Source organism: Aetokthonos hydrillicola CCALA 1050, assembly GCF_017591665.1.
GTDB lineage: Bacteria > Cyanobacteriota > Cyanobacteriia > Cyanobacteriales > Nostocaceae > Aetokthonos > Aetokthonos hydrillicola.
The window spans coordinates 206,483-264,153 of sequence record NZ_JAAKGC010000001.1; the positions used below are offsets into that span (position 1 = coordinate 206,483).

The window sequence follows — 57,671 nt, forward strand, 5'->3', positions numbered from 1 at the left end:
GTATTCACTGGAAAAACAGCAATTTACGCAGGTTCAGAACCATTTTTTGATGATAGAGCAGGACACATCCTACAACAAGGAATTCCAGCCGCAGTGTGTGATAAAACTGCTGCAAAACTCGCTTCAATTATGCCGGAGAATATAATTGTTACCGATTCAACATGGCATTATAGCGGCGGAGGATGTTGTTAGTTAAGGAGTATGAGTAGGGTGCGTTAGCAGAGCGTAACGCACCGAAACCTTGGAATGGTGCGTTAGGACGAAGTAGATGTAGTAGATGTAGGTTGGGTTGAGGGACGAAACCCAACATTTAGAAGCGTTCGTTGGGTTTCGCTAACGCTCTACCCAACCTACAATTTTCTATGTATATTTCAACAATTAAATAGGGACATTATAAGTATAAAAAGCATGATTCAAACAACAATCGCGCCTTTCAAGCAAAAGCTAAATTCCCCTTTAAAAAAGAAGGATATCACAGTCTTACAAATCAACCTAGGTAAGCGGTGTAATTTAGCTTGTACTCATTGTCATGTAGAAGCAAGCCCAAAACGGACAGAAGAACTTTCTCCAGAAGTTTGTGAACAGTTAATTGAGTTAATCCATAAATTTCCTCAAATTCAGATTGTGGATTTAACTGGTGGTGCACCAGAAATGAATTATGGATTCAAGCCACTGGTAGAAGCAGCAAGGGAAAATGATAAGCAAGTTATCGTTCGCTCTAATTTAACCATTTATTTTGAAGATGGGTTTAGTGACTTACCAGAGTATTTTGCTAAACACAAAGTTAGAGTTGTTGCTTCTCTACCGTGCTATTTAGCAGACAATGTTGATAAAATGCGCGGTGCTGGTGTTTTTGAAAATTCAATAAAAGCTCTGCAATGGCTTAACTCAGTTGGTTATGGAAAAGAATCAGATTTAATTTTGGACTTGGTATACAATCCACAATTGCCCAAAAGTGAAAATTTTTCTCTGACCCCAGAGCAAAGTAAGTTAGAACAAGATTATAAAAAGTTCTTGCAGGAAAATTTTGGTATAGTGTTTGATAACTTATTTACTATCACAAATTTACCTGTTGGTAGAACTAAAATATACTTGGAGCGGATGAAATTATATGCTCCTTATTTACAGTTTTTAGAATCGCATTTTAATATCAATACAGTTGAACAATTAATGTGTCGCGATGAGCTTTCTATTGATTATCTAGGTTATGTGTACGATTGCGATTTTAATCAGATGATGAATTTACCTGCGAAAACTCATAATGGCGATAATCTTACTGTTGCTAAATTGCTAGAAGCTGGTAGTTTAGACTTGATTGGTGAAATACAAACTGCTAATTATTGCTATGGTTGTACTGCTGGCTGTGGTTCTAGTTGCGGGGGTGCTTTATTAAGTTAATACAAATTTAAAAATGGACTTTGGACAGAAAAAGATTAGAAATTGTAGATGCGAAACAGGAGAGAGAAATTTATGAACAATATTTCTATTGAAGAAATTGAACAAAAAATTGCAGCAGGAGAAGAAGTTATAGAGCGCTATTTTGACTCCACAACAACAAGAGTCGGAACACGCCGTCTGATGACCTCACGAAGAAGACAGGATATAGAAACACAAGTCTATAATGAAAAGCGGTAGCAGTCGAATAATACAACTGCTCTGAGAATAGCCCTGTCAACACCCTACTCTAAAGGCGCACGGTTTCCAAACGTTGAGGTTTTTGATGAGTATTAAACTTGAATTTGAAGTTTCTGCTCCACCATTTCGCTGGGATGAAGCTGGGGGTATTCGCATTGGTGAGAGCCGTGTTACCCTCGATAGCCTTCTATCTGCGTATCATAGTGGCTCTACACCTGAAGAAATTGCGGTTCAGTATTCTGTTCTCCATTTAGAGGAAATATACGCGAGCGTCGCTTATTACCTTAGCCATCGTCAGCAAATTGATAGCTATTTACAGCAACGCCAGCGAAAATCTCAGCAACAACGTAGTGAATTTGCTCAGCAGTATAACTTAGCTAATCTTAGGCAGCGCTTGCTTGATCGTTCTAGCCTCAAGGAGAACTAATACCAATTCAAAAAATAATTGATACAAATGTAGGTTGGGTTGAGGAACGAAACCCAACATTTTTAGGATTTTGTTGGGTTTCACTCCGTTCAACCCAACCTACAGGGTTTTAATGTTTACTTTATAAATTATCTCTTACGTAACTCTTCTTGTAATTTTGCTAGTAAAGTTAACTTTTGTTAGGGCTATTTGGCGAAAAAAATTTGATCGCTCCGCTTCGCTACGCTCAAGAAGAGCAAAGAGAAAGAAGTGCAGAGGGCAAAGTGCTAAAGTGCAAAGGGCTAAAGAGTCCTCGCCGCACCACCACCGCACACCACCCGAAAACCGACATAGAGGTAGTCGTCGACGGGGTAGCAGAAGCTGCGAGAAGCAGAACGGCAGACCTCAGGAAGGGAGATCCACGAACCGCCGCGCAGCAGCCGCCTAGAACGATTATCATTCTCATTTTCATCTACCCACGCACTACCATCTGTCGGCGCTCCCTCATAATTATCATGCCAATGATCTGCACACCATTCCCATACATTCCCGTGCATATCGTATAATCCAAAACCATTGGCTGCGTCAAAGCTTCCTACTTCTGTTGTTTCTTGACGATAGATCCCTTTAGAACCTCGACCGTAGGAACCCGACCATTTATTTTCTTTGTCATCTGTACCGCAATAATTCGCTACATCGGTTGAGATTGTGTCGCCAAAATGGAAAGGAGTAGTACTTCCAGCACGACAAGCGTATTCCCATTCTGATTCGCTAGGAAGGCGGTACTGTCTTTTAGGGTGTTTGTTAGAGAGGCGCTGACAAAACTCAACCGCATCGTACCAAGAAACGCATTCTACTGGTCGGTTATCTCCTTTAAATCTTGAAGGGTCAGGGTTGAGGTCGCGGTTAACTTTGTCTAATGCAGCTACAGTTTTCCATTGTGCTTGGGTGATAGGGTATCTACCCATGAAGAAAGTCGAAACTGTTACTTTGTGTTGAGGGCGTTCGTCGTCACTACTACCTTCTTCTGTTTCTGGAGCACCCATTATGAAGCTACCTCCAGGAATCAGCACCATTTCTAACTCAATCCCATTACCCAAGTCTTCTTTATACAATTGCCCTGTTTTTTCGATCTTGTTGACAAGTATTTTTACCATTGATGTTTCCCAGATATTGGTTCGTAGTTGCGCTTTAGCGCACTCAAGTCCAACTACAAACCTTTCAAGTTGTTAAATAACATATTAATCGGTACATTCATTTGTAAAAAACAAGGAAGTTCCGTTATTTCAGTTAACGGATCGCCATCCGCTACGAATGAAAGAAACATTTCGTACCAAAAGTTTAGTATTGTAAGGGTTCTGGCGAGTGTTTCTTCAGAGAGCGCTTTAGCCCAACTACAAACCTTTCTACTATGCTAGTCAAAAAATTTGATCGCTCCGCTTCGCTACGCTTAAGAAGAGCAAAGAGAAAGAAGTGCAGAGGGCAAAGTGCTAAAGTGCAAAGGGCTAAAGAGTCCTCGCCGCACCACCACCGCACACCACCCGAAAACCGATATTGTCGTAGACGTCGTCGGGGAGGTAGTTGCTGCGAGAAGCAGAACGGCAGTATCCAGGAGTGAGGAACCACGAACCGCCGCGCAGCAGCCGATAAGAACGATTATCATTCTCATTTTTCTCTACCCATGCACTACCATCTGTAGGCGCTCCCTTGTAATTCCCATGCCAATGATCTGCACACCATTCCCATACATTCCCGTGCATATCGTGTAATCCAAAGGCGTTGGGTGGAAAACTTCCTACATCACTTGTTTCTTGACGAGATTTGCCTTTAGGCTCAGAAGCATAAGTGTAACTTCCATCGTAGTTGGCTAAATCAGTTGTAATTGTGTCGCCAAAATGGAAAGGAGTTGTAGTTCCAGCACGACAAGCATATTCCCATTCTGCTTCAGTTGGGAGACGATAAGGTCTACCTGTATATTGAGAGAGGCGATCGCAAAATTCAACAGCATCAATCCAAGATACCCTTTCAACAGGGCGATTATCTCCTTTAAGCAAAGAGGGATCAGACTTTATCTGTTGGTTTACTTGCGTTAACTGAGCTACAAATCGCCACTGCGCCTGAGTGATCGGATATTTAGTTAAGAAAAACGGTTGTACCGTTACCTCATGCTGAGGACTTTCAGTTTCACTGCGTTGTCGCTCATTTGGTGGTGAACCCATAACAAAAGTCCCTCCAGGAATTGCTACCATTTCTATTCCCAGTGCTACGCTATCTAAAGGCTCTATAAAATAAAATGCTTGTTTTTGTTCTTCTTTGATAACTTTTCCCCGAACATTAACTGTCACGGTTTTAAATTCAAAGGGTTGTAGCTCTTGTGCATTCTCATCCTCTAAGATAATGGTTGTCTCAGGAAATTTAAAAAATTCCAATGAAACTCCCATCTCTGAAGCTAGTTCAGTCCACTCATCTTGGATAGGTTCACCATCAAGAGCGTTCTGCGCCCATTCCAACAACAAAGGCTGAAAACCTTTTTCTTGTAACAGATATGCGTAACTTTCTACTAATGCAGCCCACCGAATACGCTCTTGAGAATGTGGGGAATCTGTCAATTTTTGTAATTCTTGCTTAATTGCATCTTTCAGATCTTTTGCATCCGGGCTTAGGTATGCTAAAGCTGTCCACTGTGGGCGATCGCCAAAAACAAACGCTCGATCATTTTTGTCGTTTTGCAAGCGATGTCTAATATACTGGGAGATAAAGTTTGCCAGATCCTTAAGTCTCTGTTCTCCAAATTGATCACATAAACGACGAAGTAGGCGATCGCGAGTTTTTCCTTCCATCTCATAAAGATCGTAACCTGCAGGTTCGCATAATCCTGATAGCAACACGTCTGCAACTGTATACCAAGGACATTCCTGCACAAAATTTTCACGCAAACAATACAGCAAATCAGAGGTGAGAGTCAGAGGAAAAGCAGCATGACAAGCCAAAGCAAGAGCGTTCGTCCCATAGCGTCTTTCAAAAACCCGAATGCGACGATCTGTCAAATTTTCTCTGTTTGATATAGTTGCCATGTACTAATCATACTCTCTTGTTGATTTTCTCTCGTTACTGATACCAAACTTGCAGGTTCATAAGTTAACATTTTACCGTTTAGTACTGCATCAATTGACCAAGCTGAACTGTACTCCCATCGCTCTTGTGGAAGCGGATTAAGCCATATTAACTGTCGAATACAAGGTGATAATGCTGTAAAAAACTTCGACATTCCTTCAATTCGCTCGCGACTGTATGTTGTTGTTGCAGCCCCAGCATCACTTAAAATTAAAGCAATTGTGCGGTTACGATGGAGTTTTGGCAAGAGGTTGGTTAAAGGTTCGGCTTTAGTAGGGTAATGCCAATCATAAAGATATTCGTCAGGATAACTCGTAAAACGATAGATCCGAGCAGGTGTAACCCAAGCTTCTTCAATTGCTTGAATAAAGGGCTGAAGCGCAGGGAAAAATGGTATCATTGCAGGATTGTCGTCAATCAGTAATAAAAGTTCAGTCCGTCGAATCCTTAGAGGACGCATTACGACATCAGTAAAAATACCTTCGCGTTCAATTTGGTAAACGGTTGCGTCAATATCTAATTCATAGTCCCCTTCTACGCGGACTGATCTTCGCAGCAAACGCCAAGCTATTTGCACATCCTGTAAGTGCATAGAAAAATCTCTTGGAGTGAAGTGAAAATCATCTCTAGCATTGTCGAAACTCTTGGCGGTTGAGGAAGTTTGAATAGCTACCGGAACTTGTACTTCACCAGTTGTTTGAGTCGATGGTACTCCGCGTCTCCTTGGTGGAATCTGGGGAAGATTTTGCAAGGGTTCTTTTGAAGAAGGAGTCTTTGTTTGTGGTGTTGGAATTGGTTTTACGGGCATTTTAGCATGATGCTGCTGAATGTAGCGCTCAAAAGTACGGTCAAAAATACTAGCATCATAATTGGGACAGGGTTTAACCCACAATAATTTACAGATTCGCCTTAAATCTTCCCATCCACCTAAACCGTAACCCTGGCTAACTGCTTGTCGCAACAAATCATACTGTTCTAGTGTTAGAGCCATTCCTGCATCTCGCAATTTTTCAAAAATATCTAACAATAAGGAGTCCAGTAAGATGGGATGGGTAACACTCATAAATCTCACATTTAGCCCTGCTTTTTCTGATATAATTTCTGATCTTGGTTCGTCTTTAGAAGCGTTCCTAGTAATGGGAGTTTCTCAGATAAATGTTTTAAATCTTCCAATGCATCATCAACACTCTCTCGATTTACAAGAGCAGTAAGAAATTCTATAAATTCGCTTGTTCCTGGTGGTCTGCTTCCTGGTTTATTCTCTAGAATTTCCCGAATTTCATAGAAGCGATGTATAGCTTGTTCGGTAATTTTTTGTTTATCTTCTTCAAATTTGCCAAGTCGGTTATCAATAATTCCTTTTAATTGATCTGGCTCAGGAAATTTCACAAAGAAATATAAACATCTCCGAAGAAAAGGCTCTGGTAAAGGTTTTTCTCGATTACTGGTGATGAAAATAATTGGTTTGTGTTCAGGAGTGGGAAATGATTCTCCAGTTTCAGGTATTTCAAAACGTAATTCTTCTAGCTCAAGTAGTAGATCATTAGCAAAATCACTATCGGCTTTATCAATTTCATCAATCAAGAGGATGGGACGGTGAGCATGTTCTTGCAATGCTTTACCTAAATCTCCAAATTCACGATAAATTTTTTTATCTTGCAATCGCCTCTTTAATTGCGCAATCTCTATATTGCCTATAAATTCTTTTAATTGCTGCGGGTTTGTTCCCACTAATTGAGCATCCCGTAATCGAGCTACAGCATCATACGTATATAACCCATCACGGGCGCGGGTTGTAGATTTAATATTCCAGATATAATAATTCCACCATTGTTGCTGTGCTTGTTGGTCTTTTCGTAAGTCCTGTGTGAATTCGTAGGCGACTGCTCCTGCTAAACGAGTTTTACCACAACCGGGTTCACCTTCTAAGAGTAATGGTCGTTGGAGTGCGATCGCTAAATTCACAGCTTCTTTTAGATCAGGGCTGGGTAAGTAGGGGAAATATAACCGCCCTTTAGAGTCTTTAACTCCTTCTTTTGGAGGTTGAGGTTTTCCTGTATAGTTTGGGGTTTGTTCTTTGCTCATCCTGCTAGCTTCCAATAGGGTTCGATTGCAGCAATACCCTGGTCTATTTTAAATAGTTTACAACAAATATTTTCAAGCATTTCCAAAGGTGTCTCTGACCAATTTAGTACATCTTCCTCAGCAATTGATTCGATTTCTAGATTTGAAAAATTTAGTGAATCATATACATCTTGTTGCTGTAAACGCCATTTTTTTAAATCATTCCGTAAAATACTTTCTAAAGGCGTTAAATGAATAGGTTCATAAATAAAAGGTGTATTACTAAAAAATGGATACAATCTCCTCAAAACATCATTGTTATTTTCCTCCGCTAGGAGTAGAACCAAGCGCAAATCAGAAAGGTTTCTACTATGTACTTGCTTTACTAAACCTGACCAAAAGGTATGAAACTGAAGCACTTTTTCTTGGTCTAAACGACTCAATCCATAAATAGCAATAATTACAGATTTTTGTTCACAAACCTCTGCTAAACATTGAATAACAGTTTCAAGCGTTATTCTATTTCCTATTCCTATATCTTGCTGAAATTCTTCCAAAAAATAATTAAAATTTATTCTCATCCGATGGCGATGAACCCGAATTTCATATTTTTTCGCATTGTGGAAACCCCATACACGTTTTGCTAAACGCCTCACCAACCAACTCTGGATTTCTTCTTCATCTGTCTGAACGAGAAAAGCTTTTTCTCTTTGCTCGGTGTCTATCATTGCATCTATAAAAACGCGTTCTTGCTTACAGTAATCCAGCGACAATAGAGAGTCTGCTATTATCTGTTCTCTAGACTTTCTTTGTGTGGTGCTACTATAGCAAGGATTGCGGAAAAAGGTTAGCTTTGTTGACTGTCGTAAAAGAGAAAATTCTGCTTTTTGACCACATTTCTTAACGAGAAATTTGTTTATATGATCTACCAAATCGCCAGGGTTTAAAAATTCTCTTTGTTGAGACATCCAATCGGAGTCTTGTATTACTTCTTCAAATGCATTTACAAAATGACCATCTCCAGCAACTGAACTTGAGTTTGCTGAGGCAATAACACAAAAAATAACATCTTCGCTAGCAGAACTCTTTTGTGTCAAGCTTGAAGCCAAAACATTTGCTGCTCCTTTACCGGCGTAACATACATCAAGTATCAGTAAGATGTTTTGAGGAGAATTGTGGTTTCCTGAAACTAGCAAATCAGCCAGATCACTGGTTTTGATTACTGTATTAGGTAAATTGGATGGATTTGATTCAATAGTATACAGGTAATGAGAATTATGCTCCATCTCCTCACCCGCGTGTCCTGCGTAGTAGACAATCACGCAATCCGAAGTACAGCGATCTGAACTAGCAAACCAAGTCGTTAAAGCAGTTTTTATAATGTTAGATGTTGCACCAATATATATTGTATCTGCCAAAACTCTCTCATAGCCCTGCTTTTTGCTGGTTAACAGCTTTTCAACTCTTTGAATATCAGTTTCAACGTAATCTAGTTCGGGGTACTTCATTGCTGCGCAGCTAGGTGATCCAATAGCAATCAGATATTTACGTTGCTTCTTTGTTGAGGAGACATTCATTAGAATTAGTTATTCAAAAATACCTGTCGCAACAGCACAACCTGTTTCTTTAGCGGTTAAATATCTTTTCACATCATGAGATTCCCAGCCATTATACACCAATAGATCAGTTACGGAACCGAAATGAGGAGCAAGTTCCTTTTCAAGAGCAACAATATCACCTTTGTCTGCAATATTAAACCACTGTTCTACATTAGGCCATACACCTTGTCCATTCTCTGGGGTTGGTGTTAGAGCATCAAAAATCAGGTTTTGTATACCCAGTGGAGATCCTAATGTTACTAGAGTATGCACATTCCATTGAGGGTTCGCACACAAAGCTTCATAAGCGACTACTGATCCAAGAGAATGACCAATAATAACTCTCGTCTCTTGAGTCACTTTCTCAGTAACACGTTGTAGAATTTTATCTTTTAGCTCTTTGTCGTATAGGTATCGCCGTACTTGCTTCAAAGCAAAGATTAAAACTTTTTCAGAACCCCAAGCTTTAAAGTACTTTGATTTTGAAAGTTGTTTTAGAGCGCGTTGTGCAATCTCAGGGATACGTCCTCGTCCTTGAAATTCGGGATCTTGAATTGTCCCATTTTCTCCAAGTTCATCTTCCCCACTTCGATTTTTCGCTGATAAAGTCGCTGCTTCATGCCACCATTTTAGAAGTAATTCTTCCTCCCACTCTCCCTCTATATCTGTGTAACTTAGTGATGGAGTATATCCAGATCTTGTTCCACTAGGACGAAAAAAATCACCATACCCAACGCATGTAAACTCGTTACGTTCTATTCTTGGGTTACCAGCGACTTCTAAACCTCCTTGTAGAGCCAGTAGCCACTCATTTTCTATCTGTGGTGCAGTTAAGTAATCATGAAGAATTCCATGAATTCCAACAACTTTCATTACCATTGAAGACTATATTAGGATGTATTTCAAGTATATAGCAAGCTGAAATCATACCTCAGAGAATTTGTAGCACAAACTACTTTAGCGATCACCTCTCAAATGGAGAAAGTATAAAACTTTGCGCGATGCTTAACTATCAAACAACGGTTGCCATTTGTTTGAGATGAGAACTCATCCGGTAGATTTCTGAAATCTGGTGTACGTTAATTGAGCAACCATCTCCTAACTTTACAGCAGTCAAGTAATACGATTTATGAATATCATGATTCGACCAAGAAAATTCTTGTTCTAGCGCTTCTCCTGTTTCCACTACCTGCACTAATAAATTCAATAATCCGGGTATCAATTGATTAAGTAGTGTTGTCTGTATTGATTTGCCCATAAACTCTTCTCGCTTTTTGCCCAATAATTTGGCAAGCGCGGGATTAACTACGAGATAGACAAAGTCTTCGATTTCACCAGTAGTAATATCTCGCACCACCTGCAATGCGGCTATTCCATCTCGAGAACTGTCTAAGATACTGGCAAGGAGAGTACGAGATTGGTAGAGAATTTCAGCAGTTTGTTGATGTTGTTTAATTTCCCTTCGTAGTTGGAGTTTGTTTTGTTGGATAGTGAGTTGTGTTTGAATACGCGCAACTACTTCCTCTGACTGAAAAGGTTTAGTGATGTAGTCCAATCCTCCTACCTCGAAAGCTTTAACTTTATCAATAGTCTCTTCAAGAGCGCTGAGGAAAATCACGGGTATCTCTGCTGTTTCGACATTGCTTTTCAGTGCTTCACAAACTTGGTAGCCATCCATATCCGGCATTTTAATATCTAGCAAAATGAGATCAGGCGGTTTATGGCTGATTGTCTTTAATGCTAACTGAGCATTGGTAACGCAACGAACTTTAAAACCTCGTTTTGTTAATATCTCTGTAAGAACTCGTAAGTTCTGTATCAGGTCGTCAATAATTAATATATTGCCTTTAGGCTCGGAATCTTGCTCAATGTAGCTAGCTTGAATTTTCTCTAGCGTGAGACTGGAGAGGGCACTTTGTTCTTGGAGTATATTGCGAAAGTTATTCTTGCTGATTTTCTTGCCGAATACATTAGAAAGCTGTTGCCATAAGGGATAAGCTAAGTCCTTAACATGTCCTACACTCAGATATAGACTATCAGCAACCTTATTATAAGTTTCGTTATTCCAAGCTGCCTGTAGGATTTGTTTTTCTGGGGGTGTCAGATGTTTCCCGAGCTTAGCTTCCAGGATAGCTTCTATATGTTTTAGTACTCCTTCAAAGGACATGAGTGGTTATGTATAATTTAGTAAGGTTATCGTTACTGCATTTAGTAGTATAAGTGATATTTTATACTTTTATTATGAATAACTGTAAAAATCAATCAAGAGCAAAGACAAGGTATGTTTCGAATTCATCCACCCTGGGAGAGAAAATTTCTATATAGCAAGTCTAATACTATTGACAGCATCTTTGGTAAAGGTTACACTGAGTGTAAACGTTAGCTCTTAATAATTAGACTTTCATCTCAAAGACCTTTCATACTAGGGAGTGAAAGTTATCGGGTCAGTCAAAAGTATATAAGCAAGGCAATGCCTCGTTTATAGTCTTTTTTGTTTCGGCTGAATCTATGTGCATACTACAAGCTTTTGGTTTACCTTCCTTATACCTAGTCGGTTGAGTTTCAAGATTACAGGTTTTTTGAGGCACCAGTAGGGATATACGGAGGTTAGCACAAATAAATCATTCTTAGTTCGTAGTTTCTCTTTACACCCTTTTAGCCACAACTGCCTTCTCGCGAGAGTAGCGCAAATACAAACCTATAGCCTATAATTTTTTTTACAAAACTTTACATATCTTCTATTACTCTCTTCAACTTAACTTAATTTGTTCAATAGCAAACAGTTCCAACTTCATGTGGGAAGGAACCTCTCGTTATACTCAACAGGAGTTAATAAGAGGGTTATTACCGCAAGTGTGGTGTGAGAGCAAGATGTGAGCGCTCGACTAACCGCGTTTTTCGCCGGTAGCAACGAATGAAACTATCACATTTCTCTCGATAACCAAAAGCTTTGCGATCGCGCAAGATTGGCGATTGGGCAAAAATCCCCGTCCTCAATTCCTCCGAGTTCCCAATCCCCAGTTACTTTTGATTTCTTGGACTTTAGACAAAAAATTTGTAGTTCACGACTACAAAAGCAGTCTATAACTCCAATCAATTGAACACCTTCGTTAGGCAGCGGTACTGCTCAATATGATTTCACTGCCAGATATAACAATTATCGATCAAATTTACGAAAGTCCTAATTCCCTCGTATATCGAGGGAGCCGCAAGAAAAATCAGCAGCCTCTGATTTTGAAACTCCTGCAAGAAGATTATCCTACGCCTGCGGAACTTTACCGCTATCAACAGGAATATGAAATCACTCGTAGTCTTAACTTAAACGGAGTGATTAAAGCTTATGAGTTGAGAAAATACCAAAATACCCAACTCATGTTGTTGGAGGATTTTGGCGGGGAGTCTTTAAAAATCTTGCTGGAACGCCGTCGTTGTTCTTTATCAGAGTTTCTCCATCTTGCTATCCAGATTATAGATACTTTAGGGCAGCTGCATCAAAACAATGTCATTCACAAAGATATTAATCCATCTAACATTGTCTTAAATCCTCAAACAGGACAATTAAAAATTATTGACTTTGGACTATCGACTCGTTTATCTCAAGAGAGCCTTAGCCCCAAAAGTCCTAATGTTCTAGAAGGTACGTTGGCTTATATATCTCCAGAACAAACAGGACGGATGAATCGTTCACTTGACTACCGCACTGATTTTTATTCTCTTGGCGTCACTTTCTATGAATTGCTAACCAATCAGCTTCCATTTGAATCTACCGATGCACTTGAGTTAGTCCATTGCCATATCGCTAAACAACCGATACCTCCTCATGCAATAAACCCAGAAATTCCGCTGACTGTCTCAAACATTGTCATGAAGTTAATGGCAAAAATGGCGGAAGAAAGATATCAGAGTGCTTGGGGAATCAAGGCAGATTTAGAAACTTGTCTTACTCAATATAAAAATGGTGTATTCCTAAATTTTACTTTAGGATGCCAAGATATTTCTCATAAATTACAAATTCCTCAAAAACTTTACGGAAGAGAATACCAGATAGAGAGTTTATTGGCTGCCTTTGAGAGAACCAGCCAAGGACAAAGTGAACTTATGCTAATCTCGGGATACTCTGGGATCGGAAAATCAGCTTTAGTCCAGGAACTATATAAGCTCATTACTGAAAAACGCGGATACTTTATTAAAGGAAAATTTGACCAGCTTCACCGCGATATTCCTTATCAAGCTTTAGTCACTGCATTTGAAGAATTGGTGAGACAGTTACTTACAGAAACTGAACTAGAACTACAACAGTGGCGAGAGAATATCCAGCGTGCATTAGGAGAAAATGGACAAATTATTATTGATGTTATTCCAGAAATTGAACTGATTATTGGCAAACAACCTGCTGTCCCTAAATTACCTCCAACAGAAGCACAAAATCGCCTAAATTTAAGTTTTCAAAACTTCATCCAAGTTTTCTGTCAAAAAGAGCATCCGCTGATCTTATTTCTAGACGATCTTCAGTGGGCAGATAGTGCTACACTGAAATTGCTTCAATTGATAATGACCCATGCTAGTACTGAATATCTGTTTTTGATTGGAGCTTACCGAGATAACGAAGTCAGTCCAAGTCATCCTGCCATGCTGACTTTATCTGAGATGAAAAAGCAAGGGGTAATAGTTAACCATACCTCCCTTTCACCTTTAAATTTAGGTCAGGTTAATGAATTTATTGCAAATACATTGAAGGCTGAATCTATCTCAACTCAAAAATTAGCTGATTTAGTCGAAAAAAAAACACAGGGAAACCCTTTTTTTATTAAAGAATTTCTCAAGTCTCTGTATGCAGAGCAATTAGTGAAATTTGACACTAATTCTGGAATATGGTCTTGGAATTTAGAACAAATTCTAACTAGGAGTATAACTGATAATGTTGTTGAATTAATGACACAAAAAATTCAACGTTTATCAGATTCAGTACAAAAAATTTTACAGTTAGCGGCTTGTATTGGTAACCAATTTGATTTACAAACGCTTTCAGTTATCAATGAAAAATCTCAAAAAGAAACTGCTAATCAATTATGGGAACCTATTCAAGCAGGATTAATATTGCCCGTTGGTGACAACTACAAGTTTATTCAAACAGTTCGAGACACTAATGAATTCAAAGTTACTTATAAATTTGCTCATGATCGCATCCAACAAGCTGCTTATTTCCTGATTCCAGAGCAAGACAAGCAAGCCGTTCACTGGAAAGTTGGGCAGCTTTTGTTGGAAAATACTCCACAACAAGTTCTACCACAAAGAATTTTTGATATTGTTAATCACCTTAACTTCAGTATTGAAGCAATAAGCTTTCAATTAGAACGAGATAGAGTCGCTCAATTAAATCTTATTGCTGGTAAAAAAGCGAAAGCATCATCCGCCTGGGAAACTGCTTGGAATTACTTAAGAATTGGCAGGAATTGCCTGAGTGCAGATAGCTGGATTCGTCAGTATGATTTAACCTTGGAATTATATGTGGAAGCTGTCGAAGTAGCTGGTTCCTGTGGCAAATTTGACGAAATGGAGAAAATGGCATCTCTTGTGTTGCAACAAGCTACTTCGTTGCTGGACAAAGTGAAAGTCTATGAAGTCAAAATCCAAGGTTATACAGCACAAAATAAACCATTGGAAGCAATTGAAACAGCTCTATCAGTACTAAAAATGTTGGGAATTCGCCTCCCGAAAAAACCCAATAAAATAGATATTTTACTCAATCTGGTAAGGACAAAGTTAAGTTTTGCAGGGAAACGGATTGAGGATTTAATCCAATTACCAGAAATGACTGATTCTTTCAAGTTAGCAGCTATGCGGATTTTATCAGATGTTGCTTCTGCTGCCTATTTTGCTGTGCCGGAACTCTTTCCTATAATTGTGTTTGAGCAGGTGAATCTATCGCTCAAATACGGGAATACAGCTGCATCCTCCTACGCGTATGCTACTTACGGACTAATTCTTTCAGGAGAAGTTATCGGAGATATCGAAACTGGCTATCAATTTGGTGAGCTTGCTCTTAGATTAGTCGATAAATTCAACGCTAAAGAACTTAAAGGTAGAACCTTATTTGTCGTTAACTTTTTTATTAAACACTGGAAAAAGCATCTTAAGGAAACAATAACTCCTTTGTTGGAAGCTTACACAAATGCATTAGAAACTGGAGATTTAGAATATGCATCTTATGCGTTAGATGCATACATCCACCATTCCTATATACTGGGGAAGGAATTGCCAATTTTGGAACGAGAGATGGCAATGTATGCTAATGTGCTAAAGCAAGTGGGACAAGAAACAGGCTTTTATTATATTCAACTTAATCGGCAGGTTGTATTAAACCTGATGGATCAAGCTGAAGATAAGTGTTGTTTGATTGGTGAAAGCTACGACGAAGACAAAATGCTTCCCATTCACCTTGAAGCTAATTCCCAAAATATTTGCCACTCTCTCTATTTTTATAAAATATTTCTTGGCTATCTATTTGAGGACTATCAGCAAGCTCTTAAGTATACCACGTTAATAGAAAAATCTGAAGACAGTGCTGTTGGAACTGTTCCTCTCTCGCATTTCTACCGCTCTCTCCTCTACCTAGCTACCTATTCTGATGCTTCCAAGTTTGAACAAAAACGCATTCAAAAGACGGTGAAAGCTTACCAGAAAAAGATAAAAAAATGGGCGCGTTTTGCTCCGATGACTCACCTTCATAAATTCTACTTAGTTGAAGCTGAACGCCATCGAGTTTTGGGTAAAAAAACTAAGGCTATTGAATACTACGATCGCGCCATTGCCTTAGCTAAAGAAAATGACTATCCCAGTGAAGAAGCTTTGGCTAATGAACTAACCGCCAAATTTTACCTGGATTGGGGAAAACAGCAAGTCGCTCAAGTTTACCTCACAAATGCTTATCATGGTTATTTACGTTGGGGTGCAGCCTCTAAAGTCAAGGATTTAGAACAGCAATACCCAGAACTTTTGCAGCGTTTCACGAAACCAAACATGTCCATAAATGTGCGCAGCAGCTTGCCTAGTACGTCTGGTAGCACTTCTGGTGAAGTTCTGGATTTGGCAGCTATGATGAAAGCCTCACAAGCGATCGCCAGTGAAATTGAGCTGGATAAACTCCTAACAACCTTAATGAAAATCTTGCTGGAAAGTTCCGGCGCACAAACGGGTTCTTTAGTTCTAGAGTCTCTTGGAGCTCTGCGAGTTGAAGCTTCAAAGGATGCTAATTCTGAGCAAGTGAGGGTGTTACAATCGACTCCCATCGAAACTTGTTTGCCTGGATCAATTATTCACTATGTTGCAAGGACTCACGAAGGACTGATTGAAAGTGATGTTGCTCGTGAGGGTAGATTTACACAAGATAAATATATCAAAACTCACCAACCTAAGTCAATTCTTTGTGCACCACTGCTTAATCAAAAGCAATTGATTGGCATTGTCTACCTGGAAAATAATCTAGCAGGTGACGTTTTTACACCTGATCGGTTGGAAGTGATTCAAATGCTTTCAACACAGGCGGCGATCGCGCTTTCTAATGCTAGACTGTATACTCAAGTACAATCAACACAAAATCGCCTGAATAAGTTCCTCAATGCTATCCCCCTTGGTATATCTGTTCACGACGCCAAGGGACAAATGGTTTATGCTAATCAAGTTTCACAGGAATTATTGAATATTAAAGATTTAGTAAAAGCCGAAACCCAGGAACTCTCAAAAACCTATAGGGTTTATCGGGCAAATACTGGGGAGATATATCCTGTGGAGCAGCTTCCCGTTGTGCGATCGCTTGGCGGCGAAAAAACACGGGCGGATGATTTGGAACTGCGCTACAGTGAGAGAATTGTCCCGTTAGAAGTCACCAGTACACCAATTTTTGATGACACGGGTAATGTAGAGTATGCGATCGCAGCTTTTCAAGATATTAGCGATCGTAAAGAAGCTGAAAAAGTACTCATAGAGAATGTCCGTTTAGAACAGGAAATTAGCGATCGTAAAAAAGCAGAAGCAGAACTTGAACGCGCAAAAGATGCCGCAGAAGCAGCCAACCGCGCTAAAAGCACCTTCCTTGCCAACATGAGTCACGAATTGCGAACTCCCTTAAATGCAATTCTCGGCTTTTCCCAACTGATGAACCAGGACACAAATCTCTCACAGGAACAAAAAGAGAACCTTGGTATCATTCACCGTAGTGGAGAGCATTTGTTAACTTTGATTAACCAAGTTCTTGACTTGTCGAAAGTTGAAGCGGGACGCATGACTTTATCCGAAAAGAACTTCAACCTCCATGATTTACTAGCTGATGTAGAAGATCTGTTTTCGTTGGAAGCACGAAAGAAAGGCTTACATCTGCGATTTGACTGTGCTGCCGACGTTCCTCAACATATTTGTACTGATCAAGTTAAGCTGCGGCAAGTGCTGATTAATTTAATCAGTAATGCAATTAAATTTACCTCTTCTGGGAGCGTGTCTATAGAAATAAAAAGGGAACAAGCAATATTGTGCCTAAACAGCTTCCCACAGCGGACAACAGTTACTTTTAAAGTGAAAGACACAGGAGTTGGCATTGCTGCGAACGAACTGGAGAATTTATTTCAGCCCTTTGTACAAACAGCATCGGGTCAAAAAGTTCAGCAAGGAACAGGATTAGGGTTGACTATTAGCCGTCAATTTGTTCGCTTAATGGGAGGTGAAGTTACCGTTATTAGTCGAGGTAAAGTCTTCACGCCTGGGAAGCCTCTACGCGATTTTCATGACAGATCAACACTTCTACCGACTTCTGGCACAACATTTCAGTTCGACATTTCTGTGAGTATTGCTGATGCAAGCGTGATTGATCATCAAACCAACAGCCAGCACGTTATTGCCCTAGTTTCCAATCAACCCCAATATCGAATTCTAGTAGTGGATGATAGAGATTACAACCGGCAACTTTTGATGAAACTCCTTAAACCAATTGGTTTTGAAGTACAAGAAGCAACTAACGGTGCTGAAGCAATTGAAATTTGGGATTCGTACTCACCGGCTCTTATCTGGATGGATATGCGAATGCCTGTTTTAGATGGTTATGAAGCTACAAAACGGATTAAAAGTACAGCAAAAGGTCAAGCAACAGCTGTTATTGCTCTAAGTGCAAGTGCGTGGGAAGAAGAAAGGGCAGTAATTTTGTCAGCAGGTTGCGATGATTTTGTGCCAAAACCGTTTTACGAAGAAGCTATTTTTAACATGATGGCTAAGCATTTGGGAATTCGTTATATATATCAAGAGCAAAAATCACTGCCTGACTTCTCTCATGTAACAGAGGAATCGTTAAATTTAACAGATTTATTAGCAGCAATGCCTAAAAAATGGCTGCTAAAACTGCATGAAGCAGCTCTTGAGGTAGATGCGGAATTAGTTTCTCAAATTCTTGAAGAACTTCCTCAATCTCATGCTTTAGTTGGTCACCTGTTTAGGGGTTGGGTAAGTAACTTTCAGTTTGACAAGATTCTCGATTTAACTGAAACTTTGATTACTCAATATTGATTGATAGTCTCTTTGCATCAAGCCTTTAAGAAAAAATTGCACCGAGCGACTAGTCAGGCGGGTGTTCAACCATAACGGCAAGGATTCGACGCATATTAACCACACCTTGACGATTGGTTTGTAGTCGAGCAACTGTACTCAGAGTAAATTTACTATAAGGCATAAAGGTTTATTCCATCTGTTGCTCAAGCTAGAGCGATCACCCTACTTATCCCAGAGCGCGATCGCATTCTCCCAGAATCTGTTTTATTCTGTATATATTACTCGATCATATCGACAATTAAAAACTAATCAAAAATAGAAACTACATTAATACTAGATACTCTAAACATAGGCTTTGTTTTTTTCTCAGTTGTCACAAATTCCTCTGAACCAACTGACAATGCCGCAGCTACATGAAGCGCGTCCATAGCGGCTAAACCATATTGACAAGCAATATTATAAGCATCTTGTATTACTTTTTCTACATCGTTATTCCAGTAAATTACGGCACTAAAGAATGATTCGTAAAATTCAGCTTCTGCCGTTTTTCGATTGTAAATTGCTTTAGGTATTACCTCCATTTTGATGAATTCGCTCGAAGCAAATTCACGGGTTGAATCTGCTAAAACTTCCAAGGCTTTTTCTGAATCTTCTCCCAAGCCACGCGCTGCAGTTACTAGCACTCCAGAATCAATAAAAGTTATCTTCATGCTTCAGTTTCCTGTAATCCCCCACGACGACTAGCAATTTCTTTTTCAATTTCGTCTTGAGTTAATAAAGGTTCGCCAGAAGCAACAATTCTAGAGCGAATTTGGCGTAAACGTTCTCCCAAAGGAGTTTTATTTGCAGAGGTTTTCAAGCGAAGAAATTCCACAAAATCTAAAACTTCCTCTTGTTTGTCTCGTGAAAGGGAACGCCACTTAGTTAATAACTCTTGTTCTGCACTCATTTTTACTACCTACCTCTGATAATTTAGTTTAGCATTGTTCCATATCTCCTGCTCCCCTACCTCCCTCAAGTTAATCAGTAATGCGATTAAATTTACCTGTTCTGGGAGCGTATCTATAGAAGTAAAAACAGAACAGGTAATGAGGAACTACGAAGGGCGTGGAGCGTCTCCCTTGGGGAGAAGGACTTATGCTTCATTCCTCTGCGCTGCATTCGCGGCGGACATTGTGTAATTAATTCTGTCCTGACTACTTAACAACAACGCGATCGCCCGACGGCTTAAGTTTTGCTTATCGCACCACACCCAACAATTGCGAATCCCAATCCTCAGTCATTGTGCACCATCCAAACCAGAAAGCCCAAAATTTCCTCAACTGGTGGTAGTGGATAATCATTCAAGTCAATGGTTACAGTTTGCCCTTCTAGTTGGAGAAACCGCCAAACCGTACCGCTCGTCACCGTTCCGTAAATCGTGGAAATCGGCTGCTGCTTCTGTTGATTAAAACGTTGGGAAGCCACCATTTCGGCTAAACATTGTCCCAGTCCTCGTTTCAAGTCTTCTTTCTTCGCTTCCACCAAAACCACCGCAGGGGCTTTAATATACAATTGTTCTGGAGAGCGACTAATCAGAAAATCGACATAGCCTGTCAAATCAACCTCTGGCTGCACGTTGAACTCTTCGCCGGAAAAAACGCTGATTTGTCCTTTGAGCTGACGTTTGACTTCTAATAAAACGGGATTGATAATGCCTTCAGAACGTGCTTTTTCACTACCTACTGCAACAGCCCAAGGTAGGGTTTCTTTCAAGGTATCTTTGAGCAAAGAACTCGGATTGACTGGGGAAATCTCTGGGAGAAAGCGATCGCCAGAAACAATCGTCAGTTGAAAATCTTCTACAGCTTTACTCAGAGTAAATTTACTATAAGCCATAAAGCTTTACTCCATCTGTTGCCAGAAATCAGGCGGGTATCGAGAAAAACTCTATCGGACATTAGCCTCTTCTCGATTAAAGTCAAATCCTTGAGTGTTTAAAGAAATCGCGTTGAAAGTAGCTTGTTTTGGCTTTTCCACAGGTTCTGACAAAAGTTCTGAGTCATTTAAAACAATCACACGGATAGCTTTACCTTCCCACTGAGGTGAATACTCTGGGGGAATGACAACTGTACCATTATGAATAATGGTCTTAAATTCAATGGCTTCCATAGGTTAGCTCAATAAAACTTAGGTCCAGTTTAGTATGAAATTTCTGGACTTTGCTGAATAACATTAAGTAAACCTTGATTTTAAGAATCAAGCTTAGTGTGATCGCTTGAGAATCAAGAAAGTTGCCACATTTTAGAGCGATCGCATATTTTGCTTGACTGCGGCAATATTCACACAAACCACGGACGCGCTCAAAAACCAGTTGTTTGAGTGCTGTAGGAACATACTCGCGCTTAGATAGGTAACAGGCTGAATGCCCAGCGTTTCCATAAGATCTGATAAGGAAACTTGGCGAAGCTGAGCAAGATTAGCGAGAGCTTCGAGACGTTCGACGCCGAATTGTTCGATCTGATTGCTGAGTTGGATCAGCGTGTTGTATTCAGCATCCGTAAGAGTTTCCGCTTCGGGTTTCGCGGGCAGCGTTTGGTACTGGGCGCGGAGTTCTAGGTTAATACCTTGGTTAATTTTGTGCAGCAGTTGAGCTTCTTTATAATGGAAGGACATTGGCTTTGCGGTGTACACGAAGGATGACTACCTGCTGGTGGAGCCGATCCAGATCTGCTTCGTCCAACTCATTAGCTGCCTGGATGACTTCTTCGAGGCTCATAGGGGCTTGAGAGGAAATTACGAATCTTTTCTATTTTGACACACTTGACTCGTCCATAGGCAGCGTTTGTTAAAATCACCTAGCTCTTGGTCAATGTCTCAACTACCGTTCAGCGTCGAGGTTGACCGAACCCGAGCGGATTTTGTATTTAGCCGTTCCAGTAAATGTTTATAATGAGTTTTTTAGTCGGAAGTTTATTCAAAGAATTATTGGCGAATATCAACTAAAATTACTAATTTTTAATCCAGAGCGAGAGGAGATTGTTATATGGAGAGACTAAATTATCAAGAAATAGTCCAAAAAATTCTGTCCAGTCATGCCAAAAATCGCTCAAATAGCCATACAGAAGTCAAATTGTTATTTGATACTGAGCGTGATCGCTATCAAGTTATGAATATTGGTTGGCAAGAGCTAACGCGAATATTTGGTTGTATTATTTATGTAGAAATTAAAGATGGAAAAATTTGGATCGAACGCGATGGAACGGAAATCGGAGTGGCTAATGAATTAGTAGAAGCTGGAGTTCCTAAACAAGATATAGTTTTGGCTTTTAAAGCCCCATACAAACGGAAATTTACTGACTTTGCTGCTAGTTGAAGCACATAGGAGTTAGGAAATCTACGGCAATTAAGGAAATAACAGATTCTGGGAAAATGCGATCAGCTAATACCAATTCAAAAAATGATTGATACAAATGTAGGTTGGGTTGAGGAACGAAACCCAACACATCAAATCCTTGCCTTTGTTAGGTTTCACTTCGTTCAACCCCACATACCCATCTGTTTCATTTTTTTCGTGAAATGGTATAACCCCTTGCGTTTCGCCATCGCCTCGTCTTGTCGGCTAACGTACCTTTTCAATTATCGGTGAAATTGACAGTAAGCTCGATAGCCGACGGCTTAAGCTTTGCTTATCGTACCACACCCAACAATTGCGAATCCCAATCCTCTTTTTCGTTCATTTCTGATGGGTTATACAAGCAATACCCGACCTAAAGATCCGACCTAAAGATCCGACTTTCCCGACTAGAATGCAGGGGTCTCCTAGTGGTAACTGTAGATACAACCAACAAATATAAAGCTAGCTAATTGTGTGAGTTGGTTTTTAACCTGTCGGCACATCGAATGTAAGTCAAATTTATTTAGATTGCTGAGTTCTAAAATTATGTCAATCTCTAGTGCAGTTTCTTCCTCATCAGGGCGAAGTGGCTCTAATGATTTTAGTGCGAGTTTTTGGCAGTCATGGCGGCAGTATCAAGATGATCTTTACCGTTGCTGCATCAAGTGGATGGGTGGAAACCCCATTGATGCAGAAGATGCTCTCTCCCGGGCAATGCTTAAAGCTTGGGAAAAGGTGCAAAAAAATGCTGGGGAAATTAATAATTTTCAGGCTTGGCTGAAAAGACTGACTCATAACCTTTGCGTGGATATTCATCGAGAACGCAGTCGGGGGGCGAATCGAGTTGAAGATATAGAAGCTTACACTTCTGGTGAGGAGCTTGGACTGGTATCCTTTGAAGAAACGCCAGAAAGTGCTGTGGAAAATAGCGAGAGAAAGATGGTGATTCGTCGCGCTATTGATAATTTACCGACAAGGCTACGCGAGACGTTTATTCTGCACTTTTATCAAGAACTTTCTTATCAAGAGATTGCCCAACAACAAGATATTTCGTATCAGAATGTTTGCAAGCGCATTTCACAGGCGCGGAAGATTTTACAAGAGGAGTTGAGGGGATATTTTATCGGGGAGGAGGAAACCGATAGGGATAAGTCCGTTCTAGAAACTGCAACGGAGTCGGAAATAGGGGAAATGTCTGAGGGGAATGGGGAAGTTGAAGCGAGAGTAGGGGAGAAGGTACTTGCAGTTGCGGTGGAGGAAGTGGAGAGTGTTGGTGTTGAGGAAGCGCAGGAGGTAGCCGGTGATGTGCAGCAATCTGAGTCGGTAAGGGTTGCGGCCACTTCTGAGGGGAAGTTAAAGGTAAGGAGCGATTGTTGTCGGTGCTTTGAGATCGACTTACAGTCTAACCCTGTTCTGTCACTGTCGGAAAACAATAATCGTAGTGAAACATTGAAACCTTTATCTAATTAAACTTTGAGCCGTTCTTTTCTAATAGAAACTAAAATCTCTCGCCAAAAGCTGAAAAGTAAAGCTCCGAAGAGCTTTCAGTGATTGGCTTTTCCCCGTTTGACATAAGCTGTTCAGTAGCGATCGCCCCTTATGGATGTCAAGAAACCTTAGGATTTCTTAGGAGCGCCCGACGGGCAGCGCGCTACCCGTTACTTATATAGAGAAACTTTTATAATAGAATTACCCTGGCAGCTAAAACCGGATTAACAATAGTGTTCTTAAGCCTGCGAATGAGCTTGGTTCTGGGTATCAATGGTTACTATATTGGTGAAGTAGCAATGCTACTATCCCGGTCAGAAGATTGTTTTAAATAAGACCAGCCCAGATCAGGGTATTTACTACTATTTGGTTTAGAGTTGAAATCGACTCTAGCCTATTTCGTTGTGCCACCAAATTTTACCGAAGCGCAAATTTTCACGATTTTCGGTGTTTCTAGCCTTTACAGGTGGTGGAAAAGTTTCTCAGAAGTAGGTCGAAAACTTTTGTAAGTCCTAGAAATAATCAGGGTTCAAGCCGACGTTTTGGGGCTGGTGATCGTGAGCCCTTGATAGTTTCATAGGCTACATTAGAGTCAAGAAAAAAGCCTCTAATTCAAAAAATTCATAAATTATCTTTGGCAATCGTCTTTAAGTTACACAGGTAAATACGAGTCAGAAAACTTATATTGGAGAATTACAATGTCAGACAAAAATGTCTCTCTCCCCAGTGAAGACGTAATTAATGCATATCGAGTTATAGCCATAAATTCACTTAATGATAAGATTAGACTTACCGAGTTAGCTGCTCAGGAAACTCCTGATTTCAGCGCAAGAACGGTACAAGAGAGTTCATCCTCTGGTTTGCAGTCTGTTTCAGCACCACTTGCCATTGCCTCTGCATTTATTCATTCGTGGATATACACTAATACACCCTTGGACTTCGGTGATGGAAAAAGGGTGAACTTCAAAGCTGATGTATGGGGAATTGGGCTTGGTGGAGGCATAGTATGGGTAGCAGGCTGGTTAGCCTCTCCCGATCAATTAGTCGGTGATGCTCAATTCGCATTTAGGACCGATCCAGTTCATACAGAAATTGCCTTTTTCAAAAATGGTAACCCTGTTGGAGTATTAATTGGTGGTGGTCTTAACGTTCAAGTTGGTGTTTTCGCAGGGAATGGCACCTTTGAGTGGGCATAACTGTACAACTTTTTATCTGATATTACCAAATTGAGCGACAGTTAATAATTAGGGTGGCAAATGAGCATATTGCTTGCAATTGTATTGCAAGCAATGCGAATATCAAGATGTATTACACAATCATGCACCCAGCGCTTATGCTGCCAACCTAGATGCACAATTTGATAGTGATTTCGCTGCCACAACAGACGATTCAATCTAAAGGTGCAATTCCAACCTATCACACCAAGCTGTCATAGCGATCGCTTGAGAATCAAGAAAGTTGCTACATTTTAGAGCGATCGCATACTTTGCTTGACTGCGGCAATATTCACACAAACCACGGGCGCGCTCAAAAACCAGTTGCTTCAGTGCCATAGGAACGTACTCGCGCTTACATAAGTAACAGGCTGAATGCCCAGCGTTTCCATAAGATCTGATAGGGAGACTTGGCGAAGTTGAGCAAGGTTAGCGAGAGCTTCGAGGCGTTGAGCACCGAATTGTTCGATACAATCCTTCCAGCCTTTCATGATGGCGAAATTTAATTTGGACTCGACAGCAGATCGCTGATCTCCCCCCTCTACGGTTAAGAGGGGAAATTCATCTGGGAGGGTAACTGGTCATACTCAACCAAAACGCACCGTACATCCCGTAGTGAACAAACAGCCAAAATCTACACCGACTAACCAAAAAGCTGCGTAAATTTCGTTAGGCTTTTTAGATCAATGGTTACAGTTTGCCCTATGCCCCTTGCCCCCTGTTGTCCTATGAGGATAGTTTCTTGATACAATTTTTTGTTCATTTCTGATGGGTTATATAAGGAATACCCGACCTCTTAATCCGACCTCAAGCTCCGACTTTCCCGACTAGAATGCAAGGGTGTCCTAGTGGTAACTCTAGATATAACAAGTAAATATAACGAAGTAAAATGACATATACCTACTCAATCCATCCATCCATTGGAGTTGCTCGAGTTGGCAATCATCCCACAGACTTCTTTTTAGCTCCAGAGAGCATAGGTGGTTTACCCATTGAATGTGACTCCTATGGCAATGAATCAGGTAAATCTTTTACCACTTTTAAATCTACTGATAGCGGATTTGCACAAATTAAACGGCAAGGACAAAAGTTTCGCTTATATCGATACAATTCCGAACAGCCAAACGCTAAGGGAGAAGAGCTGTACTTCGGCCATGACGACGTAAAAAGTATTAAATGGACAGTACATTTAGCTAACAAAAAAGCTGCCTGGTATGAATTCTCTGAACTTAAAGGCAACCTGTTACTTGGACCTGAGAATAGCTATGCAGCACAGGGTGTCCCTTTCCGAAACCAACAGGTTCCAGATCGAAAAAAGTTAATTATTGACCCTGGCCCAAGACACATACATGGGGATGGGAAAAGCAATAGCATTGAAATCAGTCGGGAAACTATTCCACACCCAGACAATTATCCTCGTAATTTCCCATATCCACCCACTGGTAGTCATTATTATGGTACACCTATTGAAAAGCTTGGGGATCTTAAGACTGACGGCAAAGGACGTCTTATAGTCCTTGGAGGACATGGGTACTCTTGGGGGCTAACAACTCTGACTGGTTATGGTGGTGGGGATTATTGGTATGACGACATATCGGATGGTTCAGTTACCTGCACTATTACAGTATACGAAAATGGGGAAGAGAAATCTCACACTTTAGACGCTTGGGTGATTGTGGGTCCTCCTGATTTTGCACCAGAGATTTCCAACATCTCTTCGTGGGATGACACGATGTTCGATGTGGGTGTGCGTGACTTTAAGCTAGTTCCACAAATGTATGAAAACGGAAATTGGAAATATGATTTTAAGGCAAACTATCAGCGAGATATTCTGCCAATTATCCATCGGATTTCTCGTTACCATTGGGTAGCCAATGTCCAGTCCATGATTGCGTTTTCGTCAAATATTTTTGATTTCTCCGACCCATCAGAAAAAAACGAAGCAAATCGCCAAAAATATTTTTCCTATTTCCGTAAACCAGAAGATCCTACACCTCAGAGCCGTCAATACACTTTGTTCGTTGAAGATCAAATTCCTTTGATGCCACTAAATTCTGGCAGTAATTCGGTAAAAAATATTAACATCGAAAAATTTTTGGCGCTGACTCCGACCCAGTATTTTCTCCTGGAACAATGGGCAAAAGGGAACTTTACGAACGATTGTGACTACACTCCCTACCCAGTGAATGAAAAAAATCGTGCCAGTATCGGTAATGTTGTCGGACTTCCACAATGTCCTGGTATTGAGGTAACTTGGACGACGCAAAATCCGGTTATATATAGCGCTCCTTATAACATTAAACACCACGATCATAAAAACAAGGGTCTCGATCCGGAACGCGATGAGTGTGAAAAAACAGATGGCTGTCAACCTGGTGATTTAACTAAGCGCATGGCAATTCCCTGGCAAGCTGATTTCTACAACTGTTCAGTGCAAGCGATCAATTTTACAGATCAAGACACTAACAAAATTCTTGCTGAAGACGGAGGATTGATACCGAAACCGCCTGCTTACTATACATACTGGTGGCCACCGCAAGCCCCCTGGAATGTCATCAGTAGTTTTATAGTTGTCAAGAATGATCAAGAGTACTCGGGACAAGTAACGATCCTAAAGGACTTGATTAAGCAGCAACTGAAGAACCTCCCTGAAAATAGCAGCAAAACTGAGGCAGAACTCGATAAATTAACTGATGAACAATTTGAGGCATTAAGTGATTCTGAAATGGCAGGAAAACAAGTTGATTATGCCAGAGGAATAAACAGTTATTCTCAAATGGTTAATTTCGGTTGGTCTCATTTAGGATTCATCCGCAATCAAAATACCAAAGAAAATGGGCAAAAGTTTCCCTATTTAGTGGAGACAGAACGCGATCATGAAATGTTTAAGTACAAACTTGTAGATTACCAAGATATTACGAATAATCCTGACGATCAAGATGGGCAGTTTGTAATAATTTCTTTGCAGCCAGTCCAAAAACGCCAAGAAATTAAGACAGGGAGGATCCAACAGATTCAACAAAGTAAAACAACTTTATCCGTTGAATTACAAGAAAAGCTTGAAAAATCCCATAGAAAATCTCAACAAGCGGTGGAGGCTTTTCGAGAAATTCCAGTGTCTAAGGAAACACGAGAAAGACCTCGTTCTGGAAGGCGGGTTCGTTTTTAATTAGTGCAAACTCTCTCCCGTTATCAAATTACATATACGGGAGAGTCTATCGTCAAGATGGGTCGCGCAGTCAGCCAAGATTTTAAACACCAATTTTTCTGTAAATTTGTAGCTTTAAAGCTATTGGTAATTAAGAGACTATTGAGAGGATTAATGAAATGCAATTTAATCACGGTGTTGATGTTGCCATAATTGGTGGAGGTTCTGCAGGGACTGCTTTAGCTTTGACACTGTGTTTATATTCAAAACTGATAGTAGCAGTGATTGAACGAACAGCTTACGATAACATTCGTATTGGGGAAAATGTATCCGCCAGCTTGCTACCTTTACTGGATTACCTGCAAGTAAAGGAATCTTTTTTGGCAGATAATCACTTACCTGTTTACAACGTTGCTGCTATATGGGGAGATTCCTTACTGCACAGCAGACCTTCTATCTTCAATCAAATAGGCGAAGGTTATCTCCTAGATCGGGGAGAATTTGATGCTATGTTGGCTGAACAGGTTGTTAGCCGAGGAGGTCAGCTGTACTTGCAGACTAAATGCCTTGAGGGTGAGCAATTGGACGGAGGGGGATGGAGACTTTTGCTTGCTGGTGATTCTGGGGAATCTTTCTGGCTGGAAGCCCGTTATTTGGTTGACGCAACGGGCAGACAATCGAGAATTGCCAAACGATTGGGAGCAAAATCTATTATCTTCGACTCCCTAGTAGGAATCAGTGCTTTTCTTGATTTTGACAAAAATAAACCAAAAACTGAAGAAATTGTGATTGAGTCAGTTCCAGAAGGATGGTGGTACTCTGCGTGGCTACCAGACGGGAAGTTAAGCGTGGTGTTGATGACGGATGTAGATATTATGCGACAGCAGCGACTTCACAAGGCACAACCGTGGATCTCCCTATTATCTAAAGCTAACCATACCAGCAACCGTGCTAGGGGAGGAACGTTGATTTACCCCCTAGCCATAAAGCCTGCACACTCTCACATCCTTGATCGCGCTGTCGGTGAGGACTGGATGGCGGTGGGGGATGCTTGTGCATCTTTCGACCCACTTTCATCTATGGGTATAGGACACGCTATGACTTCAGGAAGCCATGCTGCTGTTGCTTTGATTGAACATCTTAGCAGTAACAAAGGTGGATTACTGAAAGAGTATCAGAGTGGACTAGAACGTAATTTTGAGACTTATCTGAGAATGCGGCACATGTATTACGAGATGGAAAAGCGGTGGCTAGAAGCCCCATTCTGGAAACGTAGAACTAAATTAACCCCCATGCCTGTTGCTGCAAAATAGATTCGTTGCTCGTTTTTCAATACATCTTTACTCTAGCGCCCTTACCATCATTTCTCAAGCGTGATCGCCCTAGCGCACAAAACTATTGCGATCGCCTATCTTTTTAAATACGTAACAGCTTACACATTTATACCCGCAATTACCTTGAGTCAATCATCAGGGTAGTTTTGAAATAGTTAATTCTAACGCTTGCATTTGAGGGAAATCGCGCTGAATAATCTCGATAACTTTTCTTTGACTCTGTTGATTTTTAACAATCAGTTGTGCAGTACCATCACCCTGAGAACCCACACCTTTTCCTCCAAATATATAAGGCTGTATTGGCTCGTGTTCAAGAAGGAGATGAAGTTTTTTTGCAGTCAATTGAGAAAGACATGCCGGAGTTACATCCTTGTCAAATTCTGCTTGAGCTTTTGTCATTAACGCTCCAAGAAGTTCGGCATCTCCTCGCTGTATTGCTTCAACTGCTTGCTGGGTAATTTTAGCACTAATAGAACCAAGATATTTCTGGACATTTTGCTGAAGAGGATTAGTAGCAAAAGGATAGCATTCATTCAATGCTCTTAGTATTTCTTGTGTATTTTTACTTCCGTTGAGATCAACAATCACAAAAAACAAATCTTTTGTAACCTTCAGTTCAATCAAGTCGATTTGTTCACCATCAAATATCATCAAGATTGGACGATTCCCATAAGCACAAGCCTGATCCATTCGACCACAAAGACTAGGAGTGGTTCTTTCTCCCAGATAGGCGAACTCCATTTCTTCACGAATTGTCAGATTCAAGTGATACAGACGATTAAAAGACCGAGCAATGAGAACGCAAAACGCAGCACTTGAAGATAAACCTTTTTGGATAGGTAAGTCAGTTAGATAATTATCAATCTCCAGTCCGCCAACAGGATAGTGACTCAAAAATTGATAAGCTGTACCAGCAGCATAACTAAAAAAACCACCCTTGTTAGCTACGGCTTTCAAGGTATTAGGTTCCATAGATAATCTGCGCGGTTCATAACGGCTTCCATCATTCAAAGAACCACGAATAATTAACTCCGTAGAATTGGGTTTAACATCTGCATAAATTCCTTGGTTAGTACCAACAATTAAGGTGTAGCCCTTCTCAATTTCAGGATTAATCCTGCGATATTCTCCTGCCCAATCGCTGTGTTCTCCGAATAAACAAAGACGACCTGGAACAAAAAGTCTCATTCTAATTTTCCTGTTGTTAATTAGCTGCTCGTTACTGTACCAATAAATGGCACTTACTTAAACAAGGGAATAATCCAAGCAGCAAGAATGCTCAACAGGATAAGTATTTCCAGCCAAAATAAAGTAAGTGGGGATTGGAACCAGTCTGACCAGAAACCTTGGCGAATACCTAACCACCATTGAGACACATGACCAGACCAAAAAGTAGGACTATCTTTCTCGCGAAATTGCCAGCTAAGCATGGATAGCAGTAATGGAACTCCCCCAACTTTGGAATTTATCAACAGGTGAAGCGCGATCGCAACCACTATAATCACCCACGCACTTAAGTGAGCATAATACCACGCATGATTCAATTCTCCTTTTGGCAACCATGTTTCATTCATCATCTTGCCGGTGAATAGCGCAAACGTTAAAGCAAGCAGGACAAATGTATTGGTAAAGCGGTTTAGCGTATACCACCATATGGGTTTACCAACCTGAAGCAATTTAGCAAAAGAGTCAGGTTGAATCAGTCGCTTGTATCCCCGATGGAATGCGTACAGAGCAAACGCAGGAAATATCAGCAAGCTATATAATCCAAAAGTTCCGTGTAGCCCTTCAATTTCTCTATAGGAGGGCAATGGAATTCTCCCCCAGCGTCCATCATAGGTATCATAAGTCCAGAAAGCCGTCAGGATTGCAGCCACTACAAACAGACCAGTGAGTCCATGCAAAATGCGAAGGAGAAGTGGTTGATACGGTCGAGTCAATTTCATGTAGAGCAACGAGTAGCAAGTATGCTAGTGACACTAATCTAGACAAACAATGATCGATTGTATTCAGATTAAGTTAAGATTAGCACAAGGTTGCGAGAATCATGAACGTAAAAGTACCGCGATCGCTACCTTGCTGTTATGGTTAGCAGTCGCTTATGTAATGTATAGACAGCACTGATTTATTAAAGTATAAAAAAATTACGGTAGACTGAAACGTTTCTCACAAGTCTTACCAGTCCTTGATTTATATCGCTCTCGCTACAAGCCTAAAGTAACGAGCTACTTGAGCAAACGAACTCCTCTGGAGTATTAACTCCACTAATCGTCTGTAGCTTCTGCATAAGTCAATTAATATTTCATCTATTTAAGAATAAGCTAATCGGCATTAGGTTTCGTGTTAAAGCCTAATTGAGAGTCAGGGGTTTCCTTCGGATTCCTGATTTTCTTAACCACGGCTAATACAAGCTAAAATGCAGTCAGCCGAGTACAGGATAAGTAAAAAATAGGATCCGTATTTCTCAAAACTTATGAATCGAAGTAAAGTATCTGAGTTGCTTTGGGTAAAACCAGAGGCAAAGTTCAGATTTGAGGAGAGAGGCGTTACTGTAGCCGATCCACTGAGTCAGCTGATTAATGAAGTAGGTATTCCTACTTTGCGAAATGCACAAACTCCTCTTGAGGAAGCTGTGTTTTTACTCCAGATTGCGGCAGAAGTAGAACACGCTTTACTTGTGCAATATCTATATGCTGTCTATTCTTTAGATGTTACTGTTGCAGGTGACCAATTAAGGACGATTATCAAGATTGCAGAACAAGAAATGGGGCATCTGCTCACAGTGCAAAACTTGCTGCTATTTATTCGTCATGGTTTGCACTTTGATCGAGGGGATCTAAAACCTGACAACGAGTTAGATCCATTTCCTTTTGTTTTAGAGCCTTTAACTAAGTCATCTCTGGCGAAATATGTTGCAGCAGAAATGCCTATTATTGATGACACTAACCCTTTAAAAGCTGAAGTTGATAAAATCGCCGAAGAAGCTAAAGTTGCCGCAATGGGGCAAGCAGTGCATCGAGTAGGATTGATATACGCCAAAATTTATTGGCTTTTTCAAGAGAGTGATACTCCAGAAGGGGCTTGGCTGCTCAATCATGATGGTTTTCCTTCAGGGTTTCATCTGAGTTCTGAGGATTTTGAGTCTGCCACAGTTCTTAGTAGTATTCAGGCTGATGAACTAGAGTGGCGAGCTAGTAGTGCAGAGAGCCTTCATATTGATCCGGTTACCTCCCGTCAAGAAGCTTTGACTGCTATTGACACAATTGCACGCCAAGGAGAAGGACTTACAGACCAAAACAATTCACACTTCCAGAAGTTTTTAACTATTTACCGTCAGTTGGCAAATTCTTCATCGCCATTTAGCTTAGAAGTGCCGACGTATCCTAATACTCTTGAACAACCGCAAACAAATCCAGATTTGGAAAAGGGTCGCATTACCAACCCAACAAGTCGGCTGTGGGCAAAATTATTTAATAGCAGGTATCACATCCTCCTTTTAGCGATCGCTCAGAGTTTATCGCTAGATAAATCTACAGAACCAACCAATAACTTACGTAAAGAATTGATTGGATGGGCATTTGAAGAAATGAACAATACTGTAAAAAGTATTGCAAAAAAATTAACAAAGCTTCCTCGCAAGATACCTTCACAAACTGATGTCTTTGCAGGAGCACCATTTGAATTACCTGAAGAAGTTTTGCCTGTCAAAAAATTAGACCAGTGGCAATTGCAAAAAACTTTGTTGGCTGAATCAAATCAATTAATCGACAAATTAAAACAACAATCTGACCTAGATCCGATTGGCAGGGGATTGCTCGCTCAAATCAAACAACTTAATGATCGTCGCACAGCCACAATTGAAGCTCAAATCCAAGCTAGCTCAACACCCTAGTGGTCGCTTTACCCAAAATTGCCGGATGTAGACTGGCGCACTCGAAGTTATTTAAACACTCATGAAGGAGAAATCAATGGCAAAAATTTACAAAATTCATCCATCTATTGGTATCGCCAGAGTAGGAAACAGCCCGGATAAATTTTATGTGGGATCTGAAATACCTGGTGTAGCGCCCGTTGAGATTGTTAACGGAGAAGAAAAAACCCTTCAGAAGTATAAAGATGAAAATGGTCGCCTGAAGCGACAAGCTGCTCGGTTTAGAATTTTTGAGTTTGAGCAGGATGCAACTGGTGTCCTCTCATCTGGACGTGAAATAACTGCTAATGAGGCTACTATCGAGTGGCAAGTTCATCTTGTTAATAGTAAAGCTGCAGGACAAAAGTTTAATAATGATAGTGGCGCACTTCGCAATCCTGGAGTGGAGAGAAAAAAACTAACTATTGATCCAGGGGAGAGAAGTATTTCTGGGCAACAGCAGCAAGGTGTTAAATTTGACGGTGGCAAATTCCTGGGGGTTGAAGTCTATTTAGGGGAGTTACAGACAGATGCATCAGGGCGGCTTCTTGTTCTGGGCGGTAGAGGAAATTCTGCTTCAGTTCCAGATGGCGTAGCGATACAAAACTTTGCAAATAATGATAAATGGCATGATGATGTTTCGGATGGTACCGTCACAGCAAAAATTACTTTTCCTGGACAAACCCCACGCAATGTAGACCAACCAGCTTGGGTAATTGTTACACCACCAGACTTCGCACCCGAAATAGAAGGTATTGTTACTCTTTATGACATTGCCTTTCAAGTCGCTGTCACTCGCAGGTGGCTTTCTGCACCTACAAAACCATCTTTTAAAACCGATATTTTTCCAATCATCAATCGTGCAGCTTCATTGCGATGGGTGAATCAGTGGGACATTTGGAATGCTATTCCACGAGATTGGGAAAAACTATCCTCTCAACAGGATTCATCTGCACAATTACGACAGCAAGTTTTTGACTTTCTCTCTCAACCTCCTCTCGCGGAGCTACAGCTGACAAAAGTTCAACTTTCAATGCTACAGCAGTGGAAAGCAGGGAACTTCGTAGATGATTGGACAACTCCGCCTGCTTCGCCTCTGACTTTGACGCCTCAAAATTTAGATCGAGCGGCACTAGAACTTTGCGTTGGCGGTGGATTTTTCCCAGGTATTGAGGGAGGAATTTTGCTGACGAAGCCAGATATTTATTCTGAGCCTTTTCGATTGTCTCATCAAGCTCTTTCTCCTGGCTCAATTACTCAAAGAATGGCTGTACCCTGGCAAGCTGACTTTTTTGACTGCCAGGGTAGTTGGTGGCCTGCACAGCGCCCTGACACTGTTCAACTACCTTCACAGAGTGGTCCGCCTAGTGAGGGTTGGGCAAATGGAATTGCTAGTGAGGATGATTTAGTTAAGAATTTCAGTAAACTTGGGTTTGTGGTATCGAGAAAAAATAGTGCAGGCGAGGTTGTTTTTGTTGAAGAGGAGCGCGATCCTAATTTGCCTCGTGAAAGCTCAAGGGGATTGTCTGAACTAGTCGCTCAGAAAAATCAACAATTGCAACAGACGAGGAGTCAAAACTAAAAGCCTAAAAAACAGGGTATTGCAGGTTTATTTACCTGCAATATCATGTAATCAAAGCAATCAGTTTTTTGTACTTTCAAAATCAAAAAATCACCCTTGTTCATGATTTGAATTATTTAATAAATATAGAGGTAATATGACATCCAGTCGCAAAGTGGATGTAGTGATTATTGGTGGGGGTCCTGCTGGCACTTCCACGGCGATCGCATTAGCAAAAAGCGGACGGAGTGTGGCAGTTCTAGAGCGCTCTCGGTATGAGACTGTTAGAGTAGGAGAAACTTTACAACCAGGAGTGCGTGTATTACTATCTGAGCTAGGAGTGTGGGAGCGTTTTCTGAGTGATGCTCATGTCCCAACTGAAGGGATTATTTCTGCGTGGGGTAGTTCAGAACTCTATGACAATAACTTCATTTTTAATCCTTACGGATCAGGGTGGCATTTAGATCGTCGCCGTTTTGATGCTATGCTTGCCTTAGCTGCCGAAGATGCTGGAGCAAGTGTTTATCTCTCGACACGAGTAGTAAGTTGTACTCAAAGGCCAAATGGCGGTTGGTCAATTGAAGCAATTTGTGATGGTCAAGCGATCGCACTCTTAGCAGACTTTCTTGTGGAAGCCACTGGTCGAGCTTCTTCGCTGGTAGGGAAACCCGCAACCAAAAGAATTGTCTGTGATAATCTCATAGCAGTGATAAAATATTTTCAATTTAGTTCTCCTGTCGCTGACTGCCGCACATTGGTGGAAGCGAGCCAATCCGGTTGGTGGTATTCTGCTGTTTTACCTAATAACCATCTTGTTGTTGCTTATATGACAGATGCGGATCTACTTCCTAGAGGTCATATGTCTTTGGCAGACGTATGGCGATCGCGCATTCAAGATGTTCCTCACACCCTGGCAAGGGTTGATCCGTGTGTATCAAATTCTAGCACCCGCTCAATTGCAGCTTACAGCTATCGAAGGAATTGTGTCGCTGATACTCAGTGGCTTGCTATTGGGGATGCTGCTTCTGCGTTTGACCCCTTATCATCTCAAGGAATCTCCAAAGCTCTGCAATCTGGTATTGCTGCAGCAAAAGTGATCCAAGCAAGCCAAAGCGATAGTCAAGTTTCGCTCAACGAATACGCTGGTGATGTGGAAAAGAGCTTTGACAAATATTTGCAAGCACGGGCAGCATACTATAATCGGGAAAAACGTTGGTCTGATTCTATTTTCTGGCAGCGACGCCAATCTTACGCCTCCTCCATCAGGTGATCCTCAGTTATCTCACTCGCATTAAGTTGATCGAGAATTGACCAAATTTGCTGTAACATAGGCTCTAATCCAGCACCTGTAACCGCTGAAATCTGAAAAACTGGAGCTTGACAAATGTCAGAGATCTGTTTAGCCACTGATTCTAAATCCTGAGTTTCTTGGTCAACTGCATCAATTTTATTCAATGCCAAAACTTGCGGACGATCTGGTAAACCTCGTCCGTAAGCTTGTAATTCTTGCTGAATTGTATTATAATCATCCAAAATATTATCACTAGTTGCATCAATTAAGTGCAATAGTAAGCGTGTCCGCTCAATGTGACGCAAGAAATCGTGTCCTAACCCTACACCTTGAGAAGCTCCCTCAATTAATCCAGGAATATCAGCGAAAACTGTGCCATCACCAGTAGGTTTCCGCACCACACCTAGATTTGGCACTAATGTTGTAAAAGGATAGTCAGCAATTTTCGGACGTGCAGCCGATAAAGCAGAAATCAGGGTGGATTTTCCTGCATTTGGTAGCCCAATAATACCTACTTCCGCTAAAAGTTTTAACTCTAGCCGAAGTTGCTTAATCTCCCCTGGTAATCCGGGGAGGGCGTATTCAGGTGCGCGGTTACGGTTGCTTAAAAAATGCTGGTTTCCTAGTCCTCCCTTACCGCCAGTTGCAACAACTAAAGTTTGCTTAGGTTCAGTTAAATCTCCAATCACCTCTCCTGTTTCAGCATCATAAACAACAGTACCGCAAGGAACTTCAAGAATTAAATCCTTTCCATTTGCACCAGTACGGTTATTTGGTCCACCACGAGCACCATTATCTGCCTGAAAGCGGTGATTATATTTAAAGTCTAACAAAGTTTGCAGATTTTCCTCTGCAATAAAGATGACTGATCCACCTTTCCCCCCATTACCACCAGAGGGACCACCAGCCGGTACATACTTTTCTCGTCGAAAGGCAACAATCCCATCGCCTCCCTTACCAGATTCTACTTCAATTTCTACTTGATCAATAAATTGCATTATGAGTGAAACTATAAAGTAATATTATATATACGATAAACCCCAACCATAGTTATTCTTATGGCAAAATACCTACATTTCCATTACCCTTATACAATATACATAGATGATGTTTTATTTTGGCATCGAGCATGAAGTTGCTTTCCTTAATCAGGAAGGAAAGTTGGCAGATTTTTCTTGTACGAAATTTGCTGACTTCAATCAAGTTATAGAAAGATTACCTATATACCATCAAGACTATCCTCGATTGCGTATTGGGGGCGGTGGAATTAGAAAGAAAAGATGGTATATTGAAGGGTTTGAAAGACTTGATGATTCTGGTGAAGTGAGTGAATATATACCTAAAGGTATAGAAATTAGAACAACTATACAATCAGACATTCACAGCACCATTACTGAATTATCAGAAAGCTTTCGCTTGCTGCGCAATGTTGCGGTTCAGTTCGGTTTTGTACCAGTTTTGGTGACGTTTAATCCTTACTATGATACTTATGAACCTGACCGACCACTAACTGATTACGAAATTAAATGGCGACAGGCTTCTCCTGAAAGACAAACGGAGGATATTGCTATGCTAACTTATGGGCCAGATTTAAATATTTCAGTGGCTGGCTTACCTCCGGAACGCGTCATCGAAATTGGCAGAAAGCTGACTTACTATAGTCCCTACATTATTCCTTTTAGTTATAGCTCTCCGTTTTACCGAGGTAATTTGTGGGAAGGTTTATCTGTAAGGACATTTATCAGAACAGGTAGAAGACCGGCGGTCATGGTTTACGTTGAGAAGCCAGAACAATTAATTAGTAGTGTACCTTCATTGACAAAAATAGCACGCTCTCCTGCTGAGATCGGTCGGATAGAATTTAAAGCTTTTGATACTTGTGATGATTTTTCTATCTATGCTGGTCTACTTGCGCTTCTAAAAGGTCTTGTTTTAGACCAATCACTACTTGGTAGAGCCACTGTACCCGATCCAGCTTTGCACCAACTTTCAGCACAACAAGGGTTTAGCAATGAAGATATTTTTGAGAACGCGACAAAGGTTATACAAGCAGCCGAGGTTGCTCTCATATCAGATCCAGATGTTCACTTGTTAAAACCACTAAAAGTTCTGCTACGGGAACGAAAAACAAAGGCGCATGACCTGATCGAGATATACAAGAAAGTTGGTTCAATAAACGAGGTACTTAAGCAAACTTATAAGTAGTTTAGAATACTTTGGCAAACTGGCTTAACCGTTCATAAACAGCAATAAGGCGATCGCCATTAATTTCAACAGAAGCACCAGGATAGTTACGAATTGCTCCTAGCAGCGTGACTTCGCCACTTTGCTTGATAGATCCAGCTAAAGCCGAATGCAGTGCTTGCTGATCTAGCTGTTTTCCGGGAGAATGAACCACCTCACCAATTTGATCGACTAAAATTGGTCCCGCCCAACCAGATAGTAAGCTATTTAAAAAAGCAGGATCAGCTTTAATTCCTGCTTTCAGAGCCTTACGAGCTAGTGCAGGTTCTTGATTAGCTGCTTGCAAGTAAGCTTTTATTGGAGGGGTGGTCTTACCAGTATCCACAAACTGACTTAACTCTTTGAGAGAAACTGGTTTTTGGAAGTTACCATACTTTAAAATAACCGTATCCGCAGCATTAGCACTGGTGCTTGTTAGTAACACACTAGCGCTCACTGCTAGAAAAGCAGTAAAGTTATGTTGCTTTAATCGACGAAACAGTGTAAAGATTTGCATTTTTTTGCAAGAGCCTCTTTTGAGTAGCGTTACAGGCAACAATAGCTATTATGACGTTTTTCTTTGCAGAAGTTCGCAAGCGGCGCAATTTCCGCATGAGCGACTGCTGTAAAGAGTAAAGCTAAAACGCTTCAAAGAGATACTTTGCAGACAATTGCGCTAAGCAAATTCATGACTGATGATAAATGTCAAGATCATCATTTGATTAATACTGAGGTCATTGAGCGACCAAGGGATGTTCACCTAGAAAACGGGGTTGTTTTGCAACAAGGTACATGGCTAGAGCGCTGGACTGTAAATCGTTGTGGAACATTAATTCCTTATAAAGTCGAGTACGCTGCTGATCAACACGGTGGTACCTTTTTTAAGGTAATGATTGAAAAGTAATAATTTCAAATTCTCAAAAAAACAATCCACTATATCATTCTATTGAAAAGTTTTCAACATTTAATCCTTGAAGTCAAATTTGAGCAGGAACAAAAATTAGTGACCCAGCTTTACACGGACTTTTTGTACAAGCTGGGTTTATCAATGAAGATATGTTTGAGAACACGACAAAGCTTTTACAAACAGGTAAGGTTGCACTTAGGTCAAACCCTGATATTCATTTGTTCAAATTACTAAAATATCTTCTCCTGAAGAGAAAAATAAAAGCGCATAATCCTATCTAGATGTCTAACAGAGTCGGTTCAACAAATGAGACACAGAAGGATACTTACAAGTATTTTAGAAAAAGTAAAGTTTCCTAAGCTGGCTTAGCCGGTTATAAACAGCAGTGAGTTTATCGCCGTCAATTTCAACAGTATCTTGAGGATAGTTGCGAAGGGCTCCTATGAGAGTAACTTCACCACTTTCTTTGACAGATCCAGCTAAAGCAGACTGCAACGTCTTGTCGTCTAGGTTTTTTCCAGTAGGATGGATAACCTCACCAATGTGGTCACGTAAAACTGGTCCCGCCCAACCAGATAGTAGACTATCTAAAAAGGCAGAATTAGTTTTAATTCGAGCTGTCAGTGCTTTACGTGCTAATACTGGTTGTTGATTACATGCTTGCAAATAAGCGTTTATTGGGGCGGAGACCCGACCAGTATTCACCAACTGATTTAATTCGCCGATAGGAACTTCTTTCTGGAAGTTACCACACTTTAAGATAACCTTATTAGCAGCATGCGCACTGGTGCTTGTTAGTAACACGCTAGCAGTCAGGCCTAGAGAAAGAATCAACTTATGTTGCTTTAACCGATGAAAAAATTGAGAAATTTGCATTGTGTAATGTTTCCTTTTTGAGGAGTATTATAGGCAACAATAGCTAGACAATACATTAAAGGTATAAGCAAAAGCAAGAATTTCTAAAGTTTTATTTTTAAATTTTAATGTAGTTTGCCATCTTAAAATGAAAAAAAGTTAAAGCTTGGCAAAGTGATATGAAAACTGTTGAAAAACATGCTATAAAAGAATCCCATAATTAGCACAATTTTTGCTAGCAACTAGTATAGCTGACGCGAATCGTAACACCCTTCAAGCGGGTTTATAACCTATCCTTTGAAACAATGTTTTACCTTTGATTGTTGTAAAATCCTGCATAACGGCGCTCAAGTGCTAGTAATTCTTGATGAGTTCCTGACTCTACAATTTGACCTTTTTCTAAAACTAAAATACGATCGCACCGCTTCACAGTACTCAAACGATGAGCAATCATAAACACTGTGAGGTTCTCCATCAGTCTTTCGAGCGCTTCCAGTACCAGTGCTTCTGATTCTGAATCAAGTGCAGATGTTGCTTCATCAAGAATTAAAATTCTAGGGTTGAGGAGAACAGCACGCGCGATACCTTCGGTGGGCTACGCCTACGCAATCCTTTGCTTTTGTCGCATTATCGCTTTCCACCGCTGTAGGTTTAATTGCCAACAATTCAAAAACCCTGTCAACAGACGCTTCAGCAACAGATCGGTAGGTTGGGTTGAATGGAGTGAAACCCAACAAAATATTGGTTTTTCGCCTTGGGTTTCCTTCCTGAACCCCACCTTGTATCTTAAAAAGAGTAGTAGACCGTCCCAACCTAGGTCATACTAGACCGCTATATAGCACGGTTTAGTACAAAATTCATCTAAAATTTCACCTATATTTATACGTTACCGGAATGGTGTATCTTGTTCATGGCCGACTATACCAACTAAGGTTGAAGTTTCTTTGGAGAAAGATCAATGACCATTTCAATGTATCAAGCTTCAGTACCGGTCTGTATTCGTACACTAAGTAACCTTGTAAATATTTTGGAAAAAGGTGCTACATACGCACAAACAAAAAAAATAGATCCTACTGTATTAATCAATAGTCGTCTATTCCCAGATATGTTCCCATTGTCAAAACAAGTACAAATTGCTTCTGATGTAGCGCGCAGAGGTGTAGCAAGACTAGCAGGAATAGAACCACCAAATTTTGAGGATACAGAAACTACATTTCCTGAACTTATTGACCGCTTAACGAAAACTATTTCTTTTTTAGAGACATTGAAACCCGACCAAATTGATGGTTCAGAGGAAAAGACAGTTACCCTTGAGGTAGGTGAAAACACTTTATCTTTTCAAGGGATGCCCTTTCTCCTTTATTTTATTTTACCCAACGTTTATTTCCACGTCACGACAGCATATGACATTCTCCGGCACTGTGGTGTAGAACTGGGCAAACGAGATTTTCTTGGTAGCCCCTAAGAAGTGCAATTCTTACATTAAAAGCAGAAAGCCTGCAAAAATGAACCCAGCTTTGCACCAAGTTTCAGCGCAAGCTGGGTTTAGCAATGAAGATATGCTTGAGAACACGACAAAGCTTTTACAAACAGGTAAGGTTGCACTTAGGTTAAACCCTGATATTCACTTGTTAAAATTACTAAAAGATCTTCTCCTGAAGAGAAAAATAAAAGCGCATACTCTTATCGAGATGTCTAACAGAGTCGGTTCAACAAACGAGACACTGAAGGATACTTACAAGTACTTTAGAAAAAGTAAAGTTTCCTAAGCTGGCTTAGGCGGTTATAAACAGCAGTGAGTTTATTGCCTTCAAGTTCAACAGTATCTTGAGGATAGTTGCGAAGGGCTCCTATTAGAGTAACTTGACCACTTTCTTTGACAGATCCAGTTAAAGCAGAGCGCAACGTCTTGTTGTCTAGGTCTTTTTCGTCAGAATGAACAACCTCACCAATTTGGTCAACTAAAACTGATCCCGCCCAACCAGATAGTAGGCTGTCTATAAATGCAGAATCAGTTTTAATTCCAGCCGTCAGTGCTTTACGTGCTAATGCTGGTTGTTGTTTACATGCTTGCAAATAAGCGTTTATTCCGGTGGAGGCTTGGCCAGTACTCACAAACTGATTTAATTCACTGATAGTAACTTTTTTCTCGACTTCACCACACTTTAAAATAACTTTGTTAGCAGCGTGGGCACTGGTGCTTGTTAGTAACACGCTAGCAGCCACGCCTAGAAAAAGAATCAACTTGTGTTGCTTTAATGGATGAAAAATTTGAGAAATTTGCATTTTGTAATGTTTCCTTGTTGAGGAGTGTCATAGGCAACAATAGCTACACAATACATTAAAGGTATAAGTAAAAGCAAGAATTTATAAAGTTTTTTTTTTAAATTTAATGTAGTTTGCTATTTTAAAATAAAAAAAAGTTAAAGTTTGACAAACTGACATGAAAACTGTTGAGAAACATGCTAATTATGAATCACATGATTAGCACAATTTTTGCTAGCAACTAGTATGATTGACTCGAATCGTAACACCCTTCAAGCGAGTTTATAACATAACCTTTGAAACAATGTTTTACCTTTGATTGTTGTAAAACCCCGCATAACGGCGCTCAAGTGCTAGTAACTCTTGATGAGTTCCTGACTCTACAATTTGACCTTTTTCTAACACTAAAATACGATCGCACCGCTTCACAGTACTCAAACGATGAGCAATCATAAACACTGTGCGGTTCTCCATCAGTCTTTCGAGCGCTTCCTGTACCAATGCTTCTGATTCTGAATCAAGAGCAGATGTTGCTTCATCAAGAATTAAAATTCTAGGGTTGAGGAGAACAACACGCGCGATCGCTTCTCCTGGCAACAGGCTTTAAAATAACGGCGTCCTAAGAGAATTGTTTAGCTTGACAAATTAAACAATTACTGCTGTCAATCAGACGGCGAAAATGTCGAACAATCGCTGCGATTTCAGATTTACTCTAATTTACTGGGATATGTTGTTACGCAGCAACTCTGGTAAAGACAAAGCTAAAGTATAAGACTTTTCAGCACAGTGAGTGGTTGCTGCATAAGTTGACTTTGGGTTCCCCTATATATATTGAGATATAGGGTAATTAATATCACCCTATACTCCAAAAAAACCAGAGGGTCAGGTTATGGATATATTGTTAGAAAAGATGTGTTCACAAAAAAACCGGCGGAGACGGGGTGTACTTCTGACACAGGAAGGGTTAAAAAAACTTCAAACAGCTAAGTCTAAAGCAGAAATTGAAGAAAACTCTGGTAATCGGTATACTCTGGAAGCATTGAACGAACGCACGGGCTTATCAGTGGATACAATGATGAAGATATTTGCTGGTGAGTTAGGGGTTGACAAACAATCCCTGAAGTGCTGTTTTAAAGCTTTTGATTTGGTTTTGCAACAGAGTGATTATTGCTTTGCGAAACCACAGCAGCAGGATGAAATATCAGATAACGAGATGTTAGTAACATACTCAGAACCAGAGAGACCAGAAGGTCAAGTACCCTTAGATTCTCGATTTTATATAGAACGTCCTCCAATTGAAACAGATTGTTACAAAGCCATTTTGCAACCAGGCGCTTTAATCCGGATCAAAGCGCCTAGACGAATGGGGAAAACTTCATTAATGTCAAGAATTCTTCAGTCTGCAACTAACCATAAATATCGCACCGTATCTTTAAGCTTTCAGCTAGCTGATAAAGCAATTTTTCAAGATTTAGATAAATTCTTGCGTTGGTTTTGTGCAAGTATTAGTTTGGGTTTACAGGTGCCTAATCAACTCACAGAGTATTGGGATGAGCTTTTTGGCAGCAAAATTAGCTCTAAGATTTACTTCGAGCAATATCTTTTAGCAAAAACAAACAGCCCTATTGTGCTGGGGTTGGATGATGTAGATCGGTTGTTTCAATATCCTGATTTAGCTGATGAATTTTTTGGATTGTTACGCGCTTGGCATGAGGAAGCCAAAAATCGTGACATTTGGAAGAAACTGCGCTTGGTTGTAGCCCACGCAACAGAAGTATATATTCCCCTGAATATGAATAAGTCACCTTTTAATGTGGGATTGCCAATTGAGTTACAACCACTAACCAAAGAGCAGGTACAAACTTTAGTGCATGAGTATGGCTTAAACTGCTCAGAATCAGAAGTGGAACAATTACTTGCCTTGGTTGGCGGGCAACCTTATCTTATTCAACTAGCTCTATATTATACATGGCGTCAGAGCATAACTCTAGAGCAAGTGTTGTCAACAGCCTTTAGTTCAACAGGAATTTATTCTGAACACTTACAACAACAGTGGTGGAATCTCCAACAGTATCCAGAATTAATGAGCTTGTTTACACAGATACTCCAATATTCCACCCCAAGAGAACTAAATTTAGAGCAGGTATTTAAGTTGCAAAGTATGGGCTTAGTGTACTTCCAGGGTAATCAAGTGGTTCCTAGCTGTAAATTATATGTTCGTTATTTTTCTAAGCACTTCAATAAAGGCTTGCTACACATTGCTTGATAATATCAAAATTTATGCTGCCAACTTTACCTCATAATGATCCAAATCTCGGTGTGCGTCAAGCACAATTGGCTCGCAGCAGATATATCTATAAATTTACTCATAATACCAATTTTCTGTGAAGCTACGCATTATTTTTACCCCTCCTAACCTCCCTTTGGAAAGGGCAGGGAAAGAAGGCGGTGGGGATTCTTATGCGTCTTCATATAAAAATGGTATTAAAACCATTTTCTGTGTTGATCACCAAAAGTTGCCAAGAGCCAAATTATGCGTAAAATGACAATCGCTTCTTGGTATAAATGTATTATCAGTTTATCTCTCAAATAGGATTGCTATATTTGTACAGCAGTTGTTCAATCCAATCAGCGTTAAATACAAATTTGTAAATACGGTTATAGACTCTTAAATTACCTTGTTGCTTGACTACTAATCCCGATAATAGTAATTCCCTTTCTTCCTGACTATCAACTGCAACAACATTCCCTGTATGCCAAATTGACTGATATAGTTTTAATATCTCAACAACACAGGATTTTGTATTAAGGATGCGATCACGTATAGTTTTTAAATGCTCAGGTTCATCTTGTGTTTCCCAATTCTCAATCAACTGTCGTTGCACTAAGTTCTCTACCCAATCGGCTTCATGATCCTGGGGAATGTTTCGTGGTGAATTCCGAATAAGCTTACAAAGTTTTTGGGTGAGAAAAGGCTGTCCACCTGTCCAAGCTAACACTTCTTTGAGGACATTTTGAGCATTGCTTACACGCTCAGCTAGTCCTTGTAGTAAAGGCTGTGCTTCATGTAATTGAAAGCCACTCAGTGGAATAGCTTGACCAATGTTGAAAGGTGTTCGTTTTTTGTCTTGAATTAATTGAGAAGGATTTGCTACTCCTAAGAAGACAAAAGTGAGACGTTTATATTTTGGAAAGTCAGCCCGTTTGTTATAAAAATTTCGCAGTAGGACAAAGAAGTCATCTATTTCAAAGTTAAGATTGCTAACGCTATCAATCTCATCTATAAAAATAACAATATTATTTTGCCAAATATTTTCTAATACTATTTCATCTATAAAATTACTAAGACGTTGGACTGGGGATAAAAATTCATGCTCACGCCACCAAGTACGAATATTAACTTGACTTGAAAGATTTAAACTACTGGCTAATATATAAATGAAGCCTGCATACCACTGTTCCATAGTCAGCAGCCGATTACCAATTTCTGAAATATCGATAGCAGCACAGGCAAAGCCCTCAGCTTGTAGCCTTTTCATGATTTGGACTCGCAAGCTAGACTTGCCCATCTGGCGAGCATTGAAAATGTAACAAAACTCTCCCTGCTTCAAGGCTTTATAAAGATGTCTATCTGCCTGACGTACCACATAAGTAGGTGCATCTATTGGTAAACTTCCGCCAACTTGATATTCATAAGTTAGAGTTTGTTCTGCAGTTCTTAATAAAGCATTCTCAATCACTAATTCAGCTTGAGTGGCTTTGAGAATTTCTAAAGTTTGGCTTAACTCCTGTGTTCGCTCCTGAACTTTAGCTTCTAATTTTTTCTCGCTTTCACGTAATGCTGCTTCTGCTTGTTGGCGCTCTCTTATTTCTCGTTTAAGATTTTGATAAAGTTGAGCATTCTTAATTGAAATTGCTGCTTGAGAGGATAAAATTTTCAAAACTTCTAATCTTTCTGATGTGAAAGCACCAACAGCAAGATTATTTTCTAAATACAGTAGACCAAAAAGCTCTCCTTGATGAATAATCGGTGTACACAGTACAGATTTAGGTTGGGTTTCAATAACATATACATCTTTGGTAAATCTTCCCTCATGGGTGGCATCAACTAAAATTACCTCTTCTCTAGTTCTGACTACATAGTTAATTAAAGAATTGGGTAACTGTTGGCTAGTTTCAGCTAGAACTGATTGGCACACTACTACCTCCGAGTTATCTACAGCACCCTCAGCCTGAATAAATAGCTGTTCTTGCTCCTTTAAAACCAGAAAACCAGTTTGAGCACCAGCATTTTCAATTACAATAGTCATTAATTTTTTTAGTAAATTTTCTAAAATAATTTCACTAGCAAGAGTTTGAGAAGCTTTAATAATTGTTGTAGCATCTAAGACTTGTGAATTACTACTTGTAGTAGAAGAATTAGAAATATTACTTTTAGCTAACGTAGAGTCTTTTTTTGACACCAGAATTATATGTGGATATTTTGATTCTAAATCTTTCACTTTGGCAATAGCTCCCCAACAAAAATAAGCATAGTGAGCTTTGGTCATGTAAGTTCGCGCAATTTCTTGCCGTCCCAAAGCTAAATAAAATTTTGCTGCCAATTCATAAGCTAATGCTTCTTCTTGAAGATATCCATTTTCTTTAGCACCAGCTATAGCGCGATCATAGTGTTCCATAGCTGCAAGTGTTTGTCCCAATATTCTAGCCTTTTCCGCTTCTACTAATTCATATTTGTGTTGATAATTCATGGGAGCATGTTCAGCCCAGTATTTCAGAGTTTTCTGATTTTCATCTACTTGCCTCAAGTATTGTTCTAACTCCAATTTATCTGCAATCAATAAATTATGAGAATACTCAGCCAAAAGTGCTAAAGAATCAAACCATTTATATACTGTAAAGATTATTTCACCTTGGACAAAACGAGCATACTTAAATGCAATTTTTGAGAATTTTAAAGAATTTTGATATTCTTCAAAAAGATAACAAATAAATAACTTACAAAAATAGACATTAAATAAGGATATCAAGTTTTTAGTCGATAGTAAATAAGGTATAATTTCTTCTTCATTCAAATTTTCACCAATCAATTTTGTTTTCACTACAAATGGATTTAGTAAAATATTTACTGCTTGAGCACAAATTTTAGTTAACAATAGTGGATGTTGTTGTTCAAATCTACTAATAAAATCAATATAATCAGCCTGGCATTTTGCCACAAATTCTAGATGCTCACCAACAAAAAAGACATGGTAGCAGTAAAAATTAGCTGCATGACAAGCAAACTCAATATCTCCAACATCTAAACCACTTTCAATTGCTTCATGTAAATTATTTATAGTTTCTTTAATATGTTGTTTTTTGTGATTAATATTAATACTAGTAACGACAAGTGCTTTAGATTTAAACTGTTTAGCATTTAATTGATCTAATATTTTTAAGGCTAACTGACCCATTTGAGCAGCTAAATTAATATTTGGTATCATCCAAGGTGCAATCCCACCATAAATTGCGTAAGCATAAATCGATGGTGGACAATTTCCATATTGCCTAGAAAGCTCAATCATTGTATATAGGATTGGTAATGCTATAGGGCTTTCCGCAAAACAAGCAGGAGCATATATGAGAATTAAAATCTCCATTGCTGCTAGCTTGTATGGATCAGTCATAGGCGATAGGCTAGCCAACTGATCAATATCAAGACTTTCCGGTGGTGATTCTACTAAGGAGACGCTTAGCCTTTCTAAAGTATCCTGCCCAATATCTAAAACAGTATTAATTTCATTTTTAGCTAAATAAATTTTTATTTTTATTTGGTAAATTTTCAGGTTATCCAAGAGATTATTAACTTCTTTGATAGCTGAATTACATAAACATAATGCTTGCTCTAAGTTAGTATTTAGATACTCTGCTTCTGCTGTCTCTATATAAAATTGGAAAGTTAATGTATATTGATTTTTCCAACTCTGACAATGTAGTAGTTGTAAACCTGTATTCAAGTATTTAACAGCAGCTTCGTAAGCTGTAGCATTTTTAGCTTTTTGACCAGCAATGAGATTTAATTGGGCTAACTCATCCTTTTGTACTTGCGTTGTTAGTAAGTCAATGCCAAAATTCAATTGATTGACTAAAACGAAGATATTATCTCTTTGTAGTTGTTTTGGAGTATTTCTCAGCAGAATTTGACCTATCTTCAAATGAGTATTTTTTCTTTCGTTTTCGGGAATCAATGAGTAAGCTGCTTGTTGCACTCTATCATGCAAAAACTTATAGTTAATTTTGATATTGCTAACTTTCAAAATCTCTGATTCTGTCTCTCCAAATGAGAGAGGAATTTTGTAATTTGAAGATAAAGGCAGAATTAGACCAGCTTGCAAGGCACTCCACAAATGAGTAGCTGTTATAATAGCTGAATTTTCATTGACAGTTGCTAAAACTTCTAGGTTGAATTGGTTACCAGTACACGCCGCCAACTGTAAAACTTTTTGTGTTTCTGGTGGTAATTTACTGATATTTCTAGCAATCAATTCAACAATATTGTAATCAGTAATACCAGCGGCTTGAATTTGCTGAATGTCCCAATGCCAACTACCTGTGACTACCTGATACACCAGTAGATTTTCGCTATATAAGCTTTTGAGTAACTGAGTTAGGAAAAAGGGATTACCTTGAGTTTTATTAAAAACTAACTCAGCGAATAATTCAACCTTGTTAGTAGTGCTCGCACCATGTAGTGTATCTACTATTAGTTGTTGAACATGAGTGAGTAACAGGGGTTCTACGGTGATGTTATGCATCACCGTATCTGTCTGGCGTATCTTTTGTAGGGTCTGTATTAATCGGTGAGTAGGGTTGACTTCGTTATCTCGGTAGGCACCAATTAAGAATAAATATTGGGTACTATAATCTGTAATCAGTAGCCTAATTAACTTCAAAGATGCTGAATCTGCCCATTGTAAATCATCTAAAAAAATGACCAATGGATGTTCAGGCTTGCAAAAAACATTGACAAATTGTTGAAAAACACGGTTAAATCGATTTTGTGATTCGGTAGCGCCTAGCTTGGGAACATCAGGCTGTGAGCCAATAATTAACTCTACTTCTGGAATGACATCAATGAGCACTTGACCGTTAGAACCTAAAGCCTCTAGTAGTTTCTGTTTCCAAATGGCAATCTGCTGCTCATGCTCTGTTAATAGCTGACGAATCAATTCTTGGAAAGCTTGGATTAAAGCAGTATAGGGAATATCTCGCTTAAACTGATCAAATTTACCTGTAATGAAATATCCTCTTGCAGCAACAATAGGTTTGTTAACCTCATTCACAATTGAAGTTTTACCAATACCTGAATAACCTGAAACTAGAATCATTTCTGTTGCTCCCTGGCTGACTCGCCAGAAAGCATCCATCAGCTTAGCAACTTCCTGTTCTCTACCATAAAGCTTTTGTGGAATTAAAAGTTGACTCCCGCGATCGCGCTGACCCGCAATAAAATCTTTAATTTCTCCAGTGGTTTGGATCTGTAGTAGACAAGTTTCTAAATCGAATTTAAGTCCATGTGCACTTTGATATCGTTCTTCTGCATTTTTAGCTAAAAGTTTCATCACAATATCTGAAACCTCCCTAGGGATCGGCTTGTGCTGGTAAGGTGGTACAGGCTGTTTGGCAATGTGACAATGAATCAACTCTAGCGGATCGTGGGTTGTAAATGGCAGTGTCCCTGTCAACATTTCATATAAAGTGACCCCCAAAGAGTAGAAATCAGTACGATAGTCAATCGAGCGATTCATCCTCCCTGTTTGTTCAGGTGCCATGTAAGCCAAAGTACCTTCTAATAATTTAGGGTTACTGATAGTTTGCTTTTCTAAAGTTAGTCGTGATGACAGACCAAAATCAGTTAATTTAACTTGTCCGGTTTCGACATTGATAATGATATTGCTAGGCTTAATATCTTTATGAATAATTGCGGCTTGATCTAAATCGATTAATGTTTCTGCTAGGGCGATCGCTATTTGTAAACACTCGTAAATATTTAATTGCTGAGATATGAGAATTTGACTTAAAGACTGACCACCAAAATCTTCTAAAATCAATGCAAAACTGTTCTGGTATTTTTCTAAACTATAAGGTTTAACAACTCGCTCACTCGTAAGGTCTTTGAGGACTTTATATTCATGCCGTAAATTAGTAATTTCTTCTAATGTAGGATACTCGGACTTGAGCAATTTAACGATTACTAGCTGTTGTTTCTGTTTTTTCTTACCTCGGTAAACAACTGTTCCCGTACCTTCATGAATTTTTTCAAAAATTTCATATCCTGATATAGTAATCATAACTTGCACAATTCCTATTATCTTTACTAAAGTAGAGACGTTCTATCAGAACGTCTCTACAGGGTTTATAACAGAATTCCTGACTCAGAACGTAGAAGATTACACTATCCTTTGAGATTTAGGACTTAGTAAAAATTAACTTCATAGTTTCTACAGTGGAACTTACCACTAGGTATGAAATTATCTACTAGGTTTTGAAGCTCATTCAAAATGAGGGTAAACTTCTCGATCAAATAAATCCTGAATATCAGGATGTTTTTGAGATGCTTGGTTTACTAATTTGTTGTAATCTTCACGCACATTAATATAATAAGTGGCTTGACGTTTTCCAATACTTGGTAACCAAGCAGTATGCAAGGTCAGACCAAAATCAAGTGAAGGATGGGATAATTGACACAAAGGCCCTTTAGATAAATTATTGGCATCAAAGAGCCAGAATTCATTTTTGTTTTCATACCAGACTGTGCAGATTATATAACCATCAGTAGGTTTTTCAGCATCAGGACGGGGGATAAACTGGGGTGAAAGCGTCATGTGTCCTGCAGGGAATTGATAGCGATCGCGGATTGCTAGTGCTTCTGTAGACGAGGCATGAAGTCGAAATAAATAGGCAGGTATTCCTTTGTCAGCCAAGTTCAGCACTTTTTCCAGAGGAACTTGCCGATTTCGGTAATTCTTATACAGATTAGTAACAAATTGTGTCATCAAGTCTTTCCATAGACCAAAAGAACACCAGTAAATGTCTTCCAGGCGATCTAAAGGTTTTTTTGTTTGGGGATCTTGCTGTGGATAAGCATAAAGGTCTACACCCCAAATACATTCTGCATCAGAAATAACATGTGATTCAACTATATCTCCGGTTTCTCCATTAATTAAATAGCGTCCCATACGCCCGATATCTGTTTCATTATTTTCCATCCCGCACAGATACGACGGCACAGGATTTTGCGGGTTATAAGCGGAAACATCATATTTTCTTACCCATTCAGCTACTTTCATACCGCAGATATGGGCTGCATGGAGTGTAATGTTTCCTTGGGGGTTGTCGTAGTCTACTAAAAAATGTGCTGTTGCCAAAGGTACCACAACTTTTTGTACTAATACTTCAACCTCCTGCTGATTGAATGCTGGAAATTGCCCTCGTTTCAAGTCAGCACGACGCACAATATAAATTAAAGAGTCTGGCGAAGTAGGGCCCTCTAACAAGTCTCTGAGTAGTATTTCAACTTTTTTATTTTCTGGCAAGGGGTTATTGAGTACTTGTTCTAATCCTGTTGCAAAGGCTGTATCCATTAGCACAACATAATCTCGCGTCACGCCAATCTGATGCATACTTTGGTCAATTGGCACAGGTGAACCATCAGGTAAAACTAGCTTCCACCGTTCTAAAGCACCTACACCATCCCAACAAATTAAATAAACAAAGTTATCAATTTTTAAGTTAGTTAGCTTCTCTATTAATTTGACATAAAGTTGTAAAAATGTTTGAAAAGATTGAGAAAAAAAATCAAAAATATCTTTGAGGAAATTTGCTTGCAGAAATGAGGCAAGTGCAGTTAAAAACTCATCTATTTCTTGCGGAAGTTGCTCAAGATCATAAATAAAAGGAATGGTGTCTAGAAAATTACCTAACGATCTACCATAGTTAACTGTGAACATCTGCTGTGTGTGAGGATCAAAAGCAGGATGAGCCGTACTCAAGAACGCAGGAAAAGGAGCATTATAACCATTCAACTCAGATTGCCATTCTTGATTACTGCCAATAGGAGTAACAACTTCTAGGGTTTGAGTATCAATTTCATAAGGACGACCTCCATCATAGGTAACTAGTAACCTTTCCTCTGAATCACGGGAAAACTTCATCGGTAGAAAAGCTGTGTTTAGCTGGTTACGAACACCCAATGTTAGAGAAAATCTAGTGATACCATGATTGCGAAAACGGTACTTCTCATATTTTGAGCCATGACTGGTTGCTTTGTCAGCATAGTAATCGGGTGGTTTAACAAGGCGCGTTGTCAATCTCACTTCATTTTGGGAATCAAAATCCAAACGATAAATCATGCCGTCGCCGCACAACAGAGAATCTCCATTGGGATAGGGAAGACCCCCAGAGTCAACAGTTCCTACTGGAGCAACCATGAATACATGGCCATGCAAACCAGGAGGGAGTTTTGTAGAAAGTTGCATTTGGATATCTATGAGTTCACATCGACTAGCCGTCATGATCGACTCTGGAACTTTAGGACAGCCTTGAGAATGTTGAGTCTGAGTTTCAAAACAAGATTCTTCAGCCATGGCAATTTACCGTCTCGATTTTATTAAAGAATTACGACTTGCTGTTTATTTAAACGATCGCGAAAATATTCAGCATATAATTGACACTTTACATCTATGCCCCTCACTCTACCATCATTATGTACTTATTTTCTACTCTATCTTTTACAAACCCCGTGAACGGTTACCAAAATGTCCTCAAGGAAGTATTAGCTTGGACTGGTGGACAGCCTTTCTTAACCCAGAAACTTTGTAAAATTATCCATAACTCATCAGTGAGCATTCCCAAGAATACCAAAGCAGAGTGGATAAAGAACTTAGTACAAATGTAAGTGATTGAAAATTCAGAAATGCAGGATGAACCAGAGCATTTAAAAACTATACGCGATCGCCTTCTCAATATGGAATCTTATTTTTTCGAGATGTTAAAGCTATATCAGAAAATTTTGTGTCAAAGAGAAGTTGTTGCGGTTGATAGTCAGGAACAAAGGGAATTACTATTATCGGGCTTGGTAATCAAGCAAGAGGGTAATTTAAGAGTCCATAACTGTATTTACGAATTAGTATTCGATGCTGATTGGGTTGAGCAAGTGCAAGTTTTTTTGACAGGTGGGAAAAGGCTAAGAGGTAAACGGTAAAGGTTTTAAATTTTTGCCCTCTTACCTTTGCCCAGCCTACACCTGTCAATATTTATGTAGTGAACTACTAGCCGTTTGAACCCACAAACGTGAAGTTACCCATCGGTATTCGAACTCTACTCCCTAAAAAACCGGAGTTAGTATCTCCTAGCTGATTTAGTGCCTGATGATAGTGTTGATGCGCTGCGGAAAGCTCCCAGTCCATGCGTACATCGATTGAAGATTCACCTGGTAGACACTTGCCATCAGGCGTATCAAATTGAACGTGCAGGTCAGCAGCAAAGTTCGGCGGTACCTCAGCCCTAGTACTAATAACCTGATACTCTTGGACAATTTTCACTGACGGAGTCTGGATCGAGTATGGTAAATCCTCATGTTCACACCTCAGGGAGACAGTTGTACCTATTGGTAGGTTACGGCAGTGTGCTTCAAAAACAAACTGTTCTGAGGTACCGTCCTGATTATAAAACTTAAGTACCGCATGGTTAGCTTGAGTAACATCAACATTATGCCACCCCGCAGCGCCATTAGAATGAATCCATTCTTGTGTATTCCAGTTACCTGGATTGACTAAAGGATCATTTGTGAAAAACTCGGTACTTACTACTGTAATCAGACAGTAATGTCCTGCACCAGACGGACTAAAAGCAAACTGCTGTGGATTTGCACAGCGATCTCCCACTCCAATTGATCCTGGCTGAATTCCTTGCATTGGTGTCGTTGCGCTTCCATCGTCTGTGAACATCTTGACCCAAGAGCTAGGTGGGGGATTAAAGCCTGCATCACTGTAATACATACTCAACTGGGGGTGCTGCGGAACTTTAATGTTCACACTCTGCGCCCGGCCATAGACGTTGTTCTTTAATCCCGGTTTTAGAGTATAGATGTAGGTGTTCCACTGTTCTATTAGCTGATCCACTGGCAGGGTTGTGTCCCCATTGAGGACAACGTCAGGACTATTTGTAACGGGATCGGGCTTTGGGATCGAACCAGAGTCTCCCATATTACTTCGGACGAGAAATCCATACCACCGCGAAAAAGCAATATTAGCCGCTTTTTGGCAATCGGCAGGATTGATCCCTAACCCTGCTTGAAGATTTCCAGCGAGAAGATTCACATCCATTTTTGTGTTTGCCCAGTATGTATCTGCGTACAAGGCACCGATGATGGTAGCAAGTAGTGGCAAGCTCGCGGGAGGGGGCATTTGTCGCCAAAGTTTTTGGATTGCGGTTATAGCAAGGTCGCCATCGTTAAAATATTTGAGCCCCAGATCCCAGTATTTTTGATTTGGGTCTGCTAAAGTTTTATGTGTTTGAGATTTGGTCTGTAGTGAGGTCATTTTCTTTTCCTGTATACTTAATGATGTTCACAATCTGATATAGCTTCAGTTGCTAGTACCGCAAGGCGGAATTCAAAATTCTGTTAGGAATACAGCGTAGGCTTTTCAGAGATTTTGAATGGTATGTTTATTTAAGCCGCGCTGTACTAGTTGTGTTAGTTGACATACTTTAATTTGCCAATTCACGATTGTTTGAACGAATGAGTTCAATTTAACCTTCAACTTTCATAGGAACAATCGCAGTTTAGGCTTTTAAGGGCAAACTTAATAAATATCTACTGCTAATTTACAAAGGCTAGTAATAGCCTTAGATTCAAGATTTTTGCAATTCAATTTACACAACAGTAATTTTTTTTAAGTTCGGACATCCTCTTATCTTCGGAAAAACTACTAGGTTATCTTCGGACACTGTTTGCCAATTTAAAATTCTCAACATTTATATAGCAATCCTATTTGAGATTTAAAACAGTAGTACATTAGTTTTAATGTAATGATTACTGGTGGTAAGGATGAGAAATTTTTGACGCTATACAACAACAAAAAGCCAGTAATCCGTTCAGCAGTTATAAACAGGGAACATATTGTTGCAGGTAACACCCTTTAAGCCGGTTCATAACCTAATCTTTGAAATAATTTTTCACCTTTGATTGTTGTAAAACCCAGCATAACGGCGCTCAAGTGCTAGTAATTCCTGATGAGTTCCTGACTCTACAATTTGACCTTTTTCTAAAACTAAAATACGATCGCACCGCTTCACAGTACTCAAACGATGAGCAATCATAAACACTGTGCGGTTCTGCATCAGTCTTTCGAGCGCTTCCTGTACCAGTGCTTCTGATTCTGAATCAAGAGCAGATGTTGCTTCATCAAGAATTAAAATTCTAGGGTTGAGGAGAACAGCACGCGCGATCGCAATCCTTTGCTTTTGTCCTCCAGATAAATTTACCCCCCTCTCACCTACCCAGGTTTCATATCCGTTTGGTAGCTGCATAATAAATTGATGAGCATTAGCAATTTTTGCAGCTTCTTGGACATCTCCCATATCAAAAGTATCTTGCCCAAAAGCTATATTCTCAGCAATCGTACCAGAAAACATCGTAGTTTCTTGAGGAACAATCCCAATTTGTCGCCGCAGACTGTGAAGCGTCACGTCTCGAATATCTACACCATCGATCAAAATTTGACCAGATATAGGATCATAAAAGCGTGGTAAGAGATTGACGAAAGTTGTTTTACCCGCACCAGAAGAACCAACAAGGGCGATCGCTTCTCCTGGGAACACGGATAAACTAATATCTTTTAATATGGGTTCGACCGTTTGGTAGGAAAAAGAGACGTTGCAATATTCTACCTTGCCATTAACGGTCGGAAGAGCGATCGCATTATCGCTTTCCACCACCGTCGGTTGAATTGCCAACAATTCAAAAACCCGATCAACAGACGCCTCAGCTTGCTTAAACTCGTTATAATTATTAGTTGTGTGACCAACAGGATCAATCAAAGCTGCACCAGCCGCAAGGTAGCTGAAAAACTCTGCTACAGTCAAGTTACGTTGAGAAATTTGCCATCCACCAACAAATAAAAGCGATAAAACACCTAATGCTTCTACAAATCCTATAATCGGAATCTGAATTGCTTTCAGTCGTTCAGCAGAATACTTTGCTTGTAGCGTCCGTTCTGCTTCACGGGTAAACCTAGCAATTTCGTGGTTTTCTGCTGCAAAGGCTTGGACTATGCGAATCCCGCTAAAAACTTCAGTGAGTATAGATGATAAATCCGAGACACGATTTTGGCTGCGGCGAGAAAACTTAAGTAACCGTTCACCAAACCAACCAATTAAAACACCCATCAATGGAGCTACAATTATTGTAGCCAGTGTAAGTTGCCAATTCAGACAAATCATGTATATCGGAATTGCTAGCAACTGCAAAGTGCAGGGTATAAAGTCGTGAAACAGTTTATTGACGACTTCCCCAACGCGATCTATGTCTTCTGTTAACCGGTAAGACAAATCGCCTGCTTTTGCTGTTTCAAAATAGCTGAGATTAAGCTTTTGGAGATGAGTGTAGACTTGCTTGCGTAGTGCTAATGCGACTCGTAAAGCAGCTTTTGCCATGTAAATATCTTGCACAGACTGGCAAAAACCTCTCACAAGAAACACAGCAGCACATTCCAAAGCGATTCGGGCGATCGCCTCCACATCGCCTTTTCCAAAAGGGATCGTCAATTCACCTGCTAGACGGATCAGCGTTAAGGTAGCCAGTACGTATCCCAAAATGCCAAAAAAACCCTTGACAATGGGTTGCCACTGAGATTGGATGTAAGGTACTAGTTGCTGGTAATTAGAACGCGTTTTCAATCGGTAACATCCAAAACGAGATTTTTCTTTGTTTGACGCTATCTGTTTTGATGGTGTTTCTTAAGTTATGGTAGTTAAGAGCGAGTTTTCTTATTTTCTTGGATTATATGAACAATAGATGGCAGTAAAGAAAGGACTATAATTATACCAATAATTGGGAATAAATACTTATCTATTTGTTCAGCCGGAATAGACTTACCTAAGAAAAATCCTAATAATGTGATTCCAAATGTCCAAAGAAAGCCACCGGCTAAGTTGTAAGTCATAAATGTCCGATAATTCATAGCACCAATCCCAGCTATAATTGGTGCAAAAGTCCGTACAATCGGTACAAATCTTGCTAAAACGATAGTTTTCTTACCATATTTTTGATAAAACTTAGTGGTTTCGGCTAAATGTTTTTTACGAAACAACCACGAATCTTCCTTTTGAAATAATCTCCGTCCAAATCTATTTCCTGTCATATAGCCTACATTATCACCAAGAACTGCAAAGACAAAAGCACCGATTATGAGAATCCAGATGTTGAGTAAATTTTGAGATGCGACAAATCCAGCAGTGAACAGTAGACTATCTCCAGGAAGAAAAAAACCGATTAGTAAGCCTGATTCAGCAAAAATAATCCCCCATACCCCAAAATAACCTAACGATTTAATAATTTGCGGCAAATCAAAATGCATAGAAGGTCCTTTAATCACACCTTCTAAAATATAGTAGAATATACAATTTCCAGCAATCAAAAGCCCAGTCTACTGATTGCCTTTTGTCCTTCGTCAGTAAGTAAAAGCCTAGTGTAAGCCTCACCAGC

General features: G+C 39.9%; 46 protein-coding genes and 3 pseudogenes (2 of these 49 running past the window's edge). 21 read left to right on the forward strand and 28 right to left on the reverse strand.

What is annotated here, in order from left to right; translation table 11 throughout:
* The 4 genes from arsM to G4P69_RS00865 all read left to right on the forward strand — a co-directional run.
* On the forward strand, positions 1-192 hold the end of the coding sequence (gene arsM / locus G4P69_RS00850) for an arsenosugar biosynthesis arsenite methyltransferase ArsM (protein WP_208345482.1). Its footprint begins 777 nt before the window's first position; only the last 192 of its 969 coding nucleotides appear in the window; its start codon lies off the left edge, out of view; it ends in the stop codon at positions 190-192.
* 216 nt (positions 193-408) lie between these two features.
* Positions 409-1,398: an arsenosugar biosynthesis radical SAM (seleno)protein ArsS gene (gene arsS / locus G4P69_RS00855; protein WP_208345487.1), complete on the forward strand. Its 990-nt coding sequence runs from the start codon at positions 409-411 to the stop codon at positions 1,396-1,398.
* Positions 1,399-1,470: 72 nt separating this feature from the next.
* On the forward strand, positions 1,471-1,635 hold the full coding sequence (locus tag G4P69_RS00860; protein WP_208345488.1) for a hypothetical protein: 165 nt from the start codon (positions 1,471-1,473) through the stop codon (positions 1,633-1,635).
* Between the two features lie 85 nt (positions 1,636-1,720).
* Positions 1,721-2,062 (forward strand): DUF433 domain-containing protein, encoded by a 342-nt coding sequence (locus G4P69_RS00865; RefSeq protein ID WP_208345490.1) that lies wholly within the window; start codon positions 1,721-1,723, stop codon positions 2,060-2,062.
* A 281-nt stretch (positions 2,063-2,343) separates the two neighbouring features.
* On the opposite strand, the gene G4P69_RS00870 is transcribed toward G4P69_RS00865, so the two are convergent.
* The 7 genes from G4P69_RS00870 to G4P69_RS00900 form a co-directional block, all read right to left on the reverse strand.
* Positions 2,344-3,198, reverse strand: coding sequence for a formylglycine-generating enzyme family protein (locus tag G4P69_RS00870; protein WP_208346556.1), 855 nt, complete (start codon positions 3,196-3,198; stop codon positions 2,344-2,346).
* A 348-nt stretch (positions 3,199-3,546) separates the two neighbouring features.
* Entirely contained in the window at positions 3,547-5,115 is a 1,569-nt protein-coding gene (locus G4P69_RS00875; RefSeq protein ID WP_208345273.1) for a formylglycine-generating enzyme family protein, read from the reverse strand.
* Positions 5,085-6,218, reverse strand: a complete 1,134-nt coding sequence (locus tag G4P69_RS00880) for a hypothetical protein (RefSeq protein WP_208345272.1) — start codon at positions 6,216-6,218, stop codon at positions 5,085-5,087. Before G4P69_RS00880 ends, G4P69_RS00875 begins: the two co-directional genes overlap by 31 nt.
* An 11-nt stretch (positions 6,219-6,229) precedes the next feature.
* Entirely contained in the window at positions 6,230-7,240 is a 1,011-nt protein-coding gene (locus G4P69_RS00885) for an AAA family ATPase (RefSeq protein WP_208345271.1), read from the reverse strand.
* Positions 7,237-8,796: a caspase family protein gene (locus G4P69_RS00890; protein ID WP_208345270.1), complete on the reverse strand. Its 1,560-nt coding sequence runs from the start codon at positions 8,794-8,796 to the stop codon at positions 7,237-7,239. Before G4P69_RS00890 ends, G4P69_RS00885 begins: the two co-directional genes overlap by 4 nt.
* Positions 8,797-8,805: 9 nt before the next feature.
* Positions 8,806-9,690: a PGAP1-like alpha/beta domain-containing protein gene (locus tag G4P69_RS00895; protein ID WP_208348059.1), complete on the reverse strand. Its 885-nt coding sequence runs from the start codon at positions 9,688-9,690 to the stop codon at positions 8,806-8,808.
* Positions 9,691-9,829: 139 nt separating this feature from the next.
* On the reverse strand, positions 9,830-10,984 hold the full coding sequence (locus tag G4P69_RS00900; protein ID WP_208341377.1) for a response regulator: 1,155 nt from the start codon (positions 10,982-10,984) through the stop codon (positions 9,830-9,832).
* A 965-nt stretch (positions 10,985-11,949) separates the two neighbouring features.
* Here G4P69_RS00900 and G4P69_RS00905 point away from each other — a divergent pair.
* Positions 11,950-18,366: an AAA family ATPase gene (locus G4P69_RS00905; RefSeq protein ID WP_208341376.1), complete on the forward strand. Its 6,417-nt coding sequence runs from the start codon at positions 11,950-11,952 to the stop codon at positions 18,364-18,366.
* Between the two features lie 287 nt (positions 18,367-18,653).
* On the opposite strand, the gene G4P69_RS00910 is transcribed toward G4P69_RS00905, so the two are convergent.
* From G4P69_RS00910 to G4P69_RS00930, 5 genes are all read right to left on the reverse strand, one after another.
* On the reverse strand, positions 18,654-19,058 hold the full coding sequence (locus G4P69_RS00910) for a type II toxin-antitoxin system VapC family toxin (protein ID WP_208341375.1): 405 nt from the start codon (positions 19,056-19,058) through the stop codon (positions 18,654-18,656).
* Positions 19,055-19,297: a hypothetical protein gene (locus tag G4P69_RS00915; RefSeq protein ID WP_208341374.1), complete on the reverse strand. Its 243-nt coding sequence runs from the start codon at positions 19,295-19,297 to the stop codon at positions 19,055-19,057. Before G4P69_RS00915 ends, G4P69_RS00910 begins: the two co-directional genes overlap by 4 nt.
* 326 nt (positions 19,298-19,623) lie before the next feature.
* Positions 19,624-20,226: a hypothetical protein gene (locus G4P69_RS00920; RefSeq protein WP_208341373.1), complete on the reverse strand. Its 603-nt coding sequence runs from the start codon at positions 20,224-20,226 to the stop codon at positions 19,624-19,626.
* A gap of 51 nt (positions 20,227-20,277) precedes the next feature.
* A complete protein-coding gene (locus tag G4P69_RS00925) occupies positions 20,278-20,499 on the reverse strand; it encodes a hypothetical protein (RefSeq protein WP_208341372.1) in 222 nt (73 codons plus the stop codon).
* A 132-nt stretch (positions 20,500-20,631) separates the two neighbouring features.
* Positions 20,632-21,003 (reverse strand): hypothetical protein, encoded by a 372-nt coding sequence (locus G4P69_RS00930; protein WP_208341371.1) that lies wholly within the window; start codon positions 21,001-21,003, stop codon positions 20,632-20,634.
* A 191-nt stretch (positions 21,004-21,194) separates the two neighbouring features.
* On the opposite strand from G4P69_RS00930, the pseudogene G4P69_RS00935 reads away from it, so the two are divergent.
* From G4P69_RS00935 to G4P69_RS00950, 4 genes and pseudogenes are all read left to right on the forward strand, one after another.
* A pseudogene (locus G4P69_RS00935) lies at positions 21,195-21,386 on the forward strand (element excision factor XisH family protein); the annotation flags it as partial.
* Positions 21,374-21,703 carry a XisI protein gene (locus G4P69_RS00940; protein WP_208341370.1) on the forward strand — a complete coding sequence of 110 codons (330 nt, stop codon included), beginning with the start codon at positions 21,374-21,376 and terminating at the stop codon, positions 21,701-21,703. The pseudogene G4P69_RS00935 and the gene G4P69_RS00940, both read left to right, overlap by 13 nt.
* A 567-nt stretch (positions 21,704-22,270) precedes the next feature.
* On the forward strand, positions 22,271-23,194 hold the full coding sequence (locus tag G4P69_RS00945) for an RNA polymerase sigma factor (RefSeq protein ID WP_208341369.1): 924 nt from the start codon (positions 22,271-22,273) through the stop codon (positions 23,192-23,194).
* Between the two features lie 716 nt (positions 23,195-23,910).
* Complete coding sequence (locus tag G4P69_RS00950; protein ID WP_208341368.1) at positions 23,911-24,408, forward strand: hypothetical protein; 498 nt, start codon at positions 23,911-23,913, stop codon at positions 24,406-24,408.
* A gap of 41 nt (positions 24,409-24,449) precedes the next feature.
* Here G4P69_RS00950 and G4P69_RS40370 read toward each other — a convergent pair whose 3' ends face one another.
* Together G4P69_RS40370 and G4P69_RS00960 are read right to left on the reverse strand one after the other, a co-directional pair.
* Complete coding sequence (locus tag G4P69_RS40370) at positions 24,450-24,632, reverse strand: element excision factor XisI family protein (protein ID WP_390691838.1); 183 nt, start codon at positions 24,630-24,632, stop codon at positions 24,450-24,452.
* The gene (locus G4P69_RS00960) at positions 24,607-24,765 is read right to left on the reverse strand and encodes a hypothetical protein (RefSeq protein WP_208341367.1); all 159 of its coding nucleotides are present in this window, start codon (positions 24,763-24,765) and stop codon (positions 24,607-24,609) included. The genes G4P69_RS40370 and G4P69_RS00960 overlap by 26 nt, the downstream gene beginning before the upstream one ends.
* Positions 24,766-25,315: 550 nt before the next feature.
* Between G4P69_RS00960 and lodA the strand changes: the two genes are divergently transcribed.
* The gene (gene lodA / locus G4P69_RS00965; protein WP_208341366.1) at positions 25,316-27,595 is read left to right on the forward strand and encodes a CTQ-dependent lysine 6-oxidase LodA; all 2,280 of its coding nucleotides are present in this window, start codon (positions 25,316-25,318) and stop codon (positions 27,593-27,595) included.
* 158 nt (positions 27,596-27,753) lie between these two features.
* On the forward strand, positions 27,754-28,887 hold the full coding sequence (gene lodB, locus G4P69_RS00970) for a lysine-epsilon-oxidase maturase LodB (RefSeq protein WP_208341365.1): 1,134 nt from the start codon (positions 27,754-27,756) through the stop codon (positions 28,885-28,887).
* Between the two features lie 156 nt (positions 28,888-29,043).
* Here the strand turns inward: lodB and G4P69_RS00975 are convergent, their stop codons facing one another.
* On the reverse strand, positions 29,044-30,096 hold the full coding sequence (locus tag G4P69_RS00975) for a mevalonate kinase family protein (protein ID WP_208341364.1): 1,053 nt from the start codon (positions 30,094-30,096) through the stop codon (positions 29,044-29,046).
* 53 nt (positions 30,097-30,149) lie between these two features.
* On the reverse strand, positions 30,150-30,854 hold the full coding sequence (locus G4P69_RS00980) for a cytochrome b/b6 domain-containing protein (protein WP_208341363.1): 705 nt from the start codon (positions 30,852-30,854) through the stop codon (positions 30,150-30,152).
* A gap of 49 nt (positions 30,855-30,903) precedes the next feature.
* Here G4P69_RS00980 and G4P69_RS39835 point away from each other — a divergent pair, with 49 nt between their 5' ends.
* From G4P69_RS39835 to G4P69_RS00995, 4 genes are all read left to right on the forward strand, one after another.
* Positions 30,904-31,032, forward strand: coding sequence for a hypothetical protein (locus tag G4P69_RS39835; protein WP_279606296.1), 129 nt, complete (start codon positions 30,904-30,906; stop codon positions 31,030-31,032).
* Positions 31,033-31,381: 349 nt separating this feature from the next.
* Positions 31,382-32,800, forward strand: coding sequence for a ferritin-like domain-containing protein (locus tag G4P69_RS00985; RefSeq protein ID WP_208341362.1), 1,419 nt, complete (start codon positions 31,382-31,384; stop codon positions 32,798-32,800).
* Between the two features lie 76 nt (positions 32,801-32,876).
* Positions 32,877-34,400, forward strand: coding sequence for a LodA/GoxA family CTQ-dependent oxidase (locus G4P69_RS00990; RefSeq protein ID WP_208341361.1), 1,524 nt, complete (start codon positions 32,877-32,879; stop codon positions 34,398-34,400).
* Positions 34,401-34,536: 136 nt separating this feature from the next.
* Entirely contained in the window at positions 34,537-35,649 is a 1,113-nt protein-coding gene (locus G4P69_RS00995) for an FAD-dependent oxidoreductase (RefSeq protein WP_208341360.1), read from the forward strand.
* On the opposite strand, the gene obgE is transcribed toward G4P69_RS00995, so the two are convergent.
* Entirely contained in the window at positions 35,628-36,668 is a 1,041-nt protein-coding gene (gene obgE / locus G4P69_RS01000) for a GTPase ObgE (protein ID WP_208341359.1), read from the reverse strand. The genes G4P69_RS00995 and obgE overlap by 22 nt on opposite strands.
* A gap of 109 nt (positions 36,669-36,777) precedes the next feature.
* Between obgE and G4P69_RS01005 the strand changes: the two genes are divergently transcribed.
* Positions 36,778-37,875: a glutamate--cysteine ligase family protein gene (locus G4P69_RS01005; protein ID WP_208341380.1), complete on the forward strand. Its 1,098-nt coding sequence runs from the start codon at positions 36,778-36,780 to the stop codon at positions 37,873-37,875.
* Position 37,876: 1 nt separating this feature from the next.
* Here G4P69_RS01005 and G4P69_RS01010 read toward each other — a convergent pair whose 3' ends face one another.
* Positions 37,877-38,410, reverse strand: coding sequence for an alpha/beta hydrolase (locus G4P69_RS01010; protein WP_208341358.1), 534 nt, complete (start codon positions 38,408-38,410; stop codon positions 37,877-37,879).
* Positions 38,411-38,581: 171 nt separating this feature from the next.
* On the opposite strand from G4P69_RS01010, the gene G4P69_RS01015 reads away from it, so the two are divergent.
* Entirely contained in the window at positions 38,582-38,797 is a 216-nt protein-coding gene (locus tag G4P69_RS01015) for a hypothetical protein (RefSeq protein WP_208341357.1), read from the forward strand.
* A gap of 339 nt (positions 38,798-39,136) precedes the next feature.
* On the opposite strand, the gene G4P69_RS01020 is transcribed toward G4P69_RS01015, so the two are convergent.
* Complete coding sequence (locus G4P69_RS01020) at positions 39,137-39,676, reverse strand: alpha/beta hydrolase (protein WP_208341356.1); 540 nt, start codon at positions 39,674-39,676, stop codon at positions 39,137-39,139.
* A gap of 289 nt (positions 39,677-39,965) precedes the next feature.
* Positions 39,966-40,238, reverse strand: a pseudogene (locus G4P69_RS01025) (ABC transporter ATP-binding protein); the annotation flags it as partial.
* Positions 40,239-40,613: 375 nt separating this feature from the next.
* On the opposite strand from G4P69_RS01025, the gene G4P69_RS01030 reads away from it, so the two are divergent.
* Positions 40,614-41,120 carry a DUF1993 domain-containing protein gene (locus tag G4P69_RS01030; RefSeq protein ID WP_208341355.1) on the forward strand — a complete coding sequence of 169 codons (507 nt, stop codon included), beginning with the start codon at positions 40,614-40,616 and terminating at the stop codon, positions 41,118-41,120.
* A gap of 281 nt (positions 41,121-41,401) precedes the next feature.
* Here the strand turns inward: G4P69_RS01030 and G4P69_RS01035 are convergent, their stop codons facing one another.
* Both G4P69_RS01035 and G4P69_RS01040 read right to left on the reverse strand, forming a co-directional pair.
* Positions 41,402-41,941: an alpha/beta hydrolase gene (locus tag G4P69_RS01035; RefSeq protein WP_208341354.1), complete on the reverse strand. Its 540-nt coding sequence runs from the start codon at positions 41,939-41,941 to the stop codon at positions 41,402-41,404.
* 288 nt (positions 41,942-42,229) lie between these two features.
* Positions 42,230-42,505 (reverse strand): annotated as a pseudogene (locus G4P69_RS01040) (ABC transporter ATP-binding protein); the annotation flags it as partial.
* 304 nt (positions 42,506-42,809) lie between these two features.
* On the opposite strand from G4P69_RS01040, the gene G4P69_RS01045 reads away from it, so the two are divergent.
* Positions 42,810-44,186 carry an AAA-like domain-containing protein gene (locus tag G4P69_RS01045; RefSeq protein ID WP_243902347.1) on the forward strand — a complete coding sequence of 459 codons (1,377 nt, stop codon included), beginning with the start codon at positions 42,810-42,812 and terminating at the stop codon, positions 44,184-44,186.
* A 319-nt stretch (positions 44,187-44,505) separates the two neighbouring features.
* On the opposite strand, the gene G4P69_RS01050 is transcribed toward G4P69_RS01045, so the two are convergent.
* Together G4P69_RS01050 and G4P69_RS01055 are read right to left on the reverse strand one after the other, a co-directional pair.
* Positions 44,506-50,253 carry an AAA family ATPase gene (locus G4P69_RS01050; protein ID WP_208341353.1) on the reverse strand — a complete coding sequence of 1,916 codons (5,748 nt, stop codon included), beginning with the start codon at positions 50,251-50,253 and terminating at the stop codon, positions 44,506-44,508.
* Between the two features lie 201 nt (positions 50,254-50,454).
* Positions 50,455-52,548, reverse strand: a complete 2,094-nt coding sequence (locus G4P69_RS01055) for a carotenoid oxygenase family protein (RefSeq protein WP_208348069.1) — start codon at positions 52,546-52,548, stop codon at positions 50,455-50,457.
* Here G4P69_RS01055 and G4P69_RS01060 point away from each other — a divergent pair.
* Positions 52,547-52,783, forward strand: coding sequence for a hypothetical protein (locus tag G4P69_RS01060; protein ID WP_208339691.1), 237 nt, complete (start codon positions 52,547-52,549; stop codon positions 52,781-52,783). The genes G4P69_RS01055 and G4P69_RS01060 overlap by 2 nt on opposite strands.
* A gap of 76 nt (positions 52,784-52,859) precedes the next feature.
* Positions 52,860-53,165: a hypothetical protein gene (locus G4P69_RS01065; protein ID WP_208348070.1), complete on the forward strand. Its 306-nt coding sequence runs from the start codon at positions 52,860-52,862 to the stop codon at positions 53,163-53,165.
* A gap of 67 nt (positions 53,166-53,232) precedes the next feature.
* Here the strand turns inward: G4P69_RS01065 and G4P69_RS01070 are convergent, their stop codons facing one another.
* From G4P69_RS01070 to G4P69_RS01085, 4 genes are all read right to left on the reverse strand, one after another.
* On the reverse strand, positions 53,233-54,504 hold the full coding sequence (locus tag G4P69_RS01070) for a hypothetical protein (protein WP_208339682.1): 1,272 nt from the start codon (positions 54,502-54,504) through the stop codon (positions 53,233-53,235).
* Positions 54,505-55,141: 637 nt separating this feature from the next.
* Positions 55,142-56,863, reverse strand: a complete 1,722-nt coding sequence (locus G4P69_RS01075) for an ABC transporter ATP-binding protein (RefSeq protein WP_208339681.1) — start codon at positions 56,861-56,863, stop codon at positions 55,142-55,144.
* A 74-nt stretch (positions 56,864-56,937) separates the two neighbouring features.
* A complete protein-coding gene (locus G4P69_RS01080; protein ID WP_208339689.1) occupies positions 56,938-57,543 on the reverse strand; it encodes a DedA family protein in 606 nt (201 codons plus the stop codon).
* A gap of 56 nt (positions 57,544-57,599) precedes the next feature.
* A protein-coding gene (locus tag G4P69_RS01085) for a PstS family phosphate ABC transporter substrate-binding protein (protein ID WP_208339679.1) crosses the window boundary here: on the reverse strand, positions 57,600-57,671 show its final stretch. The gene runs 993 nt beyond the window's last position; 72 of the gene's 1,065 nt are visible here — the last part of the coding sequence; the start codon falls outside the window, past its right edge; it ends in the stop codon at positions 57,600-57,602.

Bases quoted from the DNA above. Each gene is read 5' to 3' on its own strand.
- G4P69_RS00960 (WP_208341367.1), bottom strand. From the start codon at position 24,765: ATGGCACTGAAGCAACTGGTTTTTGAGCGCGCCCGTGGTTTGTGTGAA.
- G4P69_RS00895 (WP_208348059.1), bottom strand. From the start codon at position 9,690: ATGAAAGTTGTTGGAATTCATGGAATTCTTCATGATTACTTAACTGCA.
- G4P69_RS01010 (WP_208341358.1), bottom strand. From the start codon at position 38,410: ATGCAAATCTTTACACTGTTTCGTCGATTAAAGCAACATAACTTTACT.
- G4P69_RS01080 (WP_208339689.1), bottom strand. From the start codon at position 57,543: ATGCATTTTGATTTGCCGCAAATTATTAAATCGTTAGGTTATTTTGGG.
- G4P69_RS01015 (WP_208341357.1), top strand. From the start codon at position 38,582: ATGACTGATGATAAATGTCAAGATCATCATTTGATTAATACTGAGGTC.
- G4P69_RS00885 (WP_208345271.1), bottom strand. From the start codon at position 7,240: ATGAGCAAAGAACAAACCCCAAACTATACAGGAAAACCTCAACCTCCA.
- G4P69_RS00865 (WP_208345490.1), top strand. From the start codon at position 1,721: ATGAGTATTAAACTTGAATTTGAAGTTTCTGCTCCACCATTTCGCTGG.
- G4P69_RS01045 (WP_243902347.1), top strand. From the start codon at position 42,810: ATGGATATATTGTTAGAAAAGATGTGTTCACAAAAAAACCGGCGGAGA.
- G4P69_RS00995 (WP_208341360.1), top strand. From the start codon at position 34,537: ATGACATCCAGTCGCAAAGTGGATGTAGTGATTATTGGTGGGGGTCCT.
- G4P69_RS01050 (WP_208341353.1), bottom strand. From the start codon at position 50,253: ATGATTACTATATCAGGATATGAAATTTTTGAAAAAATTCATGAAGGT.
- G4P69_RS00880 (WP_208345272.1), bottom strand. From the start codon at position 6,218: ATGAGTGTTACCCATCCCATCTTACTGGACTCCTTATTGTTAGATATT.
- arsS (WP_208345487.1), top strand. From the start codon at position 409: ATGATTCAAACAACAATCGCGCCTTTCAAGCAAAAGCTAAATTCCCCT.
- G4P69_RS01060 (WP_208339691.1), top strand. From the start codon at position 52,547: ATGGCAATTTACCGTCTCGATTTTATTAAAGAATTACGACTTGCTGTT.
- G4P69_RS00985 (WP_208341362.1), top strand. From the start codon at position 31,382: ATGAATCGAAGTAAAGTATCTGAGTTGCTTTGGGTAAAACCAGAGGCA.
- G4P69_RS00900 (WP_208341377.1), bottom strand. From the start codon at position 10,984: ATGTCCTTTGAAGGAGTACTAAAACATATAGAAGCTATCCTGGAAGCT.
- G4P69_RS00910 (WP_208341375.1), bottom strand. From the start codon at position 19,058: ATGAAGATAACTTTTATTGATTCTGGAGTGCTAGTAACTGCAGCGCGT.
- G4P69_RS00875 (WP_208345273.1), bottom strand. From the start codon at position 5,115: ATGGCAACTATATCAAACAGAGAAAATTTGACAGATCGTCGCATTCGG.
- G4P69_RS01035 (WP_208341354.1), bottom strand. From the start codon at position 41,941: ATGCAAATTTCTCAAATTTTTCATCCATTAAAGCAACACAAGTTGATT.
- G4P69_RS00870 (WP_208346556.1), bottom strand. From the start codon at position 3,198: ATGGTAAAAATACTTGTCAACAAGATCGAAAAAACAGGGCAATTGTAT.
- G4P69_RS01030 (WP_208341355.1), top strand. From the start codon at position 40,614: ATGACCATTTCAATGTATCAAGCTTCAGTACCGGTCTGTATTCGTACA.
- G4P69_RS00920 (WP_208341373.1), bottom strand. From the start codon at position 20,226: ATGGCTTATAGTAAATTTACTCTGAGTAAAGCTGTAGAAGATTTTCAA.
- G4P69_RS00990 (WP_208341361.1), top strand. From the start codon at position 32,877: ATGGCAAAAATTTACAAAATTCATCCATCTATTGGTATCGCCAGAGTA.
- G4P69_RS01005 (WP_208341380.1), top strand. From the start codon at position 36,778: ATGTTTTATTTTGGCATCGAGCATGAAGTTGCTTTCCTTAATCAGGAA.
- lodB (WP_208341365.1), top strand. From the start codon at position 27,754: ATGCAATTTAATCACGGTGTTGATGTTGCCATAATTGGTGGAGGTTCT.
- lodA (WP_208341366.1), top strand. From the start codon at position 25,316: ATGACATATACCTACTCAATCCATCCATCCATTGGAGTTGCTCGAGTT.
- G4P69_RS00905 (WP_208341376.1), top strand. From the start codon at position 11,950: ATGATTTCACTGCCAGATATAACAATTATCGATCAAATTTACGAAAGT.
- G4P69_RS00950 (WP_208341368.1), top strand. From the start codon at position 23,911: ATGTCAGACAAAAATGTCTCTCTCCCCAGTGAAGACGTAATTAATGCA.
- G4P69_RS01070 (WP_208339682.1), bottom strand. From the start codon at position 54,504: ATGACCTCACTACAGACCAAATCTCAAACACATAAAACTTTAGCAGAC.
- obgE (WP_208341359.1), bottom strand. From the start codon at position 36,668: ATGCAATTTATTGATCAAGTAGAAATTGAAGTAGAATCTGGTAAGGGA.
- G4P69_RS01020 (WP_208341356.1), bottom strand. From the start codon at position 39,676: ATGCAAATTTCTCAATTTTTTCATCGGTTAAAGCAACATAAGTTGATT.
- G4P69_RS00980 (WP_208341363.1), bottom strand. From the start codon at position 30,854: ATGAAATTGACTCGACCGTATCAACCACTTCTCCTTCGCATTTTGCAT.
- G4P69_RS00975 (WP_208341364.1), bottom strand. From the start codon at position 30,096: ATGAGACTTTTTGTTCCAGGTCGTCTTTGTTTATTCGGAGAACACAGC.
- G4P69_RS00940 (WP_208341370.1), top strand. From the start codon at position 21,374: ATGGAGAGACTAAATTATCAAGAAATAGTCCAAAAAATTCTGTCCAGT.
- G4P69_RS39835 (WP_279606296.1), top strand. From the start codon at position 30,904: ATGATCGATTGTATTCAGATTAAGTTAAGATTAGCACAAGGTTGCGAG.
- G4P69_RS00930 (WP_208341371.1), bottom strand. From the start codon at position 21,003: ATGTCCTTCCATTATAAAGAAGCTCAACTGCTGCACAAAATTAACCAA.
- G4P69_RS01055 (WP_208348069.1), bottom strand. From the start codon at position 52,548: ATGGCTGAAGAATCTTGTTTTGAAACTCAGACTCAACATTCTCAAGGC.
- G4P69_RS00890 (WP_208345270.1), bottom strand. From the start codon at position 8,796: ATGAATGTCTCCTCAACAAAGAAGCAACGTAAATATCTGATTGCTATT.
- G4P69_RS00945 (WP_208341369.1), top strand. From the start codon at position 22,271: ATGTCAATCTCTAGTGCAGTTTCTTCCTCATCAGGGCGAAGTGGCTCT.
- G4P69_RS00925 (WP_208341372.1), bottom strand. From the start codon at position 20,499: ATGGAAGCCATTGAATTTAAGACCATTATTCATAATGGTACAGTTGTC.
- G4P69_RS00915 (WP_208341374.1), bottom strand. From the start codon at position 19,297: ATGAGTGCAGAACAAGAGTTATTAACTAAGTGGCGTTCCCTTTCACGA.
- G4P69_RS00860 (WP_208345488.1), top strand. From the start codon at position 1,471: ATGAACAATATTTCTATTGAAGAAATTGAACAAAAAATTGCAGCAGGA.